This window comes from Gilliamella sp. Choc4-2 (genome assembly GCF_001690355.1).
Lineage (GTDB): Bacteria > Pseudomonadota > Gammaproteobacteria > Enterobacterales > Orbaceae > Gilliamella > Gilliamella apicola_A.
In genome coordinates this window covers 55,090-112,760 of sequence record NZ_LZHG01000033.1, presented here as the reverse complement: position 1 = coordinate 112,760, position 57,671 = coordinate 55,090, and the positions used below count along the sequence as shown (strand labels likewise).

Below are 57,671 nucleotides of genomic sequence, written 5' to 3'. Positions count from 1 at the left end.
TGAAGCATTAAGTAAATCGGTTACTCAGGTATTGGGTCTTCCAGTCGCAACAGCAGTATTTAATTTTGCTAAATTAGACATACATTGGGTCAGTATTTTGTCCCTTATTGTCTATGCATCATTATGTGGCATCGTGCTTTTCAATCAATCTAAACTATTAGATGATATTAAGAAGGAAGTTGAATTATTTGAGAATAAGTTACCTAAAAATTTGAAAAATGATTTATGGGGACTTAATCATAAAACTATTAAGAACCAGATAAAATACCAAAGTCGTTTAATAAAATTTTTATGGTGTATTATCGGTGCATCTTTAATTTATGCCTTTTTAATTGGTTTCACATTGTTAGAACCGTTTATAACCGAGCTAATTGAAGCTATAGGTAAACACTCAGTAAATTAATCTGCCCCCGTTCAAATTACATTTCAAGTAAGTAAGATCATAATAACCTCATACATTAATTTAATTAATTATGAGGTTTTTTTATGGCTCACCCTATCAAAAAATTATCCCAAATTCGTCTGCTTAAATGGTATTTAGTCGCTATTACTTTATTTGCAATTATTACGTTACTCTCACCTCAACAGTTGCCTGTTGTTGCTTATAAACTGGCTTTGGTCTTGCTTTCTGCCGTGATTGGTTACCACCTAGACCGTGCGCTTTTCCCTTATGCATCTCCTGGCGGTTATTTATATAACGATTGGAAAGAGTTTGGTCCTGATTTTTATACCAAGCAATATATTGAGTCTTTAGAAAACAATGAACAACCAGAGGCAATGGATTCAAAAATGTGTGCGGAATACCCTGTTCTTGATGAGTATCGAACCCTGTTTGCGGTTGTTCTGATTCGGCGGGCGTTGATTGTTTCCGCTGTGATTCTTGGCGTAACACTTGGATTATAGCCATGCGTTACTTAACCTTACTTATTGTATTTATGCTGTTTAGTTGTCATTTAACGCCTGCTATAGCAGTTGTACCAAATGATGCTAAGCAACATCAACGGGAACTGACACGTAATGCACGAGCAATTTTTGGTCTTGATGCGCCTATTGCGTTGTTTGCAGCTCAAATTCATCAGGAATCTCGATGGAAAGTAAACGCAAAATCACATGTTGGTGCTCAAGGTTTGGCTCAGTTTATGCCAGCAACGGCGGATTGGATTGCAGGGGCTTATCCTAAATCATTGGGTAGCAACGAACCTTATAACCCATCTTGGGCACTGCGTGCCTTAGTTCAATATGATTATTGGTTATATCAGCGTATTAATGCAACGGCGAGTGATTGTGATAGATGGGGATTCACCCTTTCGGCATATAACGGCGGACTTGGTTGGGTGAATCGTGATCGTCAGCGAGCAAAACGAGAATACCAAGATGCTACTCACTACTGGGGCGTTGTTGAAAATATTAATGGTGGACGTAACAGCATTAATTTTAAAGAAAACCGTGATTATCCAATTCGTATTATCTACCGCTGGCAACCTGTTTATATAAATGAAAATTGGGGTTTAGGAGTTTGTGATGATTAAAAATATATACAAATTAATCAAAAGCTTTTTTGTGAGCAATAAAAGTTATTTTTTGTTGGGAATAATTTTGATTGTTGGTTTTGGTTCATTTTACCAATTAGGTATCAGTCATGGCAAATCAATGGCCAAACAAGAATATATTGCTTTAGAAGCACAACAAGCAATGAATACTTTAAGCCAATTTATTGAGAGTACAAAGCAACTAACTAAAGCCGCTAATAATGCAAGTTATTCATTGTCACAGCAGATAGCAGAAAGGAAATTATATGATGAACAATCAACTCAAGCATTACAAGATGCACTTAACAAAACGGCTAATGATCGCACTCATTGCGTGTTTGATGATAGTGTCTTGCAGTTCATCGACTCAGCCCGTGCAAATGCCGCACAAGCAACAACCCATGGTTTTACCAGCACAACTGACGGTACCATGCGAATTACCCGTAAAACGACGAAATAATACGGCGGATGGTTTAGCTGAAGCCTTAAAACAGCTTTATGACCAATACGGGCAGTGCTCAGGTCGATTTATTGAACTAATAAAATATATCAACGAGGTAAATAATGGATAACGCTGATTTAGCATCAACTGTAGAAATGGAAGCACGGGAACGAATACTAGCAAAACATCAAGCAAAGACAGGAGTATCAAATTTGTATTGTCGAATCTGTGAAGAGCCGATAGCTGAAGAACGTCGAAAAGCATTAGTGACTGATTTATGTATCGAATGTGCTTCGATAGAAGAAAAAAGGAATAAACGATGAATTTTAACGAACTTACCTTTAATTGGCAGTTTTTGCAATGGGTTGTAATGGCGGTTGTAGGAGTGTACTCATGGCTAATTGGTCGTCAATCGGCTAGTCAAAAAGAATTATTAGATTTACGTATTCGAGTAACACAAGTTGAGGAGACGGTTAAATCACTACCGACTCAGCATCAGGTAACTAAATTGATTGAAAAATTAAGTAGCAACGAAGCTACTTTAAATCAGTTATCTGATCGGCTTTCAGGATTATCTCGTCAATTAGATAACATTAACCAATTTTTATTAAAGAACAAGTGAGGAATTATGAGCTACGCTGAATTTTTAAAAGAAGATCAACGGTTGGTTATTTTGCGTATCTTATATGAAATGCCAAGTTACAGTAGTAATTCTAGCATTATCTATAGTGCTTTAGATCACTATGGCCACGCTATTAGTCGAGACCAAGTTAAAACCCATTTAAGTTGGCTTGGGCAGCAAGATTTAATCAAAATCGAAACAATCGGTAGTGTTATTATTGCACGTTTAACTGATTTTGGTGCGGATGTTGCAACAGGAAAAGTGATTGTGCATGGTGTCAAACGACCAGGCGCAGGAGCTTAATATGGGACGTAAATCAACAATTCACAAGCTAGAGCCAGAAGTTCGAGCATATATCGAAAAATTATTACGAGCCGATCAGCTTACACTTGATGAAATGATTACCGAACTGCAACAAAAGTTTCCAAGTACTGATACGCCAAGTCGTTCCAGTCTTCACCGCTATCAAAAAGGTTTTAATGAAATGACCAATAGCTTACGTGAAATTGAAACAGCATCACGTATTTTGGTTGATGAGCTTGGTGACAGTGTTGATGATAAATCAGGAGCACTACTTGCTCAGGCTGTTACAACGCTGGCAACGCGTGCTGCATTTAAAGCCCATGAATCGGAAGATATCACGATTAAAGAAATTAGTTTTTTAGCGAAAGCAGCCAAAGAAGCCATGCAAGCCCGTCAATTAAGCTTTAAAGAGCGGCAGGAAATCGAAAAAGCAGCACGTGAAAAGTTATTGCGTGAGCAAAAAGAAAAACTGGATGAGCTAGAAAAAACAGGCGAAGTACCAGCTGAAATGTTAGCTAAAGTAATTAAAGCGGCGTATGACTTATGACAGTAAAAAATGAACCAGCCTTAAAACTCTATGACTATCAAAAACAGTGGGTAAACGACACTAGCCGTTTTGCTATTGCTATGTTCTCTCGGCAATGCGGTAAAACCTTTACCAGTACTTTGCAAATTGTTCTCGATTGTTTGCGAGCTGAAGCACACGGAAAACGTGCGCGTTGGGTTATTTTATCACGGGGTGAACGTCAAGCCCGTGAAGCCATGAATGAGGGTGTTAAAGTTCATCTGCGTGCAATGTCCGCAGGTTTTAAAGAACTCGATTATGATTGGGATGCCAATATTCGAGCGTTAGAAGTTGAATTACCAGGTGGCAGTAAAATTACTGCTTTACCTGCCAATCCAGACACCGCTCGTGGTTTTAGTGCTAGTGTGTTACTTGATGAATTTGCCTTTCATCAAGATAGCCGTGCCATTTGGAAAGCCTTGTTCCCTGTTATTTCAAAGCCCAGATTAAAATTGCGTGTGATCAGCACTCCCAATGGTAAAGGGAATAAGTTCTATGAACTGATGACTGGTAAAGATGATGGTTGGTCACGCCATGTAGCGGATATTTATCAATGCGTTAATGATGGGTTGCCTCGAAATATTGAGGAATTACGCAAAGGTGCCGGTGATGATGATTTATGGGTACAAGAGTTTGAACTCAAGTGGCTTGATGAAGCTAGCAGTTGGCTTGATTTTGATTTAATAACCAGTGTCGAAGATGAAAAAGCAGGAGTTCCTGAACACTATACAGGCAATCCTTGTTTTGTTGGTGTTGATATTGCTGCACGTAATGACCTATTTGTTGTTTGGGTGCTTGAACAAGTTGGCGACGTGCTTTGGACTCGTGAAATTATTGAGCGTAAACGACTCTCTTTTGCTGAACAAGATTTACTGCTTGATGATGTTTTTAGGCGTTATCGTGTTATTCGTATCTGTATGGACCAAACAGGTATGGGTGAAAAACCTGTTGAGGATGCTAAACGACGTTATGGTGAAATGGTCGTTGAAGGTGTGCTATTTACCGCTCCAAATAAATTAACATTAGCAACACAAGGTAAACAAGCATTTCAAGATAGAAAACTTCGTATTCCCGCAGGCAATAATGCCCTTCGTGCCGATTTGCATAAGTTGAAAAAAGTGACTGGAGCAACGGGGCAACCGCGTTTTGTTGCTGATTCTGATAGTAATGGTCATGCTGATAGAACTTGGGCTGCCTTTCTTGCAATTAATGCAGCTAGCCAAGATAGGTATGAAATTGAATATCAGTCACTTGGATATCGTGATTCTTACCGTTCATTGAATCAATATTCGGATAGCTCAGAACTGGAAACAACTGATACAGGCTTTGGCACAGTACGGGGCGGTAACGATTTTGGAGGATTTATTTAATGTTATGGTTTAAAGGCAAAAAGCCACATGTTGAAACAGGACGAGAGCTGGCAGGCACAGGTGAAAATAATGATATTACTAAATTGTTTGTTGGTTCGCTAGCGCTGCCAGATGACAGTGTTCTTCGTAATCGGGGTGGCGGTCGTTTAGATATTTATAAAGAAGTATTGAATGATGATGAAGTCAAGTCAGCATTTACCCAACGTCAAGATGCCGTAATTTCACGTGAATGGAAAGTTGAACCAGGTGGAGATAAACCAATTGATATTGAAGCTGCTGAAGCTATGAGTGAGTTACTGAAATCGGTTGGATTTGACCGAGTGACTAAGTTAATGCATTACGGTGTTTTTTATGGTTATGCCGTAGCGGAGTTGATTTATGGCATCAAAGATAATCTATATTGGATTGACGATATCAAAGTTCGTGATCGCCGTCGTTTTCGGTTTACTCCAATGGGTGAACTGCGCTTATTAACGCCCAATAATATGCATGAAGGTGTTGCTTGTGATGCACCGTACTTTTGGCATTATGCAACTGGTGCCGATCATGATGATGAACCCTACGGCTTAGGCTTGGCTCACTGGCTTTACTGGCCAAGCTTTTTTAAACGCAATGATATTAAGTTCTGGCTAATTTTTCTGGAAAAATTCGGCATGCCAACGGCAGTGGGCAAATATAGTACAGGTGCAACACAAGAACAAAAAAGGGACTTACTGTCACTCACTCGTGCAATTCAGACCGATTCAGGCATCATCATGCCAGATGGCATGACGCTTGAATTGCTACAAATAGCACGCTCAGGCGCAGACGATTATAAGGCATTCTATGACTCAATGAATGAAGCAATCAGGCGTGTAACAGTCGGACAAATTACCTCATCAGGCGGCGCATCAAGCTCAATCGGTGGTGATGAGTCATTGCAAGCAGCGGTACTAACATCAATTGCTAAATCAGATTCTGATGTAATGTGCGAGTCATGGAATCGAGGTCCGGGCACATGGTTTACACAGATGAATTTTCCTGGTGCTGCTGTTCCTCAAGTTTCCCGAGTTTTTGATGAGCCGGATGATCTAAAATCAATGTCAGAGCGTGATAAAAATATTATTGAATCAACTGGCTTCCGTCCAACATTGGCTTATGTTCAAGATACATATGGTGGGGAGTGGGAAGAAAAACGACAACCAGAACAAGTTGATGAAGCGATTAAAACAGTAAAAACGGCTGAATTTGCTGAAGCACAAAAGCAAAATGGTTTTGCGCCGGTACTTCAGTCACAACGTTTAAACACTGAAATGCAGCCCGTTACTGATAAGTGGATTAATCAAATTAAAGAACTGGTTGATAGCGTACAATCATTAGAAGAATTGCGTGATAAGTTATTTGAATTAATTCCAGATATGCAATTAGATGATTATGCAAAAGTCATGGCTGAAGCATTGACTGCTGCTAATTTGTCGGGCAGAACAGAGTTGATTGAGGATAGCAATAATGGCTAATCTTACTTATGGTTCATTACCTTTTAAAGAACAAATTGAGCTCTTTAGCCGTAAAGCAAATGTACCAACAAACGGTTACGCTGATATCTACAACAGTGAACATGATTATGCGTTTGTTGTGGCTGGCGCAAATCGTAATGCGTTACTAAATGATTTTAGAGCCGCAATCGATAAAGCTATTAGCCAAGGTACAACACTTGAAGAATTTAGAAAAGATTTTGCCGAAATTGTCGAAAAACATGGTTGGAGCTATAACGGTGGTTTTAACTGGCGTACTCGTATTATTTACGAAACTAATTTAAACAGTTCTTATCAAGCTGGTCGCTATCAACAACTACGTGATGCAAAATTTCCATACCTAGAATACTTACATAGTGATTATGTTGAACACCCTAGAGAACTACATAAAAGTTGGGATCATCTGGTATTAGATTTTAATGATTCCTGGTGGAATGCGCACTTCCCCCCTAACGGTTATGGTTGCCAGTGCCGTGTTCGAGGTCGTACAGCTGATGATTTAAAACGTATGGGAAAAAATGGGCCTGATAAAGCACCATCAATTAATTGGGTTGATAAAGTGATTGGTGAAAATAGCGGTAATCCTAGAATAGTTCGAGTACCTGAAGGAATTGACCCTAGCTTTGAACATATTCCCGGACAATCACGACTTGATAACTTTGTGCCCAATCCATTAGATACAGATCCAACTTTAAAACGAGGTTTACCATCAAGCAAAGCAACTGATGAATGGCCGGCAATCCGTGAAGTAAGCAAAACTAGATTATTAGAAAAAGGCTTAACCGAAGAAGATTATGCCAATATTTTCTTAAATGAATTTGGCGCAACGTTAACTACGCCAGCTATTTTTAAAGATGTTGCTGGTGAAGCATTGGTAATTGGTAAACAACTTTTCACTGTTAGCAAAACTGGTGAACTGAAAGTGACAAAACGTGGTCGTGAGCAATTTTTATTATTACTAGCTGATTCATTAAAACTGCCAGATGAGATTTGGGCACGGATGGAATACTTTGATCATCTGCAAAAATCGGTAGTTCGGCGGCGTTATATCTCGCGTTTTATGATTGATGGTGAAGTTAAGCCAATGCTTGCGGTGTTTGAGGTCGGTGATGATGGTTGGCTAGGTGTAACAACATTTGCGCCTGATAACCCTGAATATTTAGAGCAACTGCGTGTTGGTTTTCGAGTGTTTAAACGATAAACCTCAATCACTGCCATAATTGAGGTGCATAAGTAAGGATTTGAGGCTTTGGCAGAAGCTGCTTACTTACATTCAAAATAGTATAGGTGAAAAAATGACTGGCGTAAATATTGAGTTTAATATACAAGATGCGCTTGATGCTATGCTTCATATTGAAGTAGCCATAGATGATGTGACTGGTTTATTTGAACACATGGGTGAAGTGTTATTAGATATTCATGAGGCACGTTTTAATGCCCAAGAATCACCAGACGGTATACCTTGGCAAACATTATCCCCGTGGTATCAAGAAAGTAAGCCAAAGCAAAAAGATAAAATTTTAACGCTAGACGGCACATTGCGCAGTACATTACGTTATCAAATAAATGGTAATACCTTGTTATTTGGTACCAACGTAGTGTATGGTGCAATTCATCAATTTGGTGGTGTTATAAAACCATGTAATAAGCAAGCGTTAAATGTTGGTGGTCAAGCTGTTAAGCAAATTGTTATTCCCGCCAGACCATGGCTTGGCGTTAGCGCTCAAGATAAATTACTATTGGTCGATGTTGTGCGTGAACATCTAGGTTTAGCTTAAACGCAATATAACGCATTTTAAGCTACTTTATTAAAAAAGGCTAATCAGTTTATTTACGAATCGCTTTAATCGTGTTGTAAATGCTTTATAATAAGTTTTTAGTGTATATTTCTTCTATTATTTTGCCGTTCCTCTTTCCAAATCATTAAAAATTTATCTGCCCGCGTTCAGATTACCCTTACCTCAAAATAGATCATGATGCTCTATATCAATTTATTGGAGCATTTTTTATGGCACTTATCCCCGTTTTTAAACCTGGTACGCATACTGCGGTAGATGGTCGAAAAATCACTTTTACTTTAGAGAACTGTATTGATTTAGCAGAAAGCTACGATCCAAGTTTATCTGAAGCGCCTGCTGTAATCGGTCATCCAAAACTAACAGCTCCGGCTTACGCATGGGCAAAATCATTCGAAGTAAAAGATGGTTTGGTTTATGCCAAGTTAGATCAGATTAATCCAGAATTTGCTGAAGCCTATAATGCGGGAAGTTATAAAAAACGTTCACTTTCAATTTACTTACCCGATTCACCGGGCAACCCTAAGCCTGGTCATTATTATGCTCGTCACATCGGTTTTTTAGGTGCAGCAGCACCTGCTATTAAAGGCTTGCCTGATGCCAGCTTTGCCGAATCAGACGGTGATCAAGGCGCTGCTGAGTTCTCAATGGCTGATGAAGAATTTGATGAAAATTTGATTTCAATTTTAGCCAATTTACGTGACCTGCTGATTGAAAAAGCCGGCATTGCCAGTGCTGACCTATTTTTACCGCAATGGCGCCTTGAATCATTGCGTTCAATATCTGCTCAAAAACAAAAGGAGAAAGAAAAAATGCCACAATCTAATTTAGACGCTAGCTTTGCCGAACAACAAGCTGCAATTGACGCTAAAAATGCTGAACTAGCCAAACGTGAACAAGCATTGCTAGAAAAAGAACAAACTAACAAACGGGCAGAATTTGCCGCTTTTGCTGATGAATTAGTTAAATCTGGCAAATTATTACCAACACATAAAACTACAGTCGTTGAAGTATTTATGTCACTAGGCAATGAACCGATCTCATTTGCTGAAGGTGATACAACGGTCAACAGTTCCCCAGTTGATTTAATCAAAAAAGTACTTTCAGAACGTCCTGCTTTTATGAACTTTGCTGAAAAATCGGCTGCTAGTGATAGTGAAGATAACGTTGATAAACAAGATCCAAAAGTCATTGCTGATGCAGCCAAAGCCTATCAAAAAGAACAGGCAGACAAAGGCAATACTATTTCAATTAGTCAAGCCGTTACGCATGTAACCAAAGCTAAAAAATAAGAGCATTAATTACAGGCTGATTACTAATGTCAGCATCATTTTAATTTTAACCAAAAGGTTTTTATATGAATATTCTAGGATTAACAGTAGCAAAAACCGCTGAAGGCGAAGTCAAACCACGCGTGATTGTCTGTCATGGTAATGAAGATGGGCTAGCAAAAACTGCAATTGACGGTACTGCATTATTAATCGGTGTATCAACAATTGTTGGTGGTGGTGATGGTGAAGTGTTTGACGTTGTGCGCAGTGGGTTGGCACAAGTTTTTTATAGCGAAACAATTGCGATTGGTGATCCAATCACAGCAAATGTCGATGGTCGAGCTAAAAAAGCAATGTCAGGTGATTTTATTATTGGCTATGCCGAAGTTGTGGGTGCTGCCGATGAATTAGGCACTATTTGGATTGCGCCAAGTAAACAAGCTTAATTTTTATTTAACTAATGGTCCATGACATTTGATAAACAATTTTATAAATAGGAGTTTTATATGCAACGTCCTTTTCCCGTTGAACCGCAGTTGACTGCAATTGCTATCGCTTACCGTAATAATAAGTTAATTGCCGATGAGGTTTTGCCCCGTGTGCCTGTTTCTAGCACGTCTTTTAAATGGTTGGAGTACGATTTTTCAGAGCGATTTACGCTCCCAGATACTAAAGTTGGGCGGACAGCACAACCAAATCAAGTTGAATTTGGTGCCAAAGAGCAAGAAAGTTCAGTGACTGATTATGGACTAGATAGCCCTGTACCGCAAGACGATATTGATACTGCAATCACTGGTCATAACCCGCTCGGTCATGCAGTCGAAGCAACGACTGATTTAATTTTGTTAGATCGTGAAGTTCGAGCCGCTAATGTACTATTTAATGCAAGTAACTACACCAACACCAAAACTTTAACAGCAGCGCAACAGTGGAACAATGATAAAAGTGATCCGATTGGTTTAATTACAGACGCTTTTGATTCAATGATTGTGCGACCTAATATTGGCACACTAGGTCGTCGAGTTGCAACAATATTACGTCGTCATCCCAAAATTGTTGCTGCATATCATGGAAATGCCGGTGAAAACGGACTGGTTCCACTAAGTTTTTTAGCTGACTTATTAGAGTTAGAAGCGATTTATATTGGTGATGCATTCCTAAATAGTGCTAAACCGGGTAAATCACCAACCCTATTACGTGCGTGGGGCAATAAAGCTAGTTTCACCGTTCGCAATAAATTAGCAAATACTAAAGGTGGTGTGACGTTTGGCTTTACAGCCCAATTTAAAGATCGTGTTTCGGGTTCGATTGTTGATCCTGATATCGGTTTACGTGGTGGCCAACGTGTTCGAGTCGGTGAATCGGTCAAAGAGCTAGTTGTGGCTAAAGATGCGGGCTATTTGTTTGAAAATGTTATTCCAACAAACAGTTAATAATGTGAACAACAACCAACGGTAATTTATCGTTGGTTTGGGTAAAGATGATGAATATTCCATACATTACATTGCTAAATTTATCCGAACGTCCAGGACTCGTTGAGCTATCCCAATTGGTTGCTCAAGATGGTGAAATGCCCGTAGATGCTAATTTGTTGGAAGTCATTATTAATGGTGGTGATGTTTCAAGTTGGTTGCCTGATGATGTTATTAATGCAAATCGAGCAATCGCACGCATTAATGAATCAATAGCTGATACTGAAGCTGAAATAAACGGCTTTTTACGGCAACGTGGACACAGGCTACCCTTAGTTAAGGTACCTCGTTTGTTAACTGATTGGGCACGCATTATTGTTCGTTACAAATTGCATCGCAATCGTGTTTCTGATGAAAAAAGCGATCCTATCGTGCGTGATTACAAACAAGTTCTGGGCTTTCTAAAAATGGTAGCTGAAGGGAAATATTCACTAGGCATTGATGATGCATTGCCTGTTGCTGGTGGTGTGCCTAAACAAACTGGCCCTGTTCGAGTGTTTGACATGAACACACTTAGGGATTTTGGACGATGAGTAGCGCACCATTTGATGTTTCAGTGATTGCTGAAAAGCTAAGAAGCCTATTAGCGGATAAAACCTTAGTTTTTGTTGGTACTAGTGCTGAATACAGTAAGTTAACCGATTTAACTTCAGCGCCGACACCAGCGGCTTACGTTTTGCTTGGTAAAGAAACACCCAACGATAAGCCCGCAGGTACACGGCAGTCAGTCAGTGTTAATTTTGGTGTTGTGGTTGTTGCTCGTGATATTTCTAGCCAAGCAACCAATATTCAAAATGTAAAACAATTGGCAAATCCAGTGATTGGTGCGGTGCGTGATTTGTTGATTGGTAAAACAGTTCAGTTTATTGACGGCGTTCGCCCAGTTAGTTGGACTGGTGGGCAAACGTTAGGTTTTCAAAATGGCGTGCTGGTTTGGATTGATTCATTTCAAACCCAACACTTCATCGGTAGCCGATAAATAATTTTAGGAGAAAGATATGTCAGATTTATTAATGAGTTTACAAGGTACCATAAATCTTGCCACCCGTAATACCGCCAGTTCACCTGTTCGACCTAATGCCTTTAGGCATGTGGGTACGGCTGATTCCTGTGAAATGGAACTAAGTGTTGAAACGGTAACACAAAATGAATCATATACAGGGCAACGTCTACAAGTTGGTGAATTAACACTGGGTAAAAGCGGCACGTTAAATCTTACGTTAAAAGATTGGTCAATCGAAAACATTGCGTTAGCGCTTTATGGTGAAAAAATTACTGTTGATGCGGGTATAGCGACAGATGAAAAATTACCAGAGAACCTGATAATTGGTGATCGTATCAAGTTAACTCATCCATTTGTAGCTGATGTCGAGTTAAAAACGACAGATGGTTCTACATTAGTATTAGGCACGGATTATGAAATCGAATCAGCTCACGCAGGATTAATTAAATTATTAACTACAACGGCATTAACTGCAACGGTAGATTATTCATACGCTAAGACTGAAAGTCTGGGCATTTTTACCCGTCAACCGCCTGAGCGTTGGTTTATGCTTGATGGTATCAATACTGACAGAGAAAATGAACATGTAATTGTGGAGCTATTCCGCGTTAAATTTAACCCTATTTCGAATTTTTCATTATTACATAATGAGGGATACGGTGAATTACCGTTAACTGCTACTGTTCTAGCTGATATGAGTCAAAACAAGGATAGTTCGCTTGGTTATTTTGGCTCATACGTTCAAAAGGCGAAATAAATTTATTTTATTATGCGGTGACGTGTCACCGCTAATTATTCAACTCTCTAATTTTATTAGTAGGTAAATAACATGGCAGAAAAAGTGACAGCAACAAAAGAAGAATCAAATGATTTAGCAACATTAATGCCGAATCGTGAGATCGTGCTAGCAGGTGAAACAATTACAGTACGTGAATATTCATTTAAAGATGCATTGACAATTGGGAATGAGATTGACCAGTTTGTTGCATTAATTGTGAATGAAATGAATGGCACAAACAAAATCACGATTGAGCAAGCGGACTCAATCATTATGAATAACTTAGAGTTGGTTTATTCATTAATCAGTACCTCTATTCAAAAACCGATTTCGTTTATTGAAGCGTTGTCATATGAAGATGGTTTGCAATTATTAGATTGGTGGTGGGTTGTTAACTCTCGTTTTTTTATGAACGCGGTAACTCGCAAAATAATACGACAAAACGCTGCAAAACAGGCAAATCAGTAAGCTGGAGTGAGGTTTTTACTTTACTAATTAAAAATGGACATGATGCACAGCAGTTACCGCATTACACGCAACGTCAGTTACTGCTGTATTACGATGAATTAATTAAGTTACAAAACCGAGAACGAGCTAACCGAATTGAGGATGTTTGTGTTGGGTTTAATGGTGGTAAACAAGTTACTAAGTTTGTAAAACAGTTACGCGGAGAGCAATAATGGCCAATAACGATATGAATATTGCAATGAAGTTCACAGCTGATGTGAATAGAGCAAAAGATAATATCAGTCAATTAAATGCTGAACTGAAAGAGTCAGCAAATGTTGCTCAAGATGCTAACAAAAAAAGTGCTCAAAGCATCAAAGATGTTTATACGGCACAAACTGAGGCAATGAACCGTGGTGCGCAAGCTGCCGCTGCTGCTGAAAAACAAGCTAAAGCACAAAGTATTGCCACTAAAGCAGCTGAAGCGCATAAAAAAGAAGTTGAAAAACTGCGCCAAGGTTTAGACAAATTACTTGCTAGTATTGATCCTGCTACAAAAGGTCTAAGTCGTTTAGATGAACTAGAAAGCAAATTAAGAAAATCAAAAAAAGCAGGCGTGATTGATAGTGATACGTTTGATGATTATTTATCAAAAATCAGTAATCAACGTGCTGCATTATCAACTGTTGAGTCTCTAAATGAAAGTACTAAAAAGTTAAATCTCAATACTAAAAGTGCACGTCGTAGTATCGCCAGTATGTTTAAACAATTAGCGAACGGTAATTTTGCATCAGCGGGAAATTCATTGCTAACAATTGGTAATATGACGGGACGGTTACCACCATTATTTAGTGCTACTACATTATCAGTTGGTATTTTTATTGCTGCCGCTTACAAAATGTCACAAGTGATAAGTACGATAATTTCAGACCAAGAGCGATTTAATCGTGCATTAATTTCAACGGGTAATTATGCTGGTGCTACCTCGGGTGGGCTTGAGGCTATGTCTCAACGTATCGGTAAAATTAATCATAACTACAGTGAAACACGTGGTGTTATTGCAGAACTGACATCAGGGGGGCGGTTATCAGCAAAATCCATTGAAAATATTGCTACAGCATCAGTATATATGGCACAAGTGACAGGAAAAAGTGCCCAAGACGCCGTTCAATCATTTAAAGGTATTGAAAATTCGGTCACTAGCTGGGCTGTTGAAAGTAATAAACAATATCACTTTTTAGATCTGGCTACTTATCAGCGTATAAGTGCGTTAGAAGAACAAGGTAGAACCGAAGAAGCTATTGCAATCGCTACAGATAAATATGCTTCAGAGATGGAAGTCAGTGCTAATAAGATGGAAGAACAACTCAATTGGTTAGAAAAGGCATGGAAAAATTTTAAAAATGGAGTGAGTGATGTAGGAAATGGATTAAAAAAAGATATTAAATTTAGTTTAGGGTTATCAAGCCTAGAAGAAGATATTGAAAGAATGGAGAAAGCAAAAAAAAGAGGTTTTTACATTGTTCCTGGATCAGTATCTATTCCATACAATAAGAATGATGATAAAGCATTACAAGAAAAATATGCTCAACGAGATAAGCTTCAAAAAGAAGCACAAGAAAAGCATGACACCGATGTCATTAATGAAAAAGCAATCAATGCTCAAAAAGAACTTGACGAGCTTCATAAACAAAATGCAAGCGATGCCGAAAAACAAGCTAAAGCGGTTGATGAATTACGTAAAAAATATGAAGCACTTTGGGCCAATGAAAAAGGTCGTAAAGATTTGCAAGCACAGGGCGTTACTTCAAGTGACGGAAAATCATTTGCTGGTGGTCAATATGATAAAGATGTTAAAAATATTACTGATAAAGGTATTCTTGAATACAATAAAGGGGTTGAAAAATCACTAAAACTGACAACAGAACTGCAACGTGTGATGCATGAAATCAATGAAGGGCAGTATAAAAATGCATCACAAGCAGAAAAAGACCGAGCCATTGCACTAGCGAAACAAGTTGACGCTAAAAATGCAGCAAAACATAACAAAAAAACTGATTTTTCATTAACAAATGACAAAACCAATCTAGCGTTGCAGCAACAATTAAATGAACTATTACTTGGTACAAAAGCTAGTGATGACACAGTTGAGCAATGGTATAACAACTTATTAGCACAATTTAAAAAAACGGGTAACAGAGAAGGTATCGACTTAATCGACCGACTTTTACCACTCAAAAAAGCTGAAGCAAATTTAAATGAAATTACAACAAAAATTCAGCAAGCACAATCACGTCAATCAACAAAAGAACAATCGTTACAAGCACAAGTTACAGCAGGTTTAATTACACAAGTTGAAGCCCAAAGCCAGTTCGTTGATTTGCATAAACAAACAGCTCAAGAGCTAGCCGAGTATTTACCTACACTGCAAGCCATGACTGAATTACCGGGCCAAGCTGGCGAAAATGCACAAAAAGCATTAGCAACATTACAACTACAAATTGCAGAGCTAAATAAAACTACTGATGCATTAACCAATGCATTTAAAAACGGCTTGCAAAGCGGTATCCAAGGTAGTCTTGATTCTTTAGCAAAAGGTACTTTTGAATTAAAAGACGCACTACAAAACCTAGCGCAGAGCATTTTGTCGTCGATGGCACAAGTGGCGACAAACGGTTTAGCAGATATGGCAATGAATGGACTATCAAATCTAGGTAGTTCGTTGTTTGGCTCTGCCACTGATGCAGCTGTTGATAATGCCAGTGCTGCTGCTTCTGCAGGGCTGATGGAAACAGCAATTGCAACAAGTAGCGCGACTGGCGCTGGATTGATGGGTGAGTCAATATCGATGTCGGCAGGTATTGGCGCCGAGACTATTTCAGCATCAATGATTACCGCAGGTACAGCAGCAGGTGAAATTATTAGCGCTGCAATGATTACTGCGGCAAGTGCAAATGCCGGAAGTTCAGCTATGGGTGCTGCCGCAGTAGCGGCTGCGACTGGTGGTTATATAACTGGTGCTGGCACTTCAACATCTGACTCTATCCCAGCAAAATTATCTAACGGTGAATATGTTGTTAAAGCTGCCTCAGTTAAAAAATATGGTGTTGACTATTTACATGCGATTAATACTGGGCGATTGCATCGTTACGCAACTGGCGGTTTAGTTTCTAATGTTAGCAGACGAACAGCACCCAATTTATATGATGAAAACTCATCATCAAAAGCAACTAACCAAGCACAATCGGCACCGGTTATTCAACAAACTTTGGTTTTAGATAGCGGTGAAATGATGAAATCAGGTATTAGTTCTGTTGCTGGTTCTCGTGCCATGATGACATGGATTCGTGCAAACTCCCAAACGCTAAAACAGGAGTTGTCATAATGAAAAAATTTTTATGGCAAGCTGATCCCGATTGGACTAATGGCATAACAGAAATACTGGAATGGAAAACCGATATTTTACAATCGTACAGTGGTGCAGAACAACGCATTGCTAGACGGTTATCACCTCGTCGTACATTTGAGTTTTCTATTTTAATTAATGGTAGTGAGCGTTCCAAATTTGAGAATCGATTGGCTTTTGTTGGTGGTAATTCGTGGTATCTGCCTATTTATACTGATGTTACCTATTTGAATGATGATGTCAATCGTGGGGCTATAGTTCTGCCGTGCAGCACAATAGGTCGTGATTTTGTAGTTGGTAATAAAGTACTAATTAAAAGTGAGATTAACAATGTTAATCAAACAGCATTGCTTGAAGTCGCAGCGATAAGCACAGATTCAATCACATTAGTTAATCCAGTTAAATCAAATTTTTTGGCCGGTGCATGTATTTATCCTACTCGATTAGCTGTATTAACAGATGTTCCAGAATTGACTCGATATAATGATGATTTATTAAGTGCGCAAATTCGTTTTCGAATTACTGAACATAACGCATTTAGTAACAATATTTCATTTTTACCCATTTATCGCCATTTTCCTGTGTTAAATATGCATCCGGATTGGTCAGAATCGTTAAAAGCTCGATATGAGCGATTTTTATTAGAACTAGATAATGGCTCAAGTATTCCAAGTCGATTAGATACTGCAAAATTGCCCTTTTTTGTTCAGGAATTTAGATGGTTTATAACGGAACGAGTTGAGCAAATGCAATTACGACAATTGTTTTATTATCTAAATGGTTGTCAAAAAAATATTTGGGTTTCAAGTCAAGCAAGTGATTTTAATGTTCTAACTGTTGATGGTCGAGTTCTTGAAGTTGAAAACACGGGATTTAATGAAATTGGATTAATGTCGGGTCGAAAAGATTTAGTTATCACGTTATGTAATGGCAATGAGCTATATCGTCGTATTGAACTTGTCGCCATCGTTTCGGATGAAATTGAGCGTTTATTGCTCAATGAATCAATCAATGCAAATGCTGAAGATATTTTGTCAGTCTCATTTTTAACACTGTGTAGATTAGATTCCGATTCTGTCAGCTGGGAACATGTTACTGATGCCGATGGACTAGCCAATATTACTTGTAGTTTTAGAGGAGTACGCAATGAGCTGGAATCAATTTGAGTATTCAACCAATAATGGTAAACCATTAACGCTATATGAATTTATTCGTAATGAACAAAAATATTATCGCTATACCAATGCTGACCGAAATATTGATTTTAATGGTGTGACTTGGATAAGTGAAGCAATCAGTAATACAGGGCTAAGTATAGGCACGGGTAATAGTCTAGAAATTACATTGCCGTCAACATCTGATGTAGTTCATTTATTTCGTGGAGTACCGCCGACTAAACCCGTCGTAATTCGCATTTATCAATTACACGAAAATGATACAGATTTTAAAGTAGTGTGGGTTGGAAAAATCCAAGAAGTTAAGCGTGAATCAATTGAAAAAGCAAAATTAATTACGGCAAGTGTTGCAAGTTCATTTGAACGAAGCGGTTTAAGATTAACTTATGGCCGTTCGTGCCCCTATGCCCTTTATGACCACAATTGTCGAATTTGGCAAGATAATTACAAAGTGGCCAATATTGAAATCATTGCTCTTGATGGAGCAAATATTACTGTAAATATATCGAATATTGCATCAGGTTATTTTTCTGGTGGATATATGGAATTTTACATTGATGGGATTAAAGAGCTACGCGGATTAAAAGCGCATGTTAATAATGTGATAGGTATTTTAGGGGGAACTCAAGGTTTACATAAAGGTATGCATATTAACTTGTATCCAGGATGTGACAAAACAATCAAAACCTGCAATGAAAAATTTAATAACCATCTCAATTATGGTGGACAGCCACACATTCCGGGCATTTCACCGTTCACAATCGTCAAACTGTTTTAATTTGGAGGAATTTTATTATGTGGTGGGCTGTTGCTAAATTTGTTGCTGTTATTGTTGCCAGTTATGTGATTGCACGTGTTACAGCGAAACAACCAAAAAGTAATCGTCCAACTGAGGCGACGGAAGATGATTGGAATATGCCCATTCCAGACGAAGGTACTCCGCAGTGCGTTTTTTTTGGTGACTGTTGGACATCTGACTGGTTCGTACTGGGTTATGGTAACTATCGTTATAGTGCAATTCGTAAGTAATTTGGAGTGTCAATTATGAAAATAACCATGGAGCATATTCGTGCTGGTGGTGGCTGTGCTGGAGGATTACGTGAGTTTTTTAAACGCTATAACTTGGATTTAAATGCGTTTATTCGTGATGGATATATTGATTCAGAAATAGTTTTAAAAACAGGTGATGCATTGGCACTACATATTGTCAATATTGCAAAAACAAGGATAGCGCAAAATGGGCTCTAAAAAGAAAAAAGTAACCGTTGGTTATCGATATTACTGGGATTTATTTTGTGGTTTGGGTCGTGGACCAATTAACTCTATCGTCGCCATAACTGCTGATAAAAAAATTGTATGGATTGGAAAAGAAGAAGAAGCAAATACAAATTGCTATATTTATATTAATAAACCCAATTTATTTGGCGGCGAGGACACAGGTGGTGAAGGCGGAATTCAAGGAAATCTTGAAATAATGATGGGTGAACAAAATCAAACTCCATCCAATAATTTAAACCGTATTTTAAAAGGGTTGATTCCTGGATTTCGGGGGATGGTTACAACGTTTTATTCTGGATTAATTAGTTGTTACAGTGCATCGCCAAAACCATGGTCTTACCGAGTCCGGCGGACGGTGAAAGGTTGGGATAAAGGCAATGTTTGGTATCCTGAAAAATGCACCATTGTATTACGTGATGACTTGTCAGAAATAATAGGCATTGAAAGTGAAATTGAAAGTCGTTATGGTCCAATACACAATAAGAATAAAAATAAATATCCCTTTGTTGATAAAAATAAAAACAAAAGTCCTGAACAAATTGAACAAGAAAAAAGAAAAGAAGAGGAAGAAAAACGACGAGAAGAAGAAAGGCAACGGAAAATAGCAGCATTGAATAAAGAGCTGAATCATAATATTCGAAATATTTATGCAATGAATCCTGCACACATATTATTCGAGTGCGCAACCAATCGAGATTGGGGACGTGGCTTAAACTGGGATGAAATCGATATTGAAAGTTTTAAAAAAGCGGCAGATACACTATTTAATGAAAAGTTTGGTTTATGTTTTCGATATAATCGACAAGATCAACTGCAAACATTTATACAACAAATTTTAGATCATATTGGTGCTGCTCAATATGCTGATTTATCAACGGGGAAATTAACATTAAAGCTAATTCGCAACGACTATAATCCAGAAAAATTACCATTATTTAATTATGATAACGGTATTTTATCAGTACAAGATGATGATTCAGCGAGTAATGATGCGACATATAATGAAATAGTTGTTACATATAGTAATCCCGTTACCCACGAAGATGGTACTGTTCGCGCTCAAAACCTAGCATCAATTCAACAAGTCGGTTTAATTAGCAATTCAGTTGAATATAAAGCAGTACCAACACAAGAACTGGCTGCTAGATTGGCGGAACGAGATCTGGAAATGAATGCCGCAGGTATTACACGTTTAATTATTAAATTTGATAGACGGGGTGGTATATTAGAACCCACATCGTGTTTTCGTGTATCGTTGCCTGACCGTGATATTGAAAATATGATTCTCCGAGTTGGAAAAATAGAAGAACAAAGTGATGGTTCGTTATTAATAACCGGTGTGCAAGATGTTTTTAGCCTATCATCTACATCGTATAGTGCATCACAACAAGCTAACCGATGGGTAGCTCCGGATAACTCAATTCATGCTGTTAATGATGTGCAACTAATCGAATTACCATATGCGGTATTGGTATCAACATTAAGTGCGGCAGATCTAGACTATGTTAATCCATCCTCTGGTTACATAGGTGTAATGGCATCAGCCCCCACTCCCGCATCAATTAATTATATTTTACAATCTCAGGCTACCGGAGCTGAATTTGTTACACAAACTCAAGGAGATTGGACTCCATGTGCAACACTAATAAATGATATCGAAAAGTTAACAACAAAATTTGAAATTGAATCTGATTATCAGCCAAAAGTTGGTGAAGGTATATTAATTAATGATGAATTCATGCGCATTGATGCAATTGAGAATAATATTATTACAGTTGGGCGTGGTTGCTTAGACTCTCTACCAACTTTCCACAAAGGCTCATCTAAAATTCGTTTCTATATGAACATATTAGAGCAAGATGGCATTGAATACGTATCAAGTGAAAAAGTTAAAGTAAGACTATTAACACAAACAAATGCAGGTGTATTAAATCAAGAAATTGCCCCAGTTGAAAGTATTGTTATGTCAAATAGGCAAATTCGCCCTTATTTGCCGGGGAATATAAAAATAAACGATACTCTATACCCGTCATCTGTTGATAACGCAGATAATTACGTGTTGACGTTTTCACATCGTGACCGCACATTGCAAGCAGATCAGTTGATTGATTGTTTGTCCGATAATATAGGTCCTGAAAATGGCACCACATATAAAATAGAAATTGCTGATTATTATACAAAAGAAATTCTGTGGAAATTTAATACCACTGATACATTCATATTATTACCGTATTCCTCACAAGACGACTATATTTACGATGATTTACATATTTTAACTTTATATAGCATTCGAGATGGTTATGAATCATTGCAAAAATTTGTAACAACACTGCCTGAAGGTCATATCACATGGAGAGTAAATAATGTCTAATCAAAGTGAATATTACTACGGTCAAGGTAAAGTGTTTTTAGCACCTAAAAAAAGTGATCATCAATGGCGATGGATCGGAGATGTATCATCACTAAAAATTAATTTTGAATTTGAAGAACAATATAGTAAACGCAGTATTGGGGGGCGCTTAGTTAATAGCAAAAGATTTATTACGTTTACGGGCGGTAATATTACTGCAACGTGGTTTAATCGTTCATTAGAAAATCTGAAATTATTATTACGCGGGGAGTCTGTATCATATCACCAAAGTTGGGCTGAAGAAGAGTTCAGAAATATAAAATCAGGTATGACAATCTACTTACAACATCAAAATATAAGAGATGTTTTTATCGAAAATTTAAATGAACATGTTGACTATATTGTCGATTGTAAAGATGGCTCAATTTTATTTATAACAAAACCAAAATTTTCACGAATTTTAGTTGAATATGATTATTCAGGATTAAGTGGTATTAGTATTTTAAACAATGAACCATTAGATTTAGCATTGCGTTATGAAGGAAAAAATATAGTTGATGATAAAACAATAAATATTGAGCTTTTCAGATTATCACTAGATCCTATCGAATTTATCAGCTTGATTGATGATAAATCCGAATTTTCAAATATTGAAACTACATTACAACTATTACCTGATTTATCAAAAAATCCGAAATCAGATTTTGGACAATTTGGCAGAATAATACAGTTTAATGATTTTAACGACATCTTATACGATGATGAAATTGCATATGATGAACGATACGAATTTGCATATTAGTTAGAGGATAAATAATGGAACATTTAAAAGAAGAAACAACATGGGTAAATAATATCTATCTCATACAGAGAACAGATCGTGTTGGGGGTGGCGTGCGAGGTATAGCAAACAAACCTCATTATGAACTCGCTAACAGAACACAATATTTAAAAAAAGAAGTCGATGCAATTAATATTTCACTAAATTTTACATTATCTGCATCTGAAAATAATTCTAATTTTGATGCTAAAGGTAATCGTATCGAAAATTTAAAAAAACCAGAAAACAAAAATGATGCTGTTAATAAGGAATATGTTGACGGCAATGACGAAAAACTACAAAAACAAGTAAATGAGCTAATCGAAGCCAAGATCGGCTATGAGTCAATTGGTAACTTCAATGATGGATGTACTATAAATACAAGAAATGAAATTGTTTATGATGAACAAACAAAAAAATATTATGCATGGGCAGGTAATTTACCTCATCACGTTTTACCTGAAACTAATGTTACTGATGAAATGAACAACGGAAAGCCGTGGCTAGTCATTGAAAATTCAAACGAATTTATAGCAAAAATTGAGAGCATTAAACAAATAGCACAAAGCGTAGCTACACAATTCTATGGTTTTAAAAGAGATGGTGCAAAATTGATTTTAGAAACAGCAGAAAATATAGATAACAAAACGTTACATACTTCAGAATTTCTTGAGTGGGTAATTGCACCTGGAGGTTGTGAATTTACTGTTAACAATAAAAATCTATTGATGGTTATATAGAAAAGAGAGGAAAAATGGCAACAATTAATTTGGGAAACATTAGATTTAACTGGTGTGGAGAGTACAACAGTTCAACAACATATACAAAAGATGACGTTGTTGGTTTTGATGGCTCTGCATTTATCGCAAAAAAAACTGTAAAAAATATCAATCCTAACAATAATGAATTTTGGGACTTGATGATTGCTGGAGCTGAAAAACCATACATCGTTGGTGAACAAAAGCTAATTGCATTCAGAGCATCAGAACTACCGCATGGCTGGTATTTCCGAAATGGTGATAACTATTTACTAAATTCTCCACAGGGCCGAGCATTGAACAGTTTATCAGCAAATTATAAGGAAGATCATAAAATCACAATCAAAGTAATTAACGGTCAACAACATATCAATGTCCCAACCGCGTTTTCGGCTGACGGTAGAGGTTATTTTGAGCGTTCAGTTGATGGATCAAAAAGACAAGTTGGTAACATTGAAAATGATGCTATTCGTAATATCTGGGGCAAACTTTATAACGTTATGCAATGGCGGGGAACGGCAGGAGCCGGTGCTTTTCATGTTGGGGAACCGAGCACGAATGGCTCAGGATTAAATAACAGAAAAGGAAATGCTGTTACACATCCGAATGATTCTGATTTTCCAGAAAGGACTATCACTTTCGACGCATCACGCGTAGTACAAGTAACAGCAAACGATACAAGACCTTTGAATATTGGCATGACACCTGTAATTTATCTCGGAGTTTAATATGATTAATTATTATTTTGATAACACAAATGAACTAAAACCGTTTACTCATGAACTCGAAGCAAACGATAACACATTACCGCCGGATAACGCATTGCGAATAAAACCAGAATTCAAAAATGGATATTGGCCGTGTATGCAAAACGACGCCTGGGTGTTAGTTGAGGACAATAGATATAAAACCGTTTATAACATTGAAACAAAAGCACCCATTAAGATTGATTATCTGGGCGAAATTAGAGATGGTTTTACTGAGTTAGAACCATTCGATTTTTGTAAGTGGGATGGCACAAAATGGGTATTAGATAGTGATACTAAAAATGAATGCATTATCAAAAATAATCAATCGTTGAAAAACGCATTACTCAATGAAGCAAATGAGAAAATAGCAATACTACTCGACGCTATTGATTTAGATATGGCTGAAGATGGTGATGAAGAAAAATTAAAGAATTGGAAAAAATATAGAATTTTGTTAACTCGTATCGACACATCAGATATAAATGTAATTTTCCCAACAAAACCGTAAAATGTAATTTATTTTCAAATATAGAAATACACGGCGTGGTTAATTATCAATTAATTTAAACAATAATTATCACGCGCCGCATCACTTTATCGGGCAAACAATACACTCTAATAACAAAGTAATGTAATATACTATTTTAATTTATAAAAATTTTAATGAAAACCTAAAACGCTCAAAGAAATGAAAGTTATTGAAAATGACTAGGATCCCCCCCCTTTCCTAAAAGGAAATAATAAAGATTATTCTCATGCATTCAAAAAAGCTAAACTAGCGTTATTATTTTTAGAATAAAATAGTTAAACTGTACTGATTGATTTTCATTAAACCTATTATACTAAATCAAATTAAAAACAATCAGCACACTTTATTTAAATAAAGTTTACTGAATTTTATTACCTTTTGCTGCAAGAATACGTTCAACTGTATCAACGATAGCTTGAGTTTGCGAATCAATTTCGATATTAACTCTATCCCCTACTTTTTTGGTACCCAAGGTTGTAATTGCTAATGTTTCAGGAATTAAATGAATATTAAAGCCGTTGTTATTAACTTCGCCAACAGTCAAACTTGCACCATCAACACCAATAAATCCTTTATATAAAACATATTTCATAAATTGCCTAGGAAGTTCTAAAGTTATTTGACAGTTAGTTGCTGTTTTTTTAATATTGGCAATTGTTGCCATACATGAAATATGACCAGACATAATATGTCCACCCACTTCATCGCCATATTTTGCACTACGTTCAATATTGACAAAATCATTAAGCTTTTTATTGCCTAAAGTTGTTAAAGCAAGCGTTTCTTGCATAATATCAAAGGAAACCCAATCCTGATCAAATCCAGTTACCGTCAAACAACAGCCGTCATTAGCTATAGAAGCACCAATTTGTAAATCTTGGGTTAAATGACAAGGTAATTTTATTTTGTAAGTTCGCAATTTATCTTGATCTAAAATATCAATAATTTGAGCAACGCCCTGAACAATACCTGTAAACATAGAGATACCTCAATTTTTCTTAATATTGAATATTCTACCTCAATTTGATTAAGATTTCCTATTTCTATTTTCTACTGGTATGATCTTTTACATATTTTCCAATCACTTATTATCTATAGCGATAACAAATTCATATTTCAGAGTATAGTCAAGGATATATCATTATGTTAAAACTGATTTTAGCCATTTCAGTCGGTTCAGTAGCTGGGGGATTAATGCGTTGGTTCTTATCTCTTAAACTCAATATTATTGCTTTTACTATTCCACTAGGTACATTGCTATCTAATTTAGTTGCTGGCTATATTATCGGCTTTGCAATTGCCTTTTTTAATCACTCTAACCTTTCTCCTGAATGGCGGTTATTGGTAATAACAGGTTTTTGTGGTGGCTTATCAACTTTTTCAACCTTTTCTGCCGAGGTCGTTAACTTTTTACTAGAAGATCGAATATTTTGGGGGTTAGCAACAATATTGATTCATGTGATTGGTTCAGTTTTAATGACATATTTAGGTATTTTATCGTATCAATATTTGAGATCTTAAAATAATTCAATTAATAAATTACATAAAAAATAATCATAAATAGAGTTTACAACCCTAAAATACTGTACTAATATACACTGTATGCAAACACAGTATTGGATTTATTATGCTTATTGAACATTCCACACAACAACTTTTGGCTATCCATTTTGAATCGCCTTTTCAACAAGTATTACAACAACAACGCATATTATTAAGGACATTCAATAAAGAAAAAAAATGGCAATTATGGCTTTCTGAAAAACCAATGTTAAAACGTTCATGGATTAACACTGCTGGACTCGATAAACAAAAAGTAATCCATATAGCCAACTTGAAAAATGAAAATTTAGTTTCAACAATTGAAAAGGCATTACAAAGTAAAAATTGTAGTTATATTGTTGCTTGCATTAAGCATCTTAATGAGCAAGATAAATTACGCTTACAAAAGGCTGTTTTAGCAAGCGATACAACTCTATTTTTAGTGAATGAAGAATCTTATAAACAAGATATTCAGGATCATCAAGTTAAAAATAAAATTTTTAGATAACTCGATAAATTAATAAGAATTTATGGCAAAGAACAATAAATTTTCAGAATGGCTCTGACTTTGTTCGTTTTATTTTATGAAAGCCTATTCTTTTGGCATACTAAAATAAAGAATTTAAACAAAACAGAATATCACTGATCTTCAATTTATCATGCTCGACACCTTTACTTTCCTACCACAGCAAAAAGATGAAGTAGCCAGCGTTATTAGCAAATAAAAATCAAATCGAGATGATGACAAATTCACAGCAATTAGAAAATTTTCACAAAACAATTTATAGCCAGATTGGAATCTAACTTATATAACTAAATTACCATTTCATCGCCTTAAGCTTTTAGGTTCTTCTCCTTTCAATAAACGCATAATATTACTACTATGGCGAATAATAATAAGGCAAGAAAGCATTGTTACTGGTAAAGTCAATTCAGGTTTAAACAACCAAACATAAAGTGGCGCTAACAAAAAACCTATAATTGCAGCAACAGAAGAATATCGAGTTATCAATAACGCAGCCAGCCAAGTTAAAATAAAACACCCAGTAAAATCAAGCCCAATAGGCGCCATTATTCCCAAAGCTGTGGCAACACCTTTTCCACCTTTAAAATGAAAAAAACAAGGAAAAATATGACCAAGACAAGCGGCAATACCAATAATGCCTAAAAAGAAAGGCGAAATACCAAATCGATAAGCAATATATACAGGTATTGTACCCTTAAACATATCAAAAAATAATACAATAATTGCTGGTAATTTACCGTTGATTCGAAGAATATTTGTTGTACCTGGATTGTGCGATCCATGAGTTAAAGGATTAGGCAATTTCATAACTTGACTGATAATCATTGCGCCAGACAATGAGCCACAAAGATAGGCGATGATGATCATCAATGTAACTTGTAATGTCAAAATACCCTCCTTAGTTATACCCATTTTCTGATTAAAATATCGATTAAAAACTTAAATAACCAAAATAATTTTATTTACAAACTTATTATCGATATTCATTTATTCATTAAAGAATGAATAAAAGCTGGGGAGTTGCCTCCCTTTCTTGCTTAACTCTTTAATCAAAAATTAAATACATTTTACTTTCTTTTTTGTTTATCTAATAATGGTTTTAAATATTGACCAGTGTAAGATAATTTCGATTTAGCTACTTCTTCTGGCGTACCTTCAGCAATAATTTCACCACCACCATTACCACCTTCTGGCCCTAAATCGACAATCCAATCAGCTGTTTTTACCACATCTAAATTATGTTCGATAACAACAATAGTATTACCTTTATCACGTAATGTATGTAATTGCGCAAGCAATTGTTTAACATCAGCAAAATGTAATCCAGTTGTTGGCTCATCTAATATGTATAAAGTACTGCCTGTATCACGTTTAGATAACTCTTTTGCAAGTTTTACCCTTTGTGCCTCGCCGCCTGATAAAGTTGTGGCTGATTGCCCAATAGTAATATAAGCAAGCCCAACATCAATTAATGTTTGTAACTTACGGGAGATCATTGGTACTGCATCGAAAAACTCTCTTCCTTCTTCTACTGTCATATTTAAGATCTCGTTGATAGACTTACCTTTATATTTGATCTCAAGCGTTTCGCGGTTATAACGTGCGCCATGGCACTGATCACAAGGTACATAAATATCCGGTAGAAAGTGCATTTCAACCTTAATTAGACCATCGCCTTGGCATGCCTCACAACGACCACCCTTAACATTAAAGCTAAAGCGACCAGGGTTATACCCCCTTGCACGTGATTCTGGCACACCTGCATAAAGCTCACGAATAGAGGTAAAAAATCCAGTATAAGTTGCAGGGTTTGAACGAGGTGTACGTCCTATCGGACTCTGATCAATTGCGATCACTTTATCAAAAAAGTTAAGTCCTTTAATTGACTTATAAGGAGCAATATCACTTTTTTCAGCGCCATTTAACTCATTTTGGGCTAACGGATATAAAGTATCATTAATTAAAGTTGATTTGCCCGAACCTGACACACCAGTAATACAAGTAAATAATCCAACAGGAATATTTAATGTAACATTTTTAAGATTATTACCAGTGGCACCAATAAGCGACAACACCCTTTTTTTATCCACTTTAGTGCGCTCAGCAGGAATCTCAATCTTTTCTTTACCAGATAAATATTTTCCTGTTAGTGATGTTTTCGATGCCATAATTTGTTTTGGCGTGCCTTGTGCCACTACCTCACCACCATGGACACCAGCACCAGGACCAATATCAATCACATAATCAGCAGCCAAAATAGCTTCTTCATCATGTTCAACCACAATAACGGTATTACCTAAATCACGCAAATGTGTCAACGTACTAATTAAACGGGTATTATCACGCTGGTGCAATCCGATAGAGGGCTCATCCAACACATACATCACACCAACAAGCCCTGCACCAATTTGACTAGCCAAACGAATACGTTGAGCTTCACCGCCCGATAATGTCTCAGCAGAACGAGAAAGAGTTAAATAATTAAGCCCGACATTAATCAAAAACTGCAAACGATCATTAATCTCTTTTAAGATCTTTTCTGCTATTTGTGCTCTTTGCCCTTTTAAAGATAATTTATCGAAAAACTCTTTTGCCTGCTGAGTACTTAAATCACTAATTGTTGGTAAATTAGTATCATTAATAAAAACATGTCTAGCTGTGGCACATAATCTTGAGCCTTTACAACTTGGGCAAGATCGGTTACTGATAAATTTCGCAAGTTCTTCACGAATAGTTTGTGATTCCGTTTCTTTGTAACGGCGTGTTAAATTATTAACAATACCTTCAAAAACATGCTTACGCTTAATCACATCACCGCGATCATTAGTATAAACGAATTGTATTTCGGTACTTCCTGAGCCATTTAATAAAATATCTTTAATTTTTTCAGGCAATTGTTCAAAAGGTTTATCAATATCAAATTTATAGTGATTTGCTAATGATTTTAGCATTTGAAAATAATAAAAATTTCGACGATCCCAACCTTTAATCGCCCCTGCAGCCAAGGATACTTCTGGCATTAAAACAATTCGTTTAGGATCAAAATATTGTTGAACACCTAAGCCATCACACTCAGGACAAGCGCCTACAGGATTATTAAATGAAAATAACCGAGGCTCTAATTCCGAAATACTATAGCCACAAATTGGGCAAGCAAAATTAGCAGAAAATAACTGCTCTTTGGCTTTAGGATCATCCAAATTTGCTACTTTAATGATGCCATTAGTAATAGCTAATGCTGTCTCTATAGACTCAGCAAGACGTAATTTTAGATCATCACGAATTCGAAAACGGTCAACAACAACCTCTATACTATGTTTCTTTTGCAATTCAAGTTGAGGCGGATCAGATAAATCATATACATCGCCATCTACTCTTACCCGAATATAACCACTGGCAGCAAGTTGTTCAAAAAGTTTAACAAATTCACCTTTACGCTCGGTAACGACGGGAGCAAGTAGCATATAACGGTTTTCAGGTGGTAAAACCATAATACTGTCAACCATTTGCGATACAGTTTGTGCAGCTAATGGTAAATTATGGTTCGGACAACGTGGCTCTCCAATTCGAGCAAACAGCAAGCGAAGATAATCGTAAATTTCAGTAATGGTTCCGACAGTAGAGCGAGGATTATGTGAGGTAGACTTTTGTTCAATTGAAATTGCCGGTGATAGCCCTTCAATATGATCAACATCAGGTTTTTCCATTAAGGATAAAAACTGGCGTGCATAAGCCGACAGTGATTCAACATAGCGCCGTTGCCCTTCAGCATAAAGGGTATCAAATGCTAATGAAGATTTACCTGATCCAGAAAGTCCAGTAATTACAACTAGCTTATTTCGAGGAATAATCACATTAATATTTTTTAAATTGTGCGTTCTTGCGCCGCGAATATCGATATCTTTAATTGACATAGATCTCTTCTTAAGTTTGTTTTTTAAACAATTAAAGTGAAAACCAACTGTACATTATACCAGTGATAGCTGATGAAATATAGTACAAAAGTACTCTTCAATAAGAATATATTATCAGAAAGCCTTTAGTCTAACTATTAGTCCTGATTAAGCTAATATGGTCATAAAAATAGGTAAATACAAGTCATGAAAAAGATAAAAATTAATAAAGTTCGATAAAAGTTAACGAATAACTTTGGCGATATTAGAATAGACTAGATTGATTATAATAAGTTTAATAATAATTAACTAAATTATTATTAAACACTAAGTGGAAAAGGAAAGTAAAAAAGACTCAGCATAACATTCAGTCACAGTAGTACAATATAACTTTTGTTATGCTGACAACAAACATCAAACAAAATTTTCAGTTGCTATTTTTACCACAACTTTACGAACAATTGCAACATTTTTTTTTATTGAACATAAAGGCTTATGTACCTCATAAGGAAAAAAAACAATAAAATCATTTTGTTGCATAATTATTAATTTTTCTTCTTCAGGCGTTTCAACAAAAGCAATGTCATTTGTTTCGATTTGATCATCAATTACTTTGGTATAAGGCGGTAATGTATTAACGGCCATCCCCTCTTGCCCTTCTAAAACAATTTGTACATCAATATATTTTTTATGATATTCAGGATTGGCTTCATCAATATCACGTGATGTACTATCAGACAGTATAAAAAAGATATTATCACCATCAATATCATATCGTCCAACAGGCGTGTTATGGTTTACATTATCTTTTATATATTCAATAGATTGTTTTATTTTAGCTGGCAAATAAGGGATTAAAGCTAAATGATTGATATTACCTAAAATCATATGACCTGATTCCTAATAGATGAAATAACTCAACATATATAGCAAATATACAGTAAAATTAAAACTCAAGTATAGAATTATCTCACCTATATTAATGGATAAAACCAATACCATAAGCTTACTAATTGTTAGATTAACATTAAAATTCTGGTCATATCAAATGATTAATGATTTTCTTTAACAATAGTAATTTTTTTACTAATTGTCCCATATTAGCTAATAATCACATATTCATCGCTATGCTGTTTCGCAATAAAATCTTGTTATAAGGTAAAATCATTTTAATTTTAATTTTGATATAGTTATCAGATAACGTCTAGATAAACTTACCGCTGTTTGTATCTAGCTACTAATGATTATATGCAAATCAACACTTGCGCTTAATTTCTTGTATTCAATTAAATGATTCTTTTCGCGTTAGCGTTATAGAAATTGGCTCACTACTAATTCGTTTAACTTGTTTCGATATTTCTCCCCCATTAATAATTTTTTGTCATTTCTGATAACGCTATACGAGTTTGTTCCAATAAATCTTTTTAGATAAAATACTCTCTCGATTCACTCATCAAATCTGTAACTAGCCAATAACAAGCGTTATTTGAAAACGGGTAATTCTCAGCCTCTATAATTCCCCTTTGAGCGCTAAAACCCATTAACATCCTAATTAGTTCCGCTGGTGTGGTCTTATCTGTTCAGATATTCCTTGCTTACACCACCCAATAAATTTACCTGTAGACGGTAAAAAGTCGTTATTTTGCGCTCTAGCCACTTTTAGCCCCGCTCGCAAATATTCCAGTTTAGTTATTCCGTTTTCCTTGAATGCTTATAGCCATTGCTGCTTGAAGGCTTTCCTTGAGTTTTCATCTTTCAAAACTGCGGATGATGCAGGAAAAATAATAATCAATTGCTCGCAAAATAAATTAAAAGCTTTTTTACTACTGTGTGATTATTTTTTATATAGTTTATAGTGTAGATAAATTCATATTCATTTTTACATTACACCCGCTTAAATATTTTAAAATCGTTTTTATATTTGTATTTAGTGGTGCTAGCTCAGTTTGAGGTAGTTATGCATATTCTCTCGCTGCCAGCAATAATTCACTTAATTTCCACTCATTTTCTGCTTCATCATACGCAGCCTGTGCAACTGGATCTGCGAGCGCATGCTGTTTGATTTAACTAAATGTTGTACTTTTTTACTTATCGTTAATCATCTCCTATAGTCGTTTACGTGCTATTTGTAATGCGCCAGCTAGTGTTTTTTTAACAAAAGCATGTAAAATAAAAATTACTTTTTTTGATATATATAAATAGTTCTAGCTATATTATTGCTCTCTAACGCTCGTAATTCAAATAACCCACCACCTAATGATTTACTATGTAGCATTTGCATTTTCCCAAACTGCTCCAGTTTTTCAATTAATTTAATTGTTTAACCTCGTAATTCAGCTGATAAATCTAGAATTTGAGATTTTGCATCATTATGCGTTTTTATTGTGAAAATTTAATAAAGTAGCTAGTAAAAAACTAACTTTTTTGATGAGAGTTATATTGTCGTCATTGAAATAGATAAAACAAATTGGGGATTAAAAATGTATAACAAAGAATTAACTGAAGAATATAAAAATAATATCAAGCATTGAATTCTACAACTGTAAATAATTGATTACCTTGGGTTTTAATGGTGTCCCCTACAGGATTCGAACCTGTGACCTACGGCTTAGAAGGCCGTTGCTCTATCCAGCTGAGCTAAGGAGACATGATAGATATGATTTGTTGACTATACGCCGAGTATTATATAAAGCTATTTTGATCCGTCAATGATTTTTGATAATTTATCAGTTTGTATTAACAAAATATCATCAATATACCTTATTTTTTCGTATTTTAGTTAGTTTTTTATAATAAAAATGCTATTACTACTATTATTTGAAATATTGTAACTTATTTGGCATTAGCAATTTGCGCTTTTAGCATGGCTAGTCGGCTTTGTCCTTGTTGCATTTTCTTTTCAGGGGATAATTCGTTTCTTTGATTTTGCCATTCTAAGTCGTCTTGTGGAAGTTCTAACAAAAATCGACTTGGTTCAACATGTATAGTTTCGCCAAATTGCTTGCGTTGACGACTAAATGAAAATGTTAGCTCACGCTGTGCGCGGGTGATGCCTACGTAAGCTAGACGTCTTTCTTCTTCAATATTGTCTTCATCAATACTGTTTTGGTGTGGTAATAGCCCTTCAGACATGCCAACTAGGTATACATAAGGAAATTCTAACCCTTTTGATGCGTGTAAAGTCATAAGTTGTACTTGATCAAATTCTTCTTCGGTTTCGTTGCGCTCTAACATATCACGTAAGGTAAATCTCGCTACTGCTTGTTCTAAGTTCATAGCCTCATCAATATCATCACCTTGTAACATGTCATTTAACCAACTGACCATTTGTTCAACATTACGCATACGCATTTGCCCTGCCGTTGGAGATGGGGATGTTTCATAAATCCAACTTTCATAGTGTATGCCATGCAGAAGTTGATGAATAGCTTCCATTGGTTCACTGTGGGATTTTTGGATTAGTGTATCAAACCAATGGATAAACGTGTGCAAAGTTTCCATACGTTTTCCTGAAAGGAATTCAGTTAACCCCATGTCATGACTAGCTTGATATAAACTAACACTTCGATGATTTGCCCATTGACCTAATTTTTGAATTGTTGCAGGACCTATTTCGCGTTTTGGAGTGTTGATAATACGGATAAAAGCATTATCATCATCAGGATTGGTTAATAAGCGTAAGTAAGCCATGAGATCCTTAATTTCAATCCGCGAAAAAAATGAGGTACCGCCAGAAATTCGATAAGGAATGCGGTATTGCATTAACATTTTTTCAATTAATCGAGCTTGATGATTGCCACGATATAATATTGCGTATTGACCATATTGGCTGTTATTCGCAAAATGGTGACCAATTAGATCATTCACCACTTTTTCGGCTTCATGCTCTTCGTTATCAGCTGATATTACTCTTATTGTTTCACCATAACCCAATTCGGAAAAAAGTTTTTTCTCAAAGATGTGAGGGTTATTTTCGATTAAAATATTCGCCACTTTTAAAATCCGACCCGATGATCGATAATTTTGTTCAAGTTTGATCACTTCTAATTTCGGGAAGTCTTGTTTTAAGTGAACTAAATTTTGTGGGCGTGCCCCTCGCCACGAGTAAATGGACTGATCGTCGTCCCCTACTACGGTGAATTTAGAACGGTTTCCAACTAATAATTTAATGAATTCATATTGGCTGGTGTTGGTGTCTTGGTATTCGTCAACCAACAAATAACGTACGCGATTTTGCCATTTTTCGCGGACTTCTTCGTTATTTTTTAGCAAGAGTGTTGGCAATAATATAAGATCATCAAAATCTAATATGCTGCAAGCTTTTAACTGTTTTTCATAAAGTTGATAGCAGTGTGCAAAGAGCTTTTCCTTGTTGGTTTGTGCCCTTGCCATAGCAATAGTTGCATCAACTATATCGTTTTTCCAATTAGATATGGTTGCACGCAGTTGGTTAATAAGGTCTTTATCGCCATCTAACCATTGTTGTGTTAATTCTTTTAGTAATGCCGTTTGGTCGTGATCATCAAATAATGAAAAATTAGATTTAATACCAAGGTGTTTATATTCTTTTCGAACAATATCTAGCCCTAATGTATGAAAGGTTGATATTTTTAGCCCTCTTGTCTCTTGTTTGCTTAATGAGTGAGCAATACGTTCTTTCATTTCGCGCGCAGCTTTGTTGGTAAAAGTTACCGCAAAAATATGCCTAGGTAAGTATTCTTTTACCCGAATTAAGTAAGTAATTTTGTTAATAATAACGCGAGTTTTTCCTGAACCTGCACCAGCTAAGACAAGGCAAGGTCCTGATACATACTCTACGGCTTTTTGTTGACTTGAGTTTAAACGCACTGGATAAAAACCATTAAGAAAATTGTAGACTAGTATATAACGACAAATTAACCACCTGCAATTATCACGACTATTAAGTGAAAATAATTACTATTTTATAAGTTATTATTGGATGAACGTTAAAGCCTGTTCAACCACTTCAATCCCTGCTCCTTTTTTATGAGCATTTTCGCTAATAGAACGCCGCCATTGCCTTGCACCTTTGCATCCATTAAACATGCCTAAAGTATGGCGCATAATATGGTTTAATTGTGCACCTTGCGTTAACTGTTGTTCGATATAAGGATAAAGAGCATGAATTGCAGATATAGGGTCAATGATTGGTGTATTTAAACCAAAAATTCGTGAATCTATTTGGGTGAGTAAAAGTGGATTTTGATAAGCTTCGCGACCAACCATTACTCCGTCAACATGTTGTAGATGACGCTTTATTTCATCAATGGTTTTAATTCCACCGTTTATAGCAATAGTTAATTCAGGGTAATCGCGCTTGAGCTGGTATACTCGTTCATAATTAAGTAGCGGTACCTCACGATTTTCTTTAGGACTTAAGCCAGATAACCACGCTTTACGAGCATGAACAATAAAGGTTTGGGTATAGGGTTTTACTTTGTCGATAAAACCACACAAAAACTCATAGCTGTCCAAATCGTCAATACCAATTCGTGTTTTGACTGTAACTGGAATTTCAACTTGGTTTTGCATTTGTTCAATACACTTTGCAACTAAATCTGCTTTACTCATTAAACATGCACCAAACATGCCGTTTTGTACTCGATCTGACGGACAACCAATATTTAGGTTGATTTCATTATAACCACGCTCCTGTGCCAATTTTGCACACTGAGCAAGTCCGTTAGGATCGCTACCTCCTAGCTGTAAGCTGATTGGTTGCTCTTCGAAATTGAACGCTAAATAATCGCCTTTGCCATATAATATAGCGCCAGTCGTCACCATTTCGGTATAAAGTAAAGTTTGTTTGGTTAAGATACGATGGAAATAACGGCAATGCTTATCAGTCCAATCAAGCATTGGGGCTATTGAAAAACGATTTAATGTTGATTTCACAAGAAAATAATACCTCAAGAATTAATTTAATTAAGTTATTCTAGCTACCGCTTTTTTATTATACAATAAGTAGAAATATTAGAAGTTAATATGGATATTAATAATATATTTTTCTATCGTTAAAATCTTATATTTTGGGTTATTACCTATAATGAATCTGTTTGGATATTCACAAATTAATTTGAAAATATTCCTTTATGATTTATTTATTTTTGACTATAAAATATGAAAAACCTCGTAATATAGTGAGGTTTTTCAGTTTATTCAGTTAAATTTTTTGTTAGTTAAAAATCAGAACATAAAACCTTTTCAGTGATAATGTAATTCATTTTTATAAATCAGAGATTTCCTATTTATTCATTTCTTCTAATGATTTTGAGCCATCAAGTGTGTGATTTTTTATGTCAGTTACAATACCCCTTTCGTTAAAATAAACTGCATAAGTTATTTGGCTAATTTCACCATACTGTGGCTGTTGACGAAATACATAATACCAAACTTTATCACCAAAATCAGAAGTTAACATTGGTGTACCCATAATAAATAACACCTGTTCTCTATTTTGACCAACTTTTAACAGATCTATAGACTCTTGAGTTACATAATTACCTTGATTGATATCTGGCCTGTAAACAAAAGTATCAACCATTGAACAACCATTTAATAAAATACTAGCTACAATTGAAAGCACAGCAAATTTACGAAATTGCATTAATTTAACCCATTAAAAAATCATGTAAAGTTGTATTATCGCTGATATTTTTTTTAAGTGCCACACAAAATAATCAATTCTTAAAAATTATTTAATAAAACAACATTCATGAGCTTTAATTTACAATTACTGCTTGACATTTATTTATATATCTACGACCTTAATTATATTATGATTAACATTACCATTAACAAAAAAGGCACAAAATGAAACTAGAAACAATAGAACAAAAAGCAAGTTATGCTATCGGCTTACAAATTGGACAGCAATTAAAAGAATCTGGATTAAACAATTTAGAACTTAATGCGTTAAAATTAGCGATAGAAGACGTATTATCGGGTAATCAACCGGCTCTGCCATTACAAGAATTACATGAAGCATTACGCCATGTGCATGAACAAGCTACCAAAGAAAAGGCCAAGCAAGCAGAAAAAATTGCTCAAACAGGTAAAGATTTTCTAGCAGAAAATATCAAAAAAGATGGCATTAAATCGACTGAATCAGGTTTACAATACGAAATCATCAAACAAGGCAATGGCACATTACCGAAAGCAACAGATAGCGTACAAGTTCATTATACGGGGCAACTAATTGATGGTACCGTATTTGATAGTTCTGTTGAACGTGGACAACCTGCTGAATTTCCAGTCAATGGAGTGATTAAAGGCTGGGTGGAAGCGTTACAACTTATGCCTGAAGGTTCAAAATGGCGTTTATATATTCCTCAAGAATTAGCCTATGGTGCTCAAGGTGCTGGTGCATCAATTCCACCATATAGTGCATTAATTTTTGATGTTGAATTATTAAAAGTACTATAGAGTGATTAAAAGATCATAGTGGACGCAATTAGCGTCCATTTTTTTGACTTAATTATTTTAGGTTTAGAAAGAAAGTGTTAAATATTACCTGTAACAAGCATGTATAAGTTATTTATTTTCCGCTATAATATTTGTTTATCTATAGTCATAAAAAAGTTAAGGAAAGTTATATGTCAACAAATATGGTTCGTATCGCAATCGCTGGCGCTGGTGGCAAAATGGGACGGCAGCTTATCCAAGCTGTTTCGCAAATCGAAGGAGTTACCTTAGGAGCAGCATTTGAACGAACTGGCTCATCACTAATTGGTAGTGACGCCGGTGAGATTGCTGGGATCGGTATTTGTGGCATTAAAGTTACCAATAATCTAGAACAAACTAAAGATCAATTTGACGTATTAATCGATTTTACGCGACCTGAAGGCACGCTCGCCTACTTAGCTTTTTGTATTGAAAATAAAAAAATGATGATTATTGGCACAACCGGCTTTGATGATGCAGGTAAACAAGCCATTGCCGATGCAGCAAAAAAAATTGGTATTGTGTTTGCTGCCAACTTTAGTGTGGGGGTTAACCTAGTGTTAAAATTATTAGAAAAAGCCACTAAAGTCATGGGCGATTATACCGATATCGAAATTATTGAAGCACATCACCGCCATAAGGTAGATGCCCCTTCTGGCACCGCACTTGCGATGGGTGAAGCCATTGCAGATGCACTTAATTGTAATTTAAAAGACCGTGCTGTTTACTGCCGAGAAGGTCATACAGGTGAACGTCCTAATGGCGCTATCGGATTTGCAACGATTCGAGCAGGTGACATTGTTGGCGAACATACCGCTATTTTTGCCGATATTGGCGAACGAGTTGAAATTAGTCATAAAGCATCAAGCCGTATGACATTTGCTAATGGTGCCGTGCGAGCTGCGTTATGGCTTCGTTCACAATCTATCGGTTTATACGATATGCGTGATGTGTTAGATTTAAAGAGCTTATGATTTTAAAGACATGTTAGATGAATTTTGGATGCGCCATGCATTAATGTTAGCAAAACGTGCTGAGTTAGAAAATGAGATTCCTGTTGGAGCGGTAATCATCGATGAAAATAATCAAATTATTGGTGAAGGGTTCAATCAATCGATATCAACACATAACCCAACCGCTCACGCTGAGATAATGGCAATTGAGCAGGCTGGTAAATATCTTAACAATTACCGTTTAGTTAATACTACGTTATATGTCACACTTGAACCTTGTATTATGTGTGCTGGAGCGATTATTCATGGTCGCATCAAACGTATAGTGTACGGCGCAAGTGATTTTAAAACAGGTGCAGCAGGCTCATTCATTGATATTTTAGCTTATCAAGGTATTAATCATTATGCTGATGTCACAGGCGGTATACTTGCTGATGAATGTAGTGTGCTTTTAAGTAACTTTTTTAAAAAAAGGCGTTTACAAAAAAAGTTAGCTTTTAGCATCAATAATGAAAATATATTAAACTGAATGCCTGTTCTAAAACAGGATTATTCTAATCAAATTATTAAAACATAAGATAAAAAACTTCTTCACTTATTCTTTTTATCAGCAAAAATTGTTAAAATCTAGTTTAATTTTTTAAAAGTTAGTTTGAGCATTATTAATGAAAAAACACATATTAAAAATGATGATATCGACGGATGATATCCAAAAACGAGTTATACAACTTGGTCAAGAAATTAGCCAAAATTATAAAAACAGTCAAAATGAACTAATTTTAGTTGGGCTTTTACGTGGTTCCTTTATTTTTATGGCAGATTTAAGTCGCGCGATTTCCGTTGGGCATGAAGTTGATTTTATAACAGCATCAAGTTATGGTAATACAGTAATAAGTAATCGTGATGTTAAAATCCTTAAAGATTTGGATGAAGATATCTGTGGTAAAGACGTATTAATCGTTGAAGATATTATAGATACAGGTAATACACTTAGCAAAATCATGGCTATTTTAAAATTACGACATCCGCGTAGTATTGAAATTTGTACTTTGCTTGATAAGCCATCTCGACGTGAAGTCGATGTACATGTTAAATATATTGGATTTTCAATCCCTGATGAATTTGTTGTTGGCTATGGCATTGATTATGCACAACATTATCGTCACTTACCTTATATTGGACATGTCACATTACTTGAATCCTAAATAATACACGAGGTATATGTGTTACGATATTCCTGTTCACTGTGTTTACTGTTAATAATAGCTTCAGCATCAAGTTTTGCTGATATGAAGTTATCTATTCAAGGTTTATCAGGGAAACTTGCAGATAATGTTGATGCACGTACTTCATTGATATCACCGAATAGAATTGATAACACACCGAATTTTAAACGTTATTTTGAAAGTGAAGCTAAAAAAGCTCTCCAAGCTTTAGGTTATTATTCACCTACTTTTCAATACGATGTTTCAGACCCGAAAACATTGGTAGTCAATATTTCTGCTGGCGAGCCAACCAAAATAGAGCAACTTAATATCAACATTATCGGTGAAGGAAAAAAAGACAAAGATTACAATAATTTACTTAAAATCGGCTTACCCAAAATTGGGGATGTTTTGAATCATGGAACATATGAAAATTTCAAAAAAAGTTTGCAAAATTTAGCCCTAAAAAAAGGGTATTTTGACGCAAATATGACTGTACACCAATTAGCTATTTCAAATTTTTATCATCAAGCTTTTTGGAATATTGATTTTGATACAGGTCAACGGTATAAATTTAGTAAAGTTAATTTTCATAACTCAAAAATCCGTGATGATTACCTAGCAAATATTGTGCCTTTTCAAGAAGGTGATAAATATACCGCAGAAAAGCTATCAATATTAAATCGACGTCTTGCATCAACTAACTGGTTTAATTCTATTGTTGTTGTTCCCGACTTTCCTCATGTTACTGCAGATAAATCACTTCCAATCGATGTTATCACCACACCAAGAAAAAAAAATAGTATGGATTTAGGGCTTGGGTTTTCAACCGATAATGGTATTCATAGCAAAATAGGTTGGAGTAAACCATGGATTAATAGCCGAGGGCAAAGCTTTCAAAGTAATTTATCACTTTCCTCTCCTGAAAAATTTGTTACTTTGAGCTATAAAGTTCCGATGAAGAAATCACCACTTGAATACTATTATAATATCCAAGCTGGCTTTAAAAAGATTGATAATAATGATACAAAATCACGCTCTGTTACATTTGGTATTGTCCGAAATTGGGACAATTTTGAAGGATGGCAAAGCGCACTCGGTTTTAATGTTTTACGAGACGATTTTACACAAGCTGATTCCAGTTTCAATACTTTTCTTTATTATCCTTCCATCAGTTTTGCTAGGCTTCGTAGCGATGGTAATTTACTATCAATGTGGGGTGACTCTCAACGTTATTCAATTGAGGTAGCAAGTAAATCTTTAGGTTCGAGCATTAACCTTGTTCGTTTTGAAGCACAACAAGCTTGGATCCGCTCGATTAAAAATAGCCATAGATTTATTGCCCGTGGTAATTTCGGCATAATACAAGCAAGCAATTTTAACCGCGTTCCACCATCATTTAGGTTTTTTGCTGGTGGCGATCGCAGCATTCGTGGTTACAGTTACCAATCTATCTCGCCTGAAGATAAGAAAGGAAAATTAAAAGGTGCATCTAAGTTGATTACTGGCTCGCTGGAATACCAATATAATTTAACAGGACCTTGGTGGATGGCTTTTTTTGCCGATACCGGCGAGGCAATTGATAAAGTCGATAAAAGTAAATTTTATACAGGTACGGGGATTGGTGTTCGTTGGGCTTCACCAGTTGGACCAATAAAATTTGATTTAGCCACACCGCTAAATCGAAAAGATACTGGTTCTATTCATATCTATATCGGTTTAGGGACTGAATTATAACATGACGAAAAAAACAATTAGAGATAAAAAAATAAACAAGATCAGAAAATGGAAAAGACGAAGTTTTGTTATTCTATCTATTTTTATTTTTCTAATTGTATTTATTTTTGTTATGATTTTTACTAGTTTAGGGGTCAAGCTCACAACAGTTGTTTTAGATAAATTTTTACCAGAATTAAAAATTGCACAAGTTGAAGGCTCATTTCATAATTTGCATATTAAAGGACTATCGCTTGAATTGCCTGGTGTTGATATTCAAGTTAATGAAGCATTTTTAGAATTATCTAGTGCATGTTTAATGCAAACAAAAATATGCATCAAATATTTCGGTGCTAATGGTGTAACTGTTAATATTATTACCAGTAAAACCAATACTGATCCTAATAAACCGGAATCTAAAAACCAAATTGTTTTAAATACACCATTACCAATTGAACTTTATAATACACACGTAACCAATGTTAAAGCTAATATCAATGATATGACATTTAGTATGTCAGACTTTGTCGGAAAAGCAACTTGGATAAACCATAAGATTTATGTTTACCCTACTGTTGCTCAAGACTTAACTGCTATTTTTGCTGATGAACCACAAAGTTCAGTAAATCAAGAAATAAAGAATACTGTACCATTTAATGAAAAAATTAATCAATGGTTTAATAAACCTATTATTAAAGCACTTCCGCAAGTTCATATTCCTATAGATATCAATGTTAGCCGTTTAAGCGGTGATAACTGGTTATTACATATTGGTGGACAAGATTATTGGTTTAATCAAGCCTCAATTCAAACCGATATAATCAATAACTATATTCTGGTTAAACGTGTCGAAACCGATTTCAAAACACCTCATGCTAATGGCCATGCTTTGGTTTCAGGCGATATTACATTAGGTGATTGTTGGCCTATTACGGCATCTGTAATAGTAAATACAGAAAATAATCAACTTAGCGGTAAAATTACAGGTAAATTACTTGGCGAAATAGCTACCAATATTGCGGTTGAAGGATTAAATAAGGCTAAAATAGAAGGGAATATTAATTTTATTAAAAATTATATGCCTGTTATGGCAAGTATTAGCGGAAAGCACATTCAATGGCCTATTGAAGGCAATGCACAATATCAATTAAATAATTTTGATTTATCATTAAATGGCAATGTTCAAAAATATAAATTAGCAATGATTGGGACAACAAAAGCTAACAATATTCCGAATGCAACGTTTGATATCGTTGGAAATGGTACATATCAAGGTATCTCATTTGTTCATGGCATGATTCAGTTACCTCAAGGACAAGTCAATGCATCTGGAAATATAGATTGGGGAAAAGCATTAAAATGGGATTCTAAAATAAAATTGACCAATGTAGATATTAGTAAAGAAGTGCCTAATTTCCCTATTCGTTTAAATGGTCAATTTAAAACAACAGGAATATTAGAGGGCAATCATTGGCAATTAAGTCTTTCTGAATTACAGTTAAAAGGTGACATTAAACAAGCCGATTTTTTGGCTAACGGAAGCTTGCAAATTGATTCTAAACATTCAATTACTACAAATAATCTTGCTATTGCTTGGGGAAATAATCAAATCAATGTTAATGGTTCAACTGATAAAGGCAATTTAAACGGAAAAATAAGTTTAGAATCGCTGTCACTATTTATTAATGGCATGAAAGGTAGAATTATTGGAAATGTAAAAATAAATGGTACAATCAATGATCAAACAATGGATACTAATCTAACAGTTAGTGATTTAAATCTTCACGAATTCACTGTTGAGTCAGCAAACCTTTCAGGTAAATTACAATACCAAAAGCAAATTAGTGGGCAATTAAAACTAATTGGGCAAGGTATTAAGTTTGAAAATGAATCCGTTAAAAAAGCCAATATCGAACTTTCTGGAAATGAGGATCATCATAACCTATCGGTGGATATTGAAGGGAGCCCAGCTTCAATTATTACATCATTAACAGGGCAAATTACTAAAGATAGGACTAAATGGTCTGGAAATATCTCTCACATTTTATTAAGTTTAGGTAATAAGAACCATTGGCAATTAGCTAAAACATTGCCATTATCTTTTGATTTTATTTCACACATGCCTACCATTGGAGCTCATTGTTGGCTGAATAATAGCTCAAGTATTTGTTTAGATAAACCTCTATCATTAGCGCCTAATACAGATACAAGCGTGACATTAAAAAACATTGATCTCGCTAAGTTACCTATTCCTAATGACAGCGAAACTAAGTTAGTTGGTAGTATTGATGGAAAAGCTGATATTAAATTTACTACTTTGAATAAAATACCTTCTATAAAAGCCAATATCACTGGTACCAAGGTATATATTCAACAAATAATCGTATCGGAAACATTAACTATACCTTTTGATTTATTTAAGTTAAATGTTGAATTAAATGAACAAATAACTAAATTAAATTGGGATTTTTCATTAAATCAATTGGGTAAAATTACTGGTGCCTTATCCATTACAGATCCAACTCATCAGAAAAAATTAAGAGGACAATTAGTTGTTGATCATCTTGCATTAGCAATTATTAACCCATTATTAGATAAAAACGATTATGCAAACGGTTTTATTGATGGAATTATTAAATTTTCAGGCTCGCTAATGGATCCTTATTTGAATGGCGTCATTAACTTAAGGCACAGCGAAATAAAAGCAAGACAACTTCCTGTTGATGTTAAATCAGCAATATTGGATATAAATTTCAACGGTAAATCTTCAACATTAAAAGGAGTGTTAACTACGCAATCTGGTGATGTTAATATTAATGGTCAAGCTAATTGGAATACTTTTGATAAGTGGCAAGCAGAACTTACTATAAATGGTGCTGCAATGGAAGTAACCGTTCCTCCAATGGTTGTTATGTCGATTATTCCTGATCTTAGAATTAATGCAACTCAAGATGAACTTACTCTATTAGGTAGAGTAAGCATTCCTAAAGGTAAAATTACAGTTGAATCTTTACCTACATCAAGTATTGATATTTCATCTGATGAAGTTATGTTAGATGAAAATTATAAGGTAATTGAAAAACAAAAAATTGGAATGAAGATCAATAGTCATATTGAAATCGATATCGGCGATAAAGTTACTGTCGATGCTTTTGGTTTAAATGCAGCTTTAAAAGGAAATTTAATTGCTACACAAACTAACAAAGGTTTAGATCTTCATGGACAAGTACTCATTCCGACAGGAAGATTTCATGCTTATGGACAAGATTTAGTTATTCGTAAAGGTATCATTACTTTTTCTGGACCTACCGATCAAGCAAGATTAGATATTGAAGCAATCCGCAATCCAGAATCTATTGATAACAATAATATCACCGCGGGGATTAAAGTCATAGGAACATCAGAAGATCCTAAAATTGAGATATTCTCAGATCCCGCCATGTCTCAGCAAGAGGCCCTATCCTATTTAATAAGAGGGGAAGGTCTTGATAACACGGATCAAAGTGAAAACGATATGATGACTTCTCTGCTTGTTGGTATAGGAACTGCAAAAACAGGAAAATATATTGGGGACATTGGTAATGTTTTTGGTATTAAAAACCTCACACTCGATACACAAGGTGCAGGTAATAATTCTAAAGTCGTGGTTAGTGGTTATATTTTACCTAATCTACAACTTAAATATGGTGTGGGTATTTTTGATTCTCTTGCTACCTTTACTTTACGTTATAGACTAATTCCAAGTCTATATTTAGAGGCAACATCTGGGATTGCACAAACATTGGATCTGATTTATCAATTTGAATTTTAAATCAAATAAAATTTCAATTTCTCATTTTAACTTAGTTATTAAATGCAGCCAAAGTTACTCGCTTTTAAATCCAATCAGCATTTCGCGTTTAATGCCAAACCCCTTGCGTTTATAGACTTTGAAACCAGCTTCAAGTAAATTTCTTCGCACAAATCCTGCCGCAGTAAACGTAGCAAAAGTGCCATTTAGAGCGGTTAATTTATAACAATTTTGGAATAATGATTTTGACCACATATCTGGATTTTTAGCGGGAGAAAAGCCATCAAAAAACCATGCATTAACCATTACTTTTTGTTTCATTAAAAATTCACCAAAGTAGCTTATATCATTATAACATATAGTTAAAGTAACATTATTAAAGTGGATAGTCGAATCAATTAAGCTTATTTGTAGTTGTTCCGCTAATAATGCTAAAGGACTGTGCTTATTAATTATATTGTTATGAATTTTAACCAACTGTTCAGCTGATAACGGGAATTTTTCTACACTAAAAAATTTAAGTTTTTTGAGCTTATGATTGGGAAATTTTTTTGTAAAATTCAAAAATGTCTGCCATAGCAGCAAAAAATTCAAACCAGAACCAAAGCCGGTTTCTGCAACAATAAACGTTTCTTTATTATGATTATAAAAACGTTGCTGTAAATCATTGCCGTCAATAAATACATAAGTAGTTTCATCAATCGCTCCTTTTGTATTAAAATAAACATCCTGAAAATGGGTGGAAATTGGGTTTTGATTTTCATCCCAAATAATTGTCGATTTTTGCATAAACCTCCTTAAAACAGCAATATTCAATCAAACTGTATATTAATGCCGATTATGTATATAATACGCTAAGTTAATTTATGAGGTAAACTATGGTTTTTCTTTTTCGTCTAATTAGTGTTGTGTTAATAGGAATTGTGACTTGTGTATTAGGAATAATATTTTGCATATTTAACCCACATAACCCTAAAAATGTGGCAAGATTTGCTCATTTATTTAGTTTTTTTTTCAAACCTATATTAGGCATCAAAGTTTATACTCGCATTAATGCTAATATCAACAAATTAGGCAGCTACGTTTATGTTGCTAATCATCAAAATAATTATGATATGGTGGTTGCAGCAGATGTTGTGCAACCTAAAACGGTGACAGTTGGTAAAAAAAGCTTGGCTTGGATTCCATTTTTTGGGCAGCTCTACTACCTTACGGGCAATATTCTAATTGATCGAAACAATAAATCAAAAGCGCATGATACTATTAGGCAAGTAGTTAATGAAATTAAAAAGCATGATATTTCTATATGGATGTTTCCAGAAGGTACTCGTAGCCATGGTCGAGGGTTATTACCATTTAAAACAGGTGCCTTTAAAGCAGCAATAGCAGCTGGTGTGCCCATTGTGCCAATTTGTGTATCAGATACCAATAATATTAACTTAAACCGTTTAAATAACGGACATATGATTGTTGAAATGCTCGATCCAATCGAAACTAAAAATTTACGCAAAGAAGATGCCAGATTATTAATGGAGCAGTGCTATCAACAAATGGCGAGTAAAATAACGCAAATAAATAATGAAGTAGAACAACTCAACAATCAAAAATAATATGAACAAGCAAGATCGTAATTTTGATGATATCAGTAATAAATTTGCCCAAAATATTTACGGCACAACAAAAGGTAGAATTAGAGAAGCAATAGTTTGGCATGAGCTCGAACAAATATTAGCAACCTATGCTAAAAATAAAACATTAACTATCCTTGATGCCGGTGGTGGTCAAGGTCAAATTGCTTGTAGGCTTGCCAAACTTGGCCATCAAGTAATTTTATGTGATATTTCTAAACAAATGCTTGAACTTGCTCAACAAAAATTCCTATCAGAACAGGTCCATTTAGATTGTATTTGTTGTTCCATTCAACAGCTTAGCAGTGTAATTGACAAACAATTTGATTTAGTTATTTGTCATGCTGTATTAGAATGGGTTACTGAGCCTGTTGAACTAATCCAAACATTAAAAAAATTTATTAAGCCTGATGGTTATTTATCATTAATGTTTTATAACTATCACGCACTATTATTCAAAACGGTTACACTTGGTAACTTTGGTTATACTAAATCAGGATTAGCTAAACGTAAAAAAAAGACCCTTTCTCCTGATTTTCCTCGGTACCCAAATGAAGTATATACATGGTTAATTCAATTAGATTTTAATATTTTACAAAAAACGGGAATTCGCATTTTCCACGATTATCTTATAAATAAATCTAAAGCCGAAACACATTTTGATCAGCTACTTGAACTTGAAAAAAAGTATTGCCAAACAGAGCCATATATTGATTTAGCAAGATATATTTTGGTTACAGCTAAAATAAGATGAATCATAAATTAAACCACTTTAGCTTAAGCTTTTTAAAATGATTACTCGAAAATTTTGTCATAACTCGTTATCATAAGCAGATAAATTTTACAGTTAAGGAAAATGAGTATGATCGTTGTAACTGGTGGCGCAGGATTTATTGGTAGTAATATTGTTAAAGGATTAAATGACCAAGGACATAAAAATATTTTGGTTGTTGATGATTTAACTGATGGTACTAAATTTGCCAATTTAGTTGATTTAGATATTGCTGATTATATGGATAAAGATGAATTTATATCATTGATTGTTGCTGGTGAAAACCTTGATATCGATGCTATTTTTCATCAAGGCGCTTGCTCATCAACCACAGAATGGGATGGCAAGTTTATGATGGAAAATAACTATGACTATTCAAAAGACTTATTGCATTACTGTCTCGATTTCAACATTCCATTTTTATATGCTTCATCAGCCGCTACTTATGGTGGGCGCAGTGATAACTTTATTGAAGATCGCACTTACGAAAAGCCATTAAACGTATATGGATATTCTAAATTCTTATTTGACCAATATGTAAGACAATTACTACCCAAAGCTAATTCACCAATTTGTGGATTCCGTTATTTTAATGTCTATGGACCACGCGAATCACACAAAGGCAGTATGGCTAGTGTTGCGTTTCATTTAAATGAACAAATAAATAAAGGTGAAACACCCAAATTATTTACTGGTAGCGATAATTTTAAACGTGACTTTATTTATGTTGGTGATGTCGTTGAAGTCAATTTATGGTTTTGGAAAAATAAAATATCAGGAATTTATAACTGTGGAACAGGTCGAGCAGAATCGTTCCAAGCTGTTGCTGATGCGGTTCTTACTTATCATAAAAAAGATGAAATTGATTATATTCCCTTCCCTGAACATCTAAAAGGACGCTATCAAAGCTATACTCAAGCTGATCTGACTAAATTTAGACAAACTAAATGCCCAATTGAATTTAAAAATGTTGCAGAAGGGACTGCTGAATATATGAAATGGCTTAATGAACAATAAGATGGAATTGATTAAATGAAAACACTCATTATTGGTCCTTCATGGGTTGGCGATATGATGATGTCGCAAAGCCTTTATCGTACATTAAAACAACTTGATTCTAATAACGAAATTGATGTTTTAGCTCCGGCTTGGTGTCGAGCACTATTAAATAAAATGCCAGAAGTGAATCAAGCAATTGCAATGCCATTAGGCCATGGTGAGTTTGCTTTTAAAAAACGTCGTGAAATAGGTAAATCACTACGTAATAACCATTATGATCAGGCTATTGTATTACCTAATTCATTCAAATCAGCATTGATTCCATTTTTTGCCAAAATTCCTAAACGTACAGGTTGGAAAGGTGAGATGCGTTATGGTTTATTAAACGATCTTCGTAAACTTGATAAGCAAGCATTTCCGTTAATGGTTGAACGCTATATTGCGCTTGCTTATCCTAATCAGATTCATTCGGCTTCCGATTTGCCACAACCACTACTATGGCCAAAACTCAATGTCGAACAAGATGAAATAACCCAAACTCTATCAACCTTTGCTATAACACAAGATGAACCATTAATTGGCTTTTGTCCTGGTGCTGAATTTGGCCCTGCAAAACGTTGGCCCGATTATCATTACGCAGCACTTGCTGATATGCTAGCTAAGCAACATGCTAAAATTCTTATTTTTGGTTCAGCAAATGATAAAAAAATAGGCGAACAGATTATTGCCAAAATGTCCCATTCTGATATGTGTATTAACTTAGCAGGTGAAACTCAATTAGAACAAGTCGTTAGTTTAATATCCGCTTGTAAAGCGATTGTAACTAACGATTCAGGATTAATGCATGTGGCAGCCGCGTTAAATAAACCATTGGTAGCACTTTATGGACCAAGTAGTCCTGACTTTACACCTCCACTATCAGACAAGGCTGAAATTATTCGTTTAATTACTGGGTACCATCATCGTGTCCGCAAAGGTGATACCGAACAAGGCTATCATCAAAGTTTAATCAATATTAAACCAGATAACGTATTTGAAACATTGATGAATCTTATTGTACGTTGCCAAAAGAGTAATGAATAATGCGTGTATTAGTTGTTAAAACATCTTCAATGGGTGATGTACTGCATACATTGCCAGCTTTAACCGATGCAGCCAATAACTTACCTAGCATTACCTTTGATTGGGTAGTTGAAGAAAATTTTGCTCAAATACCTAGCTGGCATTTTGCCGTCGATAGAGTAATTCCTGTTGCAATAAGACGCTGGAGAAAAAATTGGTTTGCTAAAAATGTTCGCCAAGAACATTATGAATTTATTCAAAATCTTAGTCAGAAAAAATATGATTGCATAATTGATGCACAAGGATTAATTAAAAGTTCTTTTTTAATTACACGAAAAGCACGTGGCATTAAACATGGTTTGGATCGTAAAAGCATTAAAGAGCCAATTGCTAGTTGGTTTTATGATGTAAAGCATAATGTTTCTAAACAAATGCATGCGATTGAACGTATTAGGCTGTTATTTGCAAAAAGCCTGCAATATGTTGTACCTGATTCAATAGGAAATTATGCAATTGCTCATCATTTTCTGTCTTCACCACCTAGCGATAATCAACAATATTTAATTTTTTTACACTCTACAACACGAGATGATAAGCATTGGACAGAAGAAGCTTGGAGAAAATTAATTAAATTAATTGAGCCAACAGGTTTAAAAATAAAATTACCTTGGGGTTCAATGCATGAACAACAACGTTCAATTCGCCTTGCTCAGGGATTTAACCATGTTGAAGTATTACCTAAGCTTTCACTTTATGAAATTGCATCTGTTATTGTAGGAGCAAAAGCTGTTGTATCGGTTGATACTGGGTTAAGTCATTTAACTGCGGCCTTAGACCGCCCTAATATTACTTTATTTGGTAAAACTGATCCTAAATTAATTGGCAGTTATGGGAAAAATCAGTTTAAGATTGTTTCACCACAAAAAAGTATGCAAACAATTCAGGCCAAACAAGTTTATCATCAGTTGGCTAATTTTTTATAAGTTAAAATCATTTTTAAAATAAAAAGGAATCGACTTAATGAATAAATATAGTGCTCTTATTTGCGAGAAATATGCTCAAATTAGTAATAATGAATTGGGTTATATTGATGATGCCTTAGGCGTGGTTCTACAAATTTTAGATGAAGTCGTTCGCAACGAACAAATTCCACAAGAGATAAAAAATAAAGCTGCTTATGCGGCAGCTAATCTATTAATTAGTGACTATGAGGTTAAATAACTGTAGGCAAAATGATAATGAAACGTGTAGACTTATCATCAGACTCAACTGTAATTGAGCCTTTATGCGTTTCAATAATTGATTTAACAATCGCAAGCCCTATCCCTGCACCTGAACTGTCATTACGATTTCTGGATTTATCAACACGATAAAAACGATCAAATAGGTGAGGTAAATGTTTGCTATCAATTTTTTCACCCGGATTAGATATGATCAATTTAACGCGATTTTCGGTTGCTTGACCTAAAGTTATAGTTATAATTTGATTAATTGGTGTATAACGAATCGCATTTGATAAGATATTACTAATTGCTCTTCCTAACATCAATTTATCACCCTGAATATGTGAACATGTGCCTTCAATATTAAATAGGATATTTTTTTCATCGGTTAGTGGCTCAAAATAGTCACAGACCATCATGATCATATTAGGTAAATTAATATCGATTAAATTAGGCATTAATTGACGATTATCAGCTTGTGCCAAAAAAAGCATATCAGATATCATTTGTGACATTCTTTCATATTCTTCTAGATTAGAATATAAAATTTCTCTATATTCGTTTGTCGTTCTAGCATTACTAAGCACTATTTGCGTTTGGGTAGTTAGATTAGTGATTGGTGTTCGCATTTCATGAGCAATATCAGCCGTAAAATTACGCTGACGATGAAACACATCCTCTACGCGATTAAGCATATCGTTAAATGCCCCAACTAAACTTACGTATTTTACAGGAACAGATGAAGTAGAAATGCGATAATTAAGACTTTTTAAGTTTATACGTTCAATTTTTTTAATCAAATGATTAATAGGTTTTTGCGTAAAATAGATACTGATAAATGAACCAATTAATGCCATGAAGCAAGATATAATAATAAGTAAGCCTAGACCGTTTCTTAATCGTCCAATAAACTCAATTTGTAGATCACGGCGAACAGCAACTATCAGGGTAAATTGTTTACCTTTTTCAATCATTACTCTCGATGCAGCTATACGATAAGAGGATTTATCAATATTCTGTATCTCACTACTTTTATTCGTAATTAAATGTTCTAACTGATCTTTTGTTAATGCTATCGATAGGTTAGGACCACGAGTTCGGTATACAACCTTGTCAAGGTCATCAAGAATATAGGCAAATAATTGATGATGACCAGTCAGAATTAATAGAAGATTTTGTATAAATTCATCATGGTTTTCATCGGGAGAATAATAAGATAACTCACGTTCAATTGAGGTAATCACAGAATTTAACTCTGTGACATTCTGCCTAATCGAAAATTTTTCAAATGATCTTTCAATTAAATAGCTAAAACAGTAAAGTAGCCCACATGTTAGTAGGCAAACAATAAGGGGTAAACGAAATGAAATTATTTTACTCTGCTTCATCCAATACATCTATTTTATAGCCCATACCACGAACAGTATGGATAAGTTTTGGTTCAAATCCAGCATCAATTTTGTTGCGTAATCTTCTAATCGCCACATCAATAACATTGGTATCACTATCAAAGTTCATATCCCAAACTTGCGAAGCGATTAAAGAGCGTGGTAAAACTTCACCTGGATAACGTAAAAAATATTCTAACAATAAAAATTCTTTATTAGTCAAATCAATTCTTTTGTCAGAACGTATTACAGTTCGTTTAGGTAAGTCCATTACCAAATCTGCAATACTTAATTGATAATTATTTACTTGTGGAACATTTCGCCTTAATAATGATTTTACCCTAGCTAATAGCTCGGCAAATGAAAAAGGTTTAACTAAATAATCATCCGCACCAAGATTAAGCCCCTTCACTTTGTCCTCAACGCTCCCCATAGCAGTTAGGAGCATGATTGGGGTATCTTTACCTGCTTCACGTAACGATTTTACAATTTTCCAACCAACAATATCAGGTAGCATTACATCTAAAATAATTAAATCATAATCTTCAGTCATGGCCCGATGATAACCATCTAAACCATTTTTAGTCAGATCGACAATAAAACCAGATTCAACTAACCCTTGACGAAGATACTCTCCTGTTTTTTGCTCGTCTTCAACAACTAATAATTTCATTTTGAATATTCCCTTTGCTGACCTATCAGATTATCGAACTGATATAACACTGTTATATGATATACGAAGAGAACAAATTCATTCATGATAATTTAATGACTATTTTGTAATGTTTTGGTCATTAATTAGTTTAGATTTATTTGTTATAGTATCCACACAATGATTCATGAGGCTAGACATTATTGTTTCATTGTTTTATTTCCTTTCATCCATTCCTTGCAATTTAATGCAGCCCTAGTTTATCTAGGGTTTTTTTTTACTTAAAATCGCAAATATACATGAAACAATATTAATTATTTCCTAACTATCCCTATTTAATAAAAGCATTTCAATTTAAATATGATGTTAAATTACTTTTTATATAATACTATCCCTATTTCCATATGTTCTGTATAAGGGAACTGATCAAACAATGCAAAATGCTTAATAACATGTGTTTGGGTTAGATAATGTAAATTTTCATATAAAGAATGAGGATTACAAGAAACATAAATGATTGTTTGATAATCTTTTAATATATTAATAGTATTTAAATCTAATCCTCCACGAGGTGGATCAACTAGTACTGTATTACATTGGTAATCATCCAAATTAATACCATTTAACCGTTTAAATTTTCTTTCTTTTTTAATTGCACTAGTAAATTCTTCCGCAGATAAACGCACAATAATAAGATTATCAATATTATTAGAAACAATATTATATTGAGCAGAATAAACCGATGCTTTAGCAATTTCGGTAGCCAATACTTTACGAAAGTTTTGGGCTAACGCAATAGAAAAGTTACCATTACCACAATAAAATTCAAGCAGATCTCCTGTTGAATTTTTCGTCACTGATATCGCCCATTCTAACATTTTAATATTTACAATAGCATTAGGCTGAGTAAAACTATTTTCAACTTGCCGATACATCAAATTTTTACCCATTACAGGTAAAACTTCATCAATATAATCTACATCAATTGCAATTTTTTGTTTGTTAGCTCGCCCAACAATATTTGCATCGATTCCTTTTGAAGCCAATTGACTTTTCAATTTATTCGCTTCAACAATCCAGTCATCATTTAATTTCTTGTGATACAAAAGTGTAATTAATAGCTGACCACTTAAAGTGGAAAAATAATCTATCTGAAAAAGTAAATGACGAAGTAATTGATTATGTTTTAAAAGTGGTAAAATTGCTTGCATAGCACGATTAATCAGTTTAGTCCCAATTGGAAAATTGTCAATTCTTACACGCTTTTTCGTGTTTTTATCATACATTATATGATATATATCTTCACCATTATGCCAAATTCTAAACTCAGCGCGCATGCGATAATGATTAATCGGAGATGAAAATATTGTTAAATCAGGCAGATTAAACTCCGATAATAATGCTATTAAATAATTTTTTTTATCTTCTAATTGTTGGTTATACTTATTGCTCAAGAAATATTCAGTCATTTTAATTATATGATTGTTAATATAAAAGGGAAAATAGTCAAATATAAAAATCTAACCAATATCTAATAAAAATTTGTATTAGAATATTTTGTGGATAATCCAAACAACTCAAAGATGAAATAGACAATATATCATTCACTAGCGCTTGGCTTCAATTGATTCTATCACAAACATAGAATGATGATAAGTCCAGACACTATATTAAAGTGTTATTCATACATATATTAATGATTAATGAAAAATATAATTTAGATAATAAATTAATAAAAAATATATTGATTGTTTAAAAGTAATTTAAAAAGTTTTTAATTTCACAAAAATATTTAAATAGGCAATAGGCATTACAGTAGTTCTAATAATAACAATACGACGATATTTAATGAATCAAAGTGATAGTAGTTGCAGGGATAATGATTGTAGTTATAGCCTTTGTGGTTATAATGTGTCAAATAATTTTTGACAATAAGATTACTATGACAAAACAAACTTTTTCTGACTTAGAATTAGATGATATTTTAATTCAAAATCTTCAACTACAAAACATTAAGATACCAACCGTTATTCAAGCACAAACCATTCCTGCTGCTTTAGATGATAAAGATATTTTAGGTTCAGCACCAACAGGTACAGGCAAAACGTTAGCTTTTTTAATTCCGGCTGTTCAACATTTATTAGATTTTCCACGCCGTAAACCTGGTCCTCCCCGTATTTTGATTTTAACTCCAACTCGTGAGCTTGCTATGCAAATTGCTGAACAAGCTAAATTATTGACTAAATCGACACATTTAAGCATAGCAACTATTACTGGCGGCGTAGCTTATATGAATCATGCAGAGGTGTTTAGTAAAAACCAAGATATCGTTATTGCAACAACCGGTAGGTTATTACAATATATAAAAGAAGAAAACTTCGACTGTCGAGCTGTTGAAATACTCATTTTAGATGAAGCTGATCGCATGTTAGATATGGGCTTTTCGCAAGATGTAGAAACAATATCTGCTGAAACTCGCTGGCGTAAACAGACAATGTTATTTTCAGCCACTCTTGAAGGTGAAGGTTTAGAAAATTTTGCTCGACGCATTTTGAACGATCCTATTGAAATTAAAGCTGAGCCATCACGTAAAGAACGAAAAAAAATTTTACAATTTTATTATCGTGCTGATGATCTAACACATAAAGTTGCGCTGTTAAGCCATTTGCTAAAACAAGAAGAGGTAAAGAGAACCATTGTTTTTGTACGTAAGCGGGAACGTGTACATGAGCTAGTAACTTTACTTCATCAAGCAGGGATACATAGCTGTTACCTAGAGGGTGAAATGGTTCAGGCTAAACGTAATGAAGCAATAAAAAGAATTAAAAACAATGTAGTTAATGTTTTAATTGCCACAGATGTAGCAGCTCGAGGAATAGATATTGATGATATTAGTCATGTCATTAATTTTGATGCTCCTAGAACTGCTGATGTCTATTTACATCGCATAGGTCGAACAGCACGCGCAGGAAAAAAGGGTACAGCAATAATGCTTGTTGAAGCACATGATAATCCATTATTACAAAAAATTGAACGTTACATTCAAGAGCCAATTAAATTGCGCACTATTGAGGGATTGAAACCAAAAACTAAAGCCCCAAAACTAGTCACTAAGAAAAAACTATCACAAAAGGCGAAACTAAAAAATAAAGCAAACAAGCAATCTGATGCGAATAAGAAAAAAGTAAAAGAGCGCTTGCGAGATAAAAAAAATAAAGGGAAACGAAGAATTAATAATTAATTTCGAAGAATAATTGTTTTCTTAATAGTTTAAACTTATACAATTGATTGTTCATAATGAATTGGACTATTGTTTTTAATTGTTATAATAATCTTGCAATTTTGTTAGTATTATTTTATAGATTTTTTAGGAGAAATACCATGACATTAGTCACTCGTAAAGCCCCAGATTTTACTTCAGCAGCTGTTTTAGGTTCTGGTGAAATTGTTAATAATTTTAATTTAGCAACACATATTAAAGGAAAATATGCTGTTGTTTTCTTTTGGCCTATGGACTTTACATTTGTTTGCCCATCAGAAATTATCGCTTTTGATCATCGTTTAGAAGAATTTAAAAAGCGTGGGGTTGAGGTTATTGGTATTTCAATGGATTCTGAATATGTGCATAACGCATGGCGTAACACACCACAAGATAAAGGTGGAATTGGTGAAGTAAAATTCCCAATTGTAGCAGATGTTAAACATTCAATTATGCAAGCATATGGAATTGAACACCCAGAAGCTGGTGTTGCATTACGCGCATCCTTCTTTATTGATAAGTCAGGTATTGTTCGTCACGAAACCATCAATGATTTACCAATTGGTCGTAACATTGATGAAATGATTCGTATCGTCGATGCATACCAATTTCATGAAGAACACGGTGAAGTTTGCCCAGCACAATGGACTAAAGGTAAACAAGGAATGCAAGGCAATCCTAACGGCGTGGCGAACTTCCTTAAGCAACATGCGAATGATTTATAAACAAACAAATAATTAAATTAATTTAAAGTTTAAAAATCATTTTACCACATAGCCTATTAATGACCGGATATTTTCCGGTTTTTTTATAAATTAACTGCAATATTTTACTAATTAAGTTAACAAAACTTTAAATTTAATTTTAGGGTTTTTTATTTCAATTATATAGTTAAACCTACAGTAGAATTAGTTTCTTAAATGCAATAATAAATTACATTGTCATATGCAAGCCAACAACACCAACAATAATAATGCCAAGCCCAAATAAACGTGAAGGATTTTTAGGTTCATTAAATAATAGCATATTGGCCAGTACGGCTCCCGACGTTCCAAGACCAACCCATACCGGATAGGCAATGCTCAACTCAAGATAATGAAGTGATAAGTAAAATAATATAAAAGAAACAAAAAAACCTCCCCAATATAAAACTAGTTTATAAAAATTTTTTTTCTGTGCATATAGTTTCAGCCCAACAGCACCAGTTACTTCAAAAATAGATGCTGTCAATATTAATAACCACCCCATTTTTACCTCTATTATCGTTCATCAGCTATCTGTGCGTTTAAGTTGCACTAAACCAATAATGATTAAAGCAATAAAGAAAATCTGCATCAATTTTATTTCTTTTCCAAAAAGTAACATATCGATGACCACTGAACCAACAGCCCCAACACCAGAAAATATGGCATAAACGGTACC

General features: G+C 34.8%; 61 protein-coding genes, 1 tRNA gene and 1 pseudogene (2 of these 63 only partly in view). 46 read left to right on the top strand and 17 right to left on the bottom strand.

Features of this window, described 5'->3' with window-relative positions; genetic code table 11:
* The 30 genes from A9G34_RS05110 to A9G34_RS04970 all read left to right on the top strand — a co-directional run.
* Positions 1-403, top strand: partial view of a hypothetical protein gene (locus A9G34_RS05110; RefSeq protein ID WP_081295277.1) — the final stretch only. 761 nt of this gene lie to the left of the window's left edge; the window shows 403 of its 1,164 coding nt (coding positions 762-1,164); its start codon lies beyond the left edge, outside the window; the stop codon is at positions 401-403.
* Between the two features lie 83 nt (positions 404-486).
* Positions 487-903, top strand: a complete 417-nt coding sequence (locus A9G34_RS05105) for a putative holin (protein ID WP_065569099.1) — start codon at positions 487-489, stop codon at positions 901-903.
* Positions 904-905: 2 nt separating this feature from the next.
* Positions 906-1,529, top strand: coding sequence for a transglycosylase SLT domain-containing protein (locus tag A9G34_RS05100; protein WP_065569098.1), 624 nt, complete (start codon positions 906-908; stop codon positions 1,527-1,529).
* Positions 1,522-1,989 carry a hypothetical protein gene (locus tag A9G34_RS05095; RefSeq protein ID WP_065569097.1) on the top strand — a complete coding sequence of 156 codons (468 nt, stop codon included), beginning with the start codon at positions 1,522-1,524 and terminating at the stop codon, positions 1,987-1,989. The genes A9G34_RS05100 and A9G34_RS05095 overlap by 8 nt, the downstream gene beginning before the upstream one ends.
* Entirely contained in the window at positions 1,910-2,101 is a 192-nt protein-coding gene (locus tag A9G34_RS11110) for a hypothetical protein (protein WP_442902683.1), read from the top strand. Before A9G34_RS05095 ends, A9G34_RS11110 begins: the two co-directional genes overlap by 80 nt.
* Positions 2,094-2,294 (top strand): TraR/DksA C4-type zinc finger protein, encoded by a 201-nt coding sequence (locus tag A9G34_RS05090; RefSeq protein ID WP_065569096.1) that lies wholly within the window; start codon positions 2,094-2,096, stop codon positions 2,292-2,294. The genes A9G34_RS11110 and A9G34_RS05090 overlap by 8 nt, the downstream gene beginning before the upstream one ends.
* A complete protein-coding gene (locus A9G34_RS05085; protein ID WP_065564393.1) occupies positions 2,291-2,593 on the top strand; it encodes a DUF2730 family protein in 303 nt (100 codons plus the stop codon). Before A9G34_RS05090 ends, A9G34_RS05085 begins: the two co-directional genes overlap by 4 nt.
* A gap of 6 nt (positions 2,594-2,599) precedes the next feature.
* Entirely contained in the window at positions 2,600-2,896 is a 297-nt protein-coding gene (locus A9G34_RS05080) for a VpaChn25_0724 family phage protein (protein ID WP_065569095.1), read from the top strand.
* A gap of 1 nt (position 2,897) precedes the next feature.
* A complete protein-coding gene (locus A9G34_RS05075; protein ID WP_065569094.1) occupies positions 2,898-3,443 on the top strand; it encodes a phage protein Gp27 family protein in 546 nt (181 codons plus the stop codon).
* Positions 3,440-4,831 (top strand): terminase large subunit domain-containing protein, encoded by a 1,392-nt coding sequence (locus tag A9G34_RS05070; protein ID WP_218055676.1) that lies wholly within the window; start codon positions 3,440-3,442, stop codon positions 4,829-4,831. Before A9G34_RS05075 ends, A9G34_RS05070 begins: the two co-directional genes overlap by 4 nt.
* Positions 4,831-6,327: a DUF935 domain-containing protein gene (locus tag A9G34_RS05065; protein WP_141670342.1), complete on the top strand. Its 1,497-nt coding sequence runs from the start codon at positions 4,831-4,833 to the stop codon at positions 6,325-6,327. The genes A9G34_RS05070 and A9G34_RS05065 overlap by 1 nt, the downstream gene beginning before the upstream one ends.
* The gene (locus A9G34_RS05060; protein ID WP_065569092.1) at positions 6,320-7,546 is read left to right on the top strand and encodes a PBECR2 nuclease fold domain-containing protein; all 1,227 of its coding nucleotides are present in this window, start codon (positions 6,320-6,322) and stop codon (positions 7,544-7,546) included. The genes A9G34_RS05065 and A9G34_RS05060 overlap by 8 nt, the downstream gene beginning before the upstream one ends.
* A 94-nt stretch (positions 7,547-7,640) precedes the next feature.
* Positions 7,641-8,123 carry a phage virion morphogenesis protein gene (locus tag A9G34_RS05055; protein ID WP_065569091.1) on the top strand — a complete coding sequence of 161 codons (483 nt, stop codon included), beginning with the start codon at positions 7,641-7,643 and terminating at the stop codon, positions 8,121-8,123.
* A gap of 230 nt (positions 8,124-8,353) precedes the next feature.
* The gene (locus A9G34_RS05050) at positions 8,354-9,433 is read left to right on the top strand and encodes a hypothetical protein (RefSeq protein ID WP_065569090.1); all 1,080 of its coding nucleotides are present in this window, start codon (positions 8,354-8,356) and stop codon (positions 9,431-9,433) included.
* A 65-nt stretch (positions 9,434-9,498) separates the two neighbouring features.
* A complete protein-coding gene (locus tag A9G34_RS05045) occupies positions 9,499-9,858 on the top strand; it encodes a hypothetical protein (protein ID WP_065569089.1) in 360 nt (119 codons plus the stop codon).
* A 60-nt stretch (positions 9,859-9,918) separates the two neighbouring features.
* Entirely contained in the window at positions 9,919-10,845 is a 927-nt protein-coding gene (locus A9G34_RS05040) for a phage capsid protein (RefSeq protein WP_065569088.1), read from the top strand.
* Between the two features lie 50 nt (positions 10,846-10,895).
* On the top strand, positions 10,896-11,417 hold the full coding sequence (locus tag A9G34_RS05035; protein WP_065569087.1) for a gp436 family protein: 522 nt from the start codon (positions 10,896-10,898) through the stop codon (positions 11,415-11,417).
* Entirely contained in the window at positions 11,414-11,863 is a 450-nt protein-coding gene (locus A9G34_RS05030) for a phage tail terminator protein (protein ID WP_065569086.1), read from the top strand. The genes A9G34_RS05035 and A9G34_RS05030 overlap by 4 nt, the downstream gene beginning before the upstream one ends.
* A 19-nt stretch (positions 11,864-11,882) precedes the next feature.
* Positions 11,883-12,644: a hypothetical protein gene (locus A9G34_RS05025; RefSeq protein ID WP_065569085.1), complete on the top strand. Its 762-nt coding sequence runs from the start codon at positions 11,883-11,885 to the stop codon at positions 12,642-12,644.
* 72 nt (positions 12,645-12,716) lie between these two features.
* Entirely contained in the window at positions 12,717-13,133 is a 417-nt protein-coding gene (locus A9G34_RS05020) for a DUF6631 family protein (protein ID WP_065569084.1), read from the top strand.
* Positions 13,134-13,344: 211 nt separating this feature from the next.
* On the top strand, positions 13,345-16,497 hold the full coding sequence (locus A9G34_RS05015; RefSeq protein WP_065569083.1) for a phage tail length tape measure family protein: 3,153 nt from the start codon (positions 13,345-13,347) through the stop codon (positions 16,495-16,497).
* On the top strand, positions 16,497-17,684 hold the full coding sequence (locus tag A9G34_RS05010) for a hypothetical protein (RefSeq protein WP_065569082.1): 1,188 nt from the start codon (positions 16,497-16,499) through the stop codon (positions 17,682-17,684). Before A9G34_RS05015 ends, A9G34_RS05010 begins: the two co-directional genes overlap by 1 nt.
* A complete protein-coding gene (locus A9G34_RS05005) occupies positions 17,665-18,471 on the top strand; it encodes a phage BR0599 family protein (protein WP_065569081.1) in 807 nt (268 codons plus the stop codon). The genes A9G34_RS05010 and A9G34_RS05005 overlap by 20 nt, the downstream gene beginning before the upstream one ends.
* A 17-nt stretch (positions 18,472-18,488) precedes the next feature.
* Positions 18,489-18,722 (top strand): hypothetical protein, encoded by a 234-nt coding sequence (locus A9G34_RS05000; protein ID WP_065569080.1) that lies wholly within the window; start codon positions 18,489-18,491, stop codon positions 18,720-18,722.
* Between the two features lie 15 nt (positions 18,723-18,737).
* Complete coding sequence (locus A9G34_RS04995) at positions 18,738-18,941, top strand: hypothetical protein (protein WP_065569079.1); 204 nt, start codon at positions 18,738-18,740, stop codon at positions 18,939-18,941.
* Positions 18,931-21,342: a phage tail protein gene (locus A9G34_RS04990; RefSeq protein ID WP_065569078.1), complete on the top strand. Its 2,412-nt coding sequence runs from the start codon at positions 18,931-18,933 to the stop codon at positions 21,340-21,342. The genes A9G34_RS04995 and A9G34_RS04990 overlap by 11 nt, the downstream gene beginning before the upstream one ends.
* Positions 21,335-22,123, top strand: coding sequence for a hypothetical protein (locus tag A9G34_RS04985; protein ID WP_065569077.1), 789 nt, complete (start codon positions 21,335-21,337; stop codon positions 22,121-22,123). The genes A9G34_RS04990 and A9G34_RS04985 overlap by 8 nt, the downstream gene beginning before the upstream one ends.
* A 14-nt stretch (positions 22,124-22,137) precedes the next feature.
* The gene (locus A9G34_RS04980; RefSeq protein WP_065569076.1) at positions 22,138-22,881 is read left to right on the top strand and encodes a hypothetical protein; all 744 of its coding nucleotides are present in this window, start codon (positions 22,138-22,140) and stop codon (positions 22,879-22,881) included.
* Between the two features lie 29 nt (positions 22,882-22,910).
* Positions 22,911-23,627 carry a hypothetical protein gene (locus A9G34_RS04975; protein WP_141670341.1) on the top strand — a complete coding sequence of 239 codons (717 nt, stop codon included), beginning with the start codon at positions 22,911-22,913 and terminating at the stop codon, positions 23,625-23,627.
* A 1-nt stretch (position 23,628) separates the two neighbouring features.
* Positions 23,629-24,156, top strand: a complete 528-nt coding sequence (locus A9G34_RS04970) for a tail fiber assembly protein (protein WP_065569075.1) — start codon at positions 23,629-23,631, stop codon at positions 24,154-24,156.
* 379 nt (positions 24,157-24,535) lie between these two features.
* Here the strand turns inward: A9G34_RS04970 and A9G34_RS04965 are convergent, their stop codons facing one another.
* Positions 24,536-25,156: a riboflavin synthase gene (locus tag A9G34_RS04965; RefSeq protein WP_034945369.1), complete on the bottom strand. Its 621-nt coding sequence runs from the start codon at positions 25,154-25,156 to the stop codon at positions 24,536-24,538.
* Between the two features lie 164 nt (positions 25,157-25,320).
* Here A9G34_RS04965 and crcB point away from each other — a divergent pair, with 164 nt between their 5' ends.
* Both crcB and A9G34_RS04955 read left to right on the top strand, forming a co-directional pair.
* Entirely contained in the window at positions 25,321-25,698 is a 378-nt protein-coding gene (gene crcB / locus A9G34_RS04960; RefSeq protein ID WP_034945366.1) for a fluoride efflux transporter CrcB, read from the top strand.
* A gap of 106 nt (positions 25,699-25,804) precedes the next feature.
* Positions 25,805-26,227: a SulA-like leucine-rich domain-containing protein gene (locus A9G34_RS04955; RefSeq protein WP_034945363.1), complete on the top strand. Its 423-nt coding sequence runs from the start codon at positions 25,805-25,807 to the stop codon at positions 26,225-26,227.
* Between the two features lie 318 nt (positions 26,228-26,545).
* On the opposite strand, the gene plsY is transcribed toward A9G34_RS04955, so the two are convergent.
* From plsY to bamE, 10 genes and pseudogenes are all read right to left on the bottom strand, one after another.
* Positions 26,546-27,133, bottom strand: a complete 588-nt coding sequence (plsY, locus tag A9G34_RS04950; RefSeq protein ID WP_202807439.1) for a glycerol-3-phosphate 1-O-acyltransferase PlsY — start codon at positions 27,131-27,133, stop codon at positions 26,546-26,548.
* Positions 27,134-27,312: 179 nt separating this feature from the next.
* Positions 27,313-30,153, bottom strand: a complete 2,841-nt coding sequence (gene uvrA, locus A9G34_RS04945; RefSeq protein WP_141670348.1) for an excinuclease ABC subunit UvrA — start codon at positions 30,151-30,153, stop codon at positions 27,313-27,315.
* 399 nt (positions 30,154-30,552) lie between these two features.
* Positions 30,553-31,026, bottom strand: a complete 474-nt coding sequence (locus A9G34_RS04940; protein ID WP_065569074.1) for a YhcH/YjgK/YiaL family protein — start codon at positions 31,024-31,026, stop codon at positions 30,553-30,555.
* 536 nt (positions 31,027-31,562) lie between these two features.
* Positions 31,563-31,691 (bottom strand): hypothetical protein, encoded by a 129-nt coding sequence (locus tag A9G34_RS11105; protein ID WP_442902648.1) that lies wholly within the window; start codon positions 31,689-31,691, stop codon positions 31,563-31,565.
* Positions 31,691-31,837, bottom strand: a pseudogene (locus A9G34_RS11100) (replication protein P); the annotation flags it as partial. The gene A9G34_RS11105 and the pseudogene A9G34_RS11100, both read right to left, overlap by 1 nt.
* 477 nt (positions 31,838-32,314) lie before the next feature.
* A complete protein-coding gene (locus A9G34_RS10965; protein ID WP_237745925.1) occupies positions 32,315-32,413 on the bottom strand; it encodes a type II toxin-antitoxin system RelE/ParE family toxin in 99 nt (32 codons plus the stop codon).
* A 295-nt stretch (positions 32,414-32,708) separates the two neighbouring features.
* Positions 32,709-32,785: transfer RNA gene (locus tag A9G34_RS04935), tRNA-Arg, on the bottom strand.
* A gap of 185 nt (positions 32,786-32,970) precedes the next feature.
* Positions 32,971-34,986, bottom strand: a complete 2,016-nt coding sequence (gene rep / locus A9G34_RS04930) for a DNA helicase Rep (protein ID WP_065569073.1) — start codon at positions 34,984-34,986, stop codon at positions 32,971-32,973.
* Positions 34,987-35,091: 105 nt separating this feature from the next.
* On the bottom strand, positions 35,092-36,018 hold the full coding sequence (gene dusA, locus A9G34_RS04925; RefSeq protein WP_081295275.1) for a tRNA dihydrouridine(20/20a) synthase DusA: 927 nt from the start codon (positions 36,016-36,018) through the stop codon (positions 35,092-35,094).
* A 385-nt stretch (positions 36,019-36,403) separates the two neighbouring features.
* Entirely contained in the window at positions 36,404-36,766 is a 363-nt protein-coding gene (gene bamE / locus A9G34_RS04920; protein WP_034946092.1) for an outer membrane protein assembly factor BamE, read from the bottom strand.
* Between the two features lie 206 nt (positions 36,767-36,972).
* On the opposite strand from bamE, the gene A9G34_RS04915 reads away from it, so the two are divergent.
* The 6 genes from A9G34_RS04915 to tamB all read left to right on the top strand — a co-directional run bounded on the left by A9G34_RS04915 (position 36,973) and on the right by tamB (position 45,287).
* Entirely contained in the window at positions 36,973-37,584 is a 612-nt protein-coding gene (locus tag A9G34_RS04915) for an FKBP-type peptidyl-prolyl cis-trans isomerase (RefSeq protein WP_065569071.1), read from the top strand.
* A 170-nt stretch (positions 37,585-37,754) separates the two neighbouring features.
* The gene (dapB, locus tag A9G34_RS04910; protein WP_065569070.1) at positions 37,755-38,576 is read left to right on the top strand and encodes a 4-hydroxy-tetrahydrodipicolinate reductase; all 822 of its coding nucleotides are present in this window, start codon (positions 37,755-37,757) and stop codon (positions 38,574-38,576) included.
* A 10-nt stretch (positions 38,577-38,586) separates the two neighbouring features.
* On the top strand, positions 38,587-39,084 hold the full coding sequence (gene tadA / locus A9G34_RS04905; protein ID WP_034945179.1) for a tRNA adenosine(34) deaminase TadA: 498 nt from the start codon (positions 38,587-38,589) through the stop codon (positions 39,082-39,084).
* 136 nt (positions 39,085-39,220) lie between these two features.
* The gene (gene hpt, locus A9G34_RS04900) at positions 39,221-39,760 is read left to right on the top strand and encodes a hypoxanthine phosphoribosyltransferase (RefSeq protein WP_034945176.1); all 540 of its coding nucleotides are present in this window, start codon (positions 39,221-39,223) and stop codon (positions 39,758-39,760) included.
* A gap of 18 nt (positions 39,761-39,778) precedes the next feature.
* Positions 39,779-41,497: an autotransporter assembly complex protein TamA gene (gene tamA, locus A9G34_RS04895; protein ID WP_065569069.1), complete on the top strand. Its 1,719-nt coding sequence runs from the start codon at positions 39,779-39,781 to the stop codon at positions 41,495-41,497.
* 1 nt (position 41,498) lies between these two features.
* Positions 41,499-45,287 carry an autotransporter assembly complex protein TamB gene (gene tamB, locus A9G34_RS04890; protein WP_065569068.1) on the top strand — a complete coding sequence of 1,263 codons (3,789 nt, stop codon included), beginning with the start codon at positions 41,499-41,501 and terminating at the stop codon, positions 45,285-45,287.
* 54 nt (positions 45,288-45,341) lie between these two features.
* On the opposite strand, the gene mnmD is transcribed toward tamB, so the two are convergent.
* A complete protein-coding gene (gene mnmD / locus A9G34_RS04885; protein ID WP_034946089.1) occupies positions 45,342-46,055 on the bottom strand; it encodes a tRNA (5-methylaminomethyl-2-thiouridine)(34)-methyltransferase MnmD in 714 nt (237 codons plus the stop codon).
* A gap of 89 nt (positions 46,056-46,144) precedes the next feature.
* Between mnmD and A9G34_RS04880 the strand changes: the two genes are divergently transcribed.
* From A9G34_RS04880 to A9G34_RS04855, 6 genes are all read left to right on the top strand, one after another.
* Positions 46,145-46,876 (top strand): 1-acylglycerol-3-phosphate O-acyltransferase, encoded by a 732-nt coding sequence (locus A9G34_RS04880; protein WP_034945167.1) that lies wholly within the window; start codon positions 46,145-46,147, stop codon positions 46,874-46,876.
* A gap of 1 nt (position 46,877) precedes the next feature.
* The gene (locus tag A9G34_RS04875; RefSeq protein WP_065569067.1) at positions 46,878-47,648 is read left to right on the top strand and encodes a methyltransferase domain-containing protein; all 771 of its coding nucleotides are present in this window, start codon (positions 46,878-46,880) and stop codon (positions 47,646-47,648) included.
* Positions 47,649-47,756: 108 nt separating this feature from the next.
* The gene (gene rfaD, locus A9G34_RS04870; protein WP_065569066.1) at positions 47,757-48,683 is read left to right on the top strand and encodes an ADP-glyceromanno-heptose 6-epimerase; all 927 of its coding nucleotides are present in this window, start codon (positions 47,757-47,759) and stop codon (positions 48,681-48,683) included.
* Positions 48,684-48,698: 15 nt separating this feature from the next.
* Positions 48,699-49,748 carry an ADP-heptose--LPS heptosyltransferase RfaF gene (rfaF, locus tag A9G34_RS04865; RefSeq protein ID WP_065569065.1) on the top strand — a complete coding sequence of 350 codons (1,050 nt, stop codon included), beginning with the start codon at positions 48,699-48,701 and terminating at the stop codon, positions 49,746-49,748.
* Complete coding sequence (gene rfaC, locus A9G34_RS04860) at positions 49,748-50,710, top strand: lipopolysaccharide heptosyltransferase RfaC (RefSeq protein ID WP_065569064.1); 963 nt, start codon at positions 49,748-49,750, stop codon at positions 50,708-50,710. Before rfaF ends, rfaC begins: the two co-directional genes overlap by 1 nt.
* 37 nt (positions 50,711-50,747) lie before the next feature.
* On the top strand, positions 50,748-50,948 hold the full coding sequence (locus A9G34_RS04855) for a YaeP family protein (RefSeq protein ID WP_034945155.1): 201 nt from the start codon (positions 50,748-50,750) through the stop codon (positions 50,946-50,948).
* Here the strand turns inward: A9G34_RS04855 and A9G34_RS04850 are convergent.
* The 3 genes from A9G34_RS04850 to trmA form a co-directional block, all read right to left on the bottom strand.
* The gene (locus tag A9G34_RS04850; protein ID WP_065569063.1) at positions 50,941-52,338 is read right to left on the bottom strand and encodes a heavy metal sensor histidine kinase; all 1,398 of its coding nucleotides are present in this window, start codon (positions 52,336-52,338) and stop codon (positions 50,941-50,943) included. The two genes, A9G34_RS04855 and A9G34_RS04850, sit on opposite strands and share 8 nt — an antisense overlap.
* Positions 52,325-53,011: a heavy metal response regulator transcription factor gene (locus tag A9G34_RS04845; protein WP_034945150.1), complete on the bottom strand. Its 687-nt coding sequence runs from the start codon at positions 53,009-53,011 to the stop codon at positions 52,325-52,327. Before A9G34_RS04845 ends, A9G34_RS04850 begins: the two co-directional genes overlap by 14 nt.
* A gap of 350 nt (positions 53,012-53,361) precedes the next feature.
* On the bottom strand, positions 53,362-54,459 hold the full coding sequence (gene trmA, locus A9G34_RS04840; protein WP_051825145.1) for a tRNA (uridine(54)-C5)-methyltransferase TrmA: 1,098 nt from the start codon (positions 54,457-54,459) through the stop codon (positions 53,362-53,364).
* 473 nt (positions 54,460-54,932) lie between these two features.
* Here trmA and srmB point away from each other — a divergent pair, with 473 nt between their 5' ends.
* On the top strand, positions 54,933-56,231 hold the full coding sequence (gene srmB, locus A9G34_RS04835; protein WP_065569144.1) for an ATP-dependent RNA helicase SrmB: 1,299 nt from the start codon (positions 54,933-54,935) through the stop codon (positions 56,229-56,231).
* A gap of 140 nt (positions 56,232-56,371) precedes the next feature.
* Complete coding sequence (locus A9G34_RS04830; protein ID WP_034945147.1) at positions 56,372-56,974, top strand: peroxiredoxin C; 603 nt, start codon at positions 56,372-56,374, stop codon at positions 56,972-56,974.
* 208 nt (positions 56,975-57,182) lie between these two features.
* Here A9G34_RS04830 and A9G34_RS04825 read toward each other — a convergent pair whose 3' ends face one another.
* Positions 57,183-57,497: a DMT family transporter gene (locus A9G34_RS04825; protein WP_034945144.1), complete on the bottom strand. Its 315-nt coding sequence runs from the start codon at positions 57,495-57,497 to the stop codon at positions 57,183-57,185.
* A 21-nt stretch (positions 57,498-57,518) separates the two neighbouring features.
* Positions 57,519-57,671: the end of a DMT family transporter gene (locus A9G34_RS04820; protein WP_034945141.1), read on the bottom strand. The gene runs 189 nt beyond the window's last position; the window shows 153 of its 342 coding nt (coding positions 190-342); its start codon lies beyond the right edge, outside the window — the gene reads right to left on this strand; its stop codon occupies positions 57,519-57,521.

Coding starts and splice junctions, on each gene's coding strand:
- dusA (WP_081295275.1), bottom strand. CDS start 36,018: ATGCTTGATTGGACTGATAAGCATTGCCGTTATTTCCATCGTATCTTA.
- A9G34_RS04880 (WP_034945167.1), top strand. CDS start 46,145: ATGGTTTTTCTTTTTCGTCTAATTAGTGTTGTGTTAATAGGAATTGTG.
- crcB (WP_034945366.1), top strand. CDS start 25,321: ATGTTAAAACTGATTTTAGCCATTTCAGTCGGTTCAGTAGCTGGGGGA.
- A9G34_RS05030 (WP_065569086.1), top strand. CDS start 11,414: ATGAGTAGCGCACCATTTGATGTTTCAGTGATTGCTGAAAAGCTAAGA.
- A9G34_RS05005 (WP_065569081.1), top strand. CDS start 17,665: ATGAGCTGGAATCAATTTGAGTATTCAACCAATAATGGTAAACCATTA.
- A9G34_RS05020 (WP_065569084.1), top strand. CDS start 12,717: ATGGCAGAAAAAGTGACAGCAACAAAAGAAGAATCAAATGATTTAGCA.
- A9G34_RS05075 (WP_065569094.1), top strand. CDS start 2,898: ATGGGACGTAAATCAACAATTCACAAGCTAGAGCCAGAAGTTCGAGCA.
- A9G34_RS05010 (WP_065569082.1), top strand. CDS start 16,497: ATGAAAAAATTTTTATGGCAAGCTGATCCCGATTGGACTAATGGCATA.
- A9G34_RS04955 (WP_034945363.1), top strand. CDS start 25,805: ATGCTTATTGAACATTCCACACAACAACTTTTGGCTATCCATTTTGAA.
- A9G34_RS05100 (WP_065569098.1), top strand. CDS start 906: ATGCGTTACTTAACCTTACTTATTGTATTTATGCTGTTTAGTTGTCAT.
- A9G34_RS05090 (WP_065569096.1), top strand. CDS start 2,094: ATGGATAACGCTGATTTAGCATCAACTGTAGAAATGGAAGCACGGGAA.
- tadA (WP_034945179.1), top strand. CDS start 38,587: ATGTTAGATGAATTTTGGATGCGCCATGCATTAATGTTAGCAAAACGT.
- A9G34_RS05045 (WP_065569089.1), top strand. CDS start 9,499: ATGAATATTCTAGGATTAACAGTAGCAAAAACCGCTGAAGGCGAAGTC.
- rfaF (WP_065569065.1), top strand. CDS start 48,699: ATGAAAACACTCATTATTGGTCCTTCATGGGTTGGCGATATGATGATG.
- A9G34_RS04995 (WP_065569079.1), top strand. CDS start 18,738: ATGAAAATAACCATGGAGCATATTCGTGCTGGTGGTGGCTGTGCTGGA.
- mnmD (WP_034946089.1), bottom strand. CDS start 46,055: ATGCAAAAATCGACAATTATTTGGGATGAAAATCAAAACCCAATTTCC.
- rfaD (WP_065569066.1), top strand. CDS start 47,757: ATGATCGTTGTAACTGGTGGCGCAGGATTTATTGGTAGTAATATTGTT.
- A9G34_RS05060 (WP_065569092.1), top strand. CDS start 6,320: ATGGCTAATCTTACTTATGGTTCATTACCTTTTAAAGAACAAATTGAG.
- A9G34_RS05040 (WP_065569088.1), top strand. CDS start 9,919: ATGCAACGTCCTTTTCCCGTTGAACCGCAGTTGACTGCAATTGCTATC.
- bamE (WP_034946092.1), bottom strand. CDS start 36,766: ATGCAATTTCGTAAATTTGCTGTGCTTTCAATTGTAGCTAGTATTTTA.
- A9G34_RS05015 (WP_065569083.1), top strand. CDS start 13,345: ATGGCCAATAACGATATGAATATTGCAATGAAGTTCACAGCTGATGTG.
- A9G34_RS05080 (WP_065569095.1), top strand. CDS start 2,600: ATGAGCTACGCTGAATTTTTAAAAGAAGATCAACGGTTGGTTATTTTG.
- tamB (WP_065569068.1), top strand. CDS start 41,499: ATGACGAAAAAAACAATTAGAGATAAAAAAATAAACAAGATCAGAAAA.
- A9G34_RS05085 (WP_065564393.1), top strand. CDS start 2,291: ATGAATTTTAACGAACTTACCTTTAATTGGCAGTTTTTGCAATGGGTT.
- A9G34_RS05070 (WP_218055676.1), top strand. CDS start 3,440: ATGACAGTAAAAAATGAACCAGCCTTAAAACTCTATGACTATCAAAAA.
- A9G34_RS05095 (WP_065569097.1), top strand. CDS start 1,522: ATGATTAAAAATATATACAAATTAATCAAAAGCTTTTTTGTGAGCAAT.
- A9G34_RS04830 (WP_034945147.1), top strand. CDS start 56,372: ATGACATTAGTCACTCGTAAAGCCCCAGATTTTACTTCAGCAGCTGTT.
- A9G34_RS05065 (WP_141670342.1), top strand. CDS start 4,831: ATGTTATGGTTTAAAGGCAAAAAGCCACATGTTGAAACAGGACGAGAG.
- A9G34_RS04990 (WP_065569078.1), top strand. CDS start 18,931: ATGGGCTCTAAAAAGAAAAAAGTAACCGTTGGTTATCGATATTACTGG.
- A9G34_RS10965 (WP_237745925.1), bottom strand. CDS start 32,413: ATGCTACATAGTAAATCATTAGGTGGTGGGTTATTTGAATTACGAGCG.
- A9G34_RS04850 (WP_065569063.1), bottom strand. CDS start 52,338: ATGAAGCAGAGTAAAATAATTTCATTTCGTTTACCCCTTATTGTTTGC.
- A9G34_RS04875 (WP_065569067.1), top strand. CDS start 46,878: ATGAACAAGCAAGATCGTAATTTTGATGATATCAGTAATAAATTTGCC.
- srmB (WP_065569144.1), top strand. CDS start 54,933: ATGACAAAACAAACTTTTTCTGACTTAGAATTAGATGATATTTTAATT.
- A9G34_RS11110 (WP_442902683.1), top strand. CDS start 1,910: ATGCCGCACAAGCAACAACCCATGGTTTTACCAGCACAACTGACGGTA.
- A9G34_RS04855 (WP_034945155.1), top strand. CDS start 50,748: ATGAATAAATATAGTGCTCTTATTTGCGAGAAATATGCTCAAATTAGT.
- rfaC (WP_065569064.1), top strand. CDS start 49,748: ATGCGTGTATTAGTTGTTAAAACATCTTCAATGGGTGATGTACTGCAT.
- hpt (WP_034945176.1), top strand. CDS start 39,221: ATGAAAAAACACATATTAAAAATGATGATATCGACGGATGATATCCAA.
- A9G34_RS04985 (WP_065569077.1), top strand. CDS start 21,335: ATGTCTAATCAAAGTGAATATTACTACGGTCAAGGTAAAGTGTTTTTA.
- A9G34_RS04980 (WP_065569076.1), top strand. CDS start 22,138: ATGGAACATTTAAAAGAAGAAACAACATGGGTAAATAATATCTATCTC.
- A9G34_RS05050 (WP_065569090.1), top strand. CDS start 8,354: ATGGCACTTATCCCCGTTTTTAAACCTGGTACGCATACTGCGGTAGAT.
- A9G34_RS04825 (WP_034945144.1), bottom strand. CDS start 57,497: ATGGGGTGGTTATTAATATTGACAGCATCTATTTTTGAAGTAACTGGT.
- A9G34_RS05055 (WP_065569091.1), top strand. CDS start 7,641: ATGACTGGCGTAAATATTGAGTTTAATATACAAGATGCGCTTGATGCT.
- dapB (WP_065569070.1), top strand. CDS start 37,755: ATGTCAACAAATATGGTTCGTATCGCAATCGCTGGCGCTGGTGGCAAA.
- A9G34_RS04970 (WP_065569075.1), top strand. CDS start 23,629: ATGATTAATTATTATTTTGATAACACAAATGAACTAAAACCGTTTACT.
- A9G34_RS05035 (WP_065569087.1), top strand. CDS start 10,896: ATGAATATTCCATACATTACATTGCTAAATTTATCCGAACGTCCAGGA.
- A9G34_RS05025 (WP_065569085.1), top strand. CDS start 11,883: ATGTCAGATTTATTAATGAGTTTACAAGGTACCATAAATCTTGCCACC.
- A9G34_RS05000 (WP_065569080.1), top strand. CDS start 18,489: ATGTGGTGGGCTGTTGCTAAATTTGTTGCTGTTATTGTTGCCAGTTAT.
- A9G34_RS04965 (WP_034945369.1), bottom strand. CDS start 25,156: ATGTTTACAGGTATTGTTCAGGGCGTTGCTCAAATTATTGATATTTTA.
- A9G34_RS04915 (WP_065569071.1), top strand. CDS start 36,973: ATGAAACTAGAAACAATAGAACAAAAAGCAAGTTATGCTATCGGCTTA.
- A9G34_RS04940 (WP_065569074.1), bottom strand. CDS start 31,026: ATGATTTTAGGTAATATCAATCATTTAGCTTTAATCCCTTATTTGCCA.
- trmA (WP_051825145.1), bottom strand. CDS start 54,459: ATGACTGAATATTTCTTGAGCAATAAGTATAACCAACAATTAGAAGAT.
- A9G34_RS05105 (WP_065569099.1), top strand. CDS start 487: ATGGCTCACCCTATCAAAAAATTATCCCAAATTCGTCTGCTTAAATGG.
- A9G34_RS04845 (WP_034945150.1), bottom strand. CDS start 53,011: ATGAAATTATTAGTTGTTGAAGACGAGCAAAAAACAGGAGAGTATCTT.